Origin of the sequence: Delftia sp. WSY_10 (assembly GCF_043104705.1) — a bacterium.
Classification (GTDB): domain Bacteria; phylum Pseudomonadota; class Gammaproteobacteria; order Burkholderiales; family Burkholderiaceae_C; genus Comamonas; species Comamonas tsuruhatensis.
The window spans coordinates 225596-282414 of the sequence record NZ_JBICKY010000019.1 but is presented as its reverse complement, the minus strand read 5'-3'; the positions used below and the strand labels follow the sequence as shown (position 1 = coordinate 282414).

The following is a 56819-nucleotide window of genomic DNA, read 5'->3' as shown; positions in this document are numbered from 1 at the left end:
GCCGCCGTGATGCGCGAGGGCGGCTGGTACGCCAGCGGCGACCTGGGCGAGCTGCATGCCGACGGCGCGCTCTTCGTGGTGGGGCGGCTCAAGGAAATGATCATCCGCTCGGGCTTCAACGTGTATCCGGCCGAGGTGGAACTGGCGCTCAACGAGCTGCCCGGCGTGCAGCGCAGCGCCGTGGTCGGCCGCCCCGAAACCGATGGCAACGAGGAGGTCATCGCCTTCGTCGAGCTGCAGCCCGGCGCCACGCTGGACAACGCTGCCGCGCGTGCCCACCTGCGAGAACGGCTGGCGCCCTACAAGCTGCCCGCCCGCATCGTGCCCCTGTCCGAGCTGCCCACCAGCCCCAACGGCAAGGTGCTCAAGCGCCTGCTGCAGGAACAGGCGCTGCGCGTTTGAGCCAACACGCCCGCTGAATCGTTGCGCCGGTGCCACTGCCGGTGCAACCTTTCACCCTCCCTGCCCTGAATCCCGACGCGCGCCAAGGCCATCGCCGTCGGAAACCCTTATCTGCGGCATCGATGCAACACCCCTACGCCAAGCGTGGCGCAGGCCTTGCACCCCTTCTTTCATGATGTAAAACTATGGAACTTAATATCTCGATAGTTTAAAAAGATTCATTAACTGAACGCTTGCCAGGCCCGGGCTGCAGGCAGCCGCAGTGGTGCACATCCCATGTGCCTGCTCACGTCTGCAAAAAGACAAGCCCCATTTCCGCAACCATTTGAATCAAGCGAATGAAAAAAATCCTCAATCTGATTTTCGGAGGTATTTTCCTGATCGCTGCCAGCTTGGTTCATGCGGCCTGGCCAGACCGGCAGATCACGCTGGTTGTACCTTTCCCGGCAGGCGGTGGCACCGATATCGTGGGGCGCATCATCGCCAAGGAGCTTGCACAACGCCTGCGCGTCAACGTGGTGGTGGAAAACCGCCCTGGCGCCTCGGGCAACATCGGTGCGCGCCAGGTCTCCAAGGCCCGTCCCGATGGATATACGCTGCTGATCTGCTCCACGGCCCAGACCATCTCGGGCGCGCTGTACACGCAGGCCGGCTATGACGTGGTCAACGACCTCGAAGCCATCTCCACCATCAACGACGGTCCTCTGGTGCTCATCACACGCCCGGGCCTGAAGCTGGCGTCGGTGCAGGACCTGATCGAGCTGGCGCGGCGCAGCCCCGGCAAGCTGACCTATGCCACGCCGGGCTACGGCAGCGCGGGCCACATGGCGGCCGAGGCCCTGAGCCTGGCCGCCGACATACGCATGCTGCACATTCCCTACCAGGGCGCCGCGCCCATGATGAGCGACCTGGTGAGCGGCCAGGTCGATATCGCCTTCGACCTGCTGATCACGGCCAAGCAGTATGTGCACCAGGGCAAGGTCAATCGCGTGGGCGTGGCCACGCGCGAGCGCTCGCCCCTCATGCCCGACTGGCAGACGCTCAGCGAGCAAAGCCCGGCCCGGCTCGGCAATTTCAACGAGACCTCATGGAATGTGCTCATGGCACCCAAGGGCACGCCGGCCGCGATAGTGAACGCCATCAATGCACAGATGAAAAATATCCTGACCGACGAAAAGGTGCAGAAGAAATTCATGGAGCTTGGCAGCATTCCCCTTTGGAAATCCGTGGACAGCACCAAGGCATTCGTATCCGACGACGCCAGAAAATGGAGAAAGGTGGTCAGTGATGCCGGTATCGCGAAAATCTGAAATACCCCCTTCGCCGCAGAAACTGGCAGGGCCCGATGTCAATGCGCTGCACGAATTGCTCAATGCGCTGAAAAAGCACGGCATCGACATCCCCTTCGAGCGGCTGGGACCCATCCTGGCGGAGCACCAGTTGCTGATGGAGCACCGCGGCCTCGTCAACGAACTGGCGCATGAGGCGGGACCCTCGCAGATCCACACCACCATCTCCCGTCAGAGCAAGCATGAGCGGCAGTCCTGAACTTTCGATACGACAGATGGCCAGCGCGCTGCGCGCCGGCAAGACCACTTCGGAGATGCTGACCCGGGCGGCGCTGGGACGCATCCGCGCCATGGACATCGACATCCATGCCTTCACCAATCTCGATGCCAGCGGTGCCATGGAGGCTGCGCGCAACGCAGACATGGCGCGCGGAGAAAGCGCCGATCTGCCGCTGCTCCACGGCATTGCCGTGGCCATCAAGGACGTCTACGACGTGGCCGGCCTGCCGACCACCTGCCAGTCCTGGCTGAGCCTGGACTATGTGCCCGAAGACGATTCCACGCCGGTGCGGCGCCTGCGCGATGCGGGCGCCGTCATCCTGGGCAAGCTGGCCACGCACGAGTTCGCCATCGGCGCGCCCAGCCCCGACCTGCCGTTTCCCGCAGCCCGCAACCCCTGGGACCTGGCCCATATCCCGGGCGGATCGTCGTCGGGCTCGGGCGCCGCCATTGCGGCAGGCTTCACGCGGCTGGCCCTGGGCACCTGCACGGGCGGCTCCATCCTCATACCGGCCGCCTGGTGCGGCGCCGTGGGGCTGAAACCCACCTACGGCCGCGTCTCCAAGCACGGCGTGTTCCCCCTGGCCTGGACGCTGGACCACTGCGGCCCGCTGTCGCGCAGCGTGGAGGATGCGGCCATCGCGCTGCAGGTGCTGGCCGGGCACGACCCGCTGGACCCGGCCAGCTCCACCGAACCCGTGGACGACTACTGCACGGGGCTGGAGCAGGGCGTGAAGGGCCTGACCATCGGCGTGCCGCAGGACCACTTCCAGTCGTCGCCCCAGGCGTCGCCCACGTTCCTTTCGGCCTTCGACCGCACGGCCGCGCTGCTGGCCGAGGCCGGCGCCCGTCCCATCCACGTGAGCCTGCCCCACAGCCAGCAGTTCCTGGCGGCCGGCCGCGTCATCCTCAGTGCCGAGATGTTCACCATCCATGCGCAGGACCTGCGCTCGCGCCCGCTGGACTATGGCGAGCTCACGGCGGCGCGGCTGCTGCTGGGCGCCACCGTGTCCTCGGAGGACTACCTGAACGCCCTGCGTGTGCGCCGCATGCTGGCGGCCCGCGTGGACGCTGCGCTGGACCGCTGCGACGTGCTGCTGACCGCCATCACCCTGGATACGGCGCCGCGCTTCGACCCCATGCCGCATTTCCGCCACTGGCCGGTACAGACCCATGCCTTCAACGTGACCGGGCACCCGGCCGTCAGCGTGCCGGTGGGCCTGTCACCCCAGGGCCTGCCGCTGGCCGTGCAGGTGGTGGGACGCTACTTCGACGAGGCCCGCATCCTGCAGGTGGCCCGGGCCATCGAGCGGCTGACCGGCTGGGAAAACCAGCTGCTGCCCGACGGCACCTGACCGCCGTGCTTGGCTCGGACACAGCCGCCGCAGCAGCAGCCCCGGTCCTCGCTGGTCGGCCTGACCTCCTATCAGGCCTCCATGCGGATGATCTGGCGTATGGCCTCGCCACGCGCCAGGCGGTCGAAGCCCTCGTTGATCTGGTCCAGCGTCAGGTGGCCGGTGACCAGCCGGTCCACGGGCAGCCTGCCGGCCGCATGCAGGGCCAGGTAGCGGTCGATGTCGCGGCGCGGCACGCAGCTGCCCATGTAGCAGCCCTTGAGCGTGCGCTCCTCTGCCACCAGGTGCCAGACCGGCAGGCTGATGGCCTGGGCGCTGGAGGGCAGGCCCGCCGTCACCGTCTGGCCGCCGCGCCGCGTGATGCGGTAGGCCATCTCCAGGGCCTTGGCCGAGCCCACCATCTCGAAGGCATGGTCCACGCCGCCGCCCGTCAGCGCCCGCACCTGCTTGACGGCATCCTCGTCGCCGGCGTTGACGGTGTCGGTGGCGCCGAAATCGCGCGCCATGGCCAGCTTGTCGGCATTGAGGTCCACGGCCACCACGCGGGCCGCACCCGCCGCCGCCGCGCCCATCACCGAGGACAGGCCCACGCCGCCCAGCCCCACCACGGCCACGCTCTGGCCGGGGCTCACCCTGGCGGTATTGGCCACCGCGCCCACGCCGGTCATCACGGCGCAGCCGAACAGCGCGGCCAGCTCCAGCGGCACCGACTTGTCGATGCGGTGCACGCCGCGGCGCGAGAGCACGGCATGCTCGGCAAAGGCCGAGACGCCGACGAAGTGCGAGATGGGCTGGCCATTGCGCGACAGGCGCCTGGCGCCCGACAGCAGGGTGCCCGCCACGCCGGCCTGGCCTGCGGGCTCGCACAGCACGGGCCGGCCCTCGGCGCAGGGCTGGCAGTTGCCGCAGCCGGGCACGAAGAGCATGACCACGTGGTCGCCCACCTCCAGGTCGGTCACGCCCTCGCCGAGGGCCTGGATCACGCCTGCGGCCTCATGGCCGAGCACGATGGGCGTGTCGCGCGGACGGTCGCCGTTGATGATGGACAGGTCGGAGTGGCACACGCCTGCGGCGGCCACCTTGACCAGCACCTCGCCGGGGCCGGGCGGCGCCAGGTCCACCTCCCAGATCTCCAGCGGTCGGCTGTCGGCATAGGGCGCGGCTGCGCCCGTTCTCGTGAGTACGGCGGCGCGTGTCTTCATGATGTCTTCACCAGCTTGCAGCTGCTCCTGGACAGCGGGCGGAAGGCCTCGTCACCGGGGATGGTGGAGAGCACCTTGTAGTAGTCCCAGGGGTATCTGGATTCCTCGGGCTTCTTGATCTGCACCAGGTACATGTCGTGCACCATGCGGCCGTCCTCGCGCACCTTGCCGTTCTGGGCGAAGAAGTCCTCGATGGGCATCTGCTTGAGCTGGCGCGCCACCGCGTTGCCGTCGTCGCCCCTGGTGGCCTGCACGGCCTTGAGGTAGTTGGTGACGGCCGAGTAGGCGCCCGCATGGATCATGGAGGGCATCTTCTTCATCTTCTCGAAGAAGCGCCGCGACCAGGCGCGCGTGGCCTCGGTGCGGTCCCAGTAAAAGCCCGTGGTCAGCACCATGCCCTGGCCGTAGCGCAGGCCCAGCGCATGCACGTCGTTGATGAACAGCAGGTTGGGCACCAGGGTCTGCCTGGGCGCGATGCCGAACTCGTGCGCGGCCTTGATGGCGTTGACCGTGTCGCTGGTGGCATTGGCCAGGTTGATCACCGAGGCCTTGGAGGCCTGGGCCTGCAGCAGGAAGGACGAGAAATCGCTGGCATTGAGCGGATGGACGGTGGTGCCCACCAGCTTGCCGCCGCCGTCCTTCAGGAAGTCGGTCACGTTGGCCGTCATGGCCTTGCCGAAGGCGTAGTCCACGCCCAGGATGAACCATTCCTTCTTGCCCTGGGCCAGGATGCCGCGCACCGCGCCGTTGGCCAGCGCATAGCTGTCGTAGGTGTAGTGGATGGCCGTGGGCGCGCAGTGCTCGTTGGTGAGGATGTCGGAGGCGCCGCCGGTGTTGATCACCATCTTGCCGCGCTCGCGCGCCAGGTTGTTGACGGCGATGGCGACGGCCGTGTTGTTGATGTCCACGATCAGGTCCACGCCGTCGCGGTCGAACCAGGTGCGCGCATGGGTGGCGCCCACGTCGGCCTTGTTCTGGTGGTCGGCCCAGACCACCTCGATCTTCCTGCCCAGCACCTGGCCGCCGAAGTCGGCCACGGCCATCTTCGCGGCCTCGACGGAGCCGCGCCCCGCCGTGTCCGCGTACAGGCCCGACATGTCGCTGAGTACGCCGATGCGCACCACGTCGTCCGATATCTGCTGCGCCTGCGCCGCCGTCCACAGCAGGCCGGCGCCCAGCGCGCAGCCGGCAGCGCGCGCCTTGGTCAAGCCGCCTCGCATCAAGCCTTTCCGCATATCCGTCTCCTTGTCTCGGGGTTGTTTTTCTGGATACCGAAGGCAAGCCTAAGCAGGCCATAGCGGCCCGCCTATGCGCGATTGCGAAAGGCGGGGTTGCAGCGCTGCGAAGCCGGGTTTGTCCCGAGTCCGGCCCGCCGCCGTGCTCAGTCCGCCTGGATGCCGGCCACCTTGACCACCTGGGCCCATTTGCGCAGCTCGCTGCTCAGGCGCTCGCGCATCTGCTGCTGGGTGCCGGGGTCGGCCTCGGCGCCGGCCGTCAGCAGGCGCTCGCGCACGGCGGCATCGCGCAGCGCGGTGTTGAAGTCGGCATTGATGCGCGCCAGCACGGCGGGCGGCGTGCGGGCCGGCGCGAACAGCGCGGCCCAGGAATAGGCCTCGTACTCGGGCAGGCCCGACTCGGCGATGGTGGGCACCTCGGGCAGCATGGCCGAGCGCTGGCGGCTGGCCACGCCCAGCACCTTGATGCGGCCCGACTTGATGTGCTGCAGCGCACTGGGCGCATCGGCAAACATCAGCTGCACCTGGCCACCCAGCAGGTCGTTCATGGCCGGCGCGCTGCCCTTGTAGGGAATGTGCTGCAGCTTGATGCCCGCATGCATGTTGAACAGCTCGCCGGCCAGGTGCGTGCCGCCGCCATTGCCCGAGGAGCCGAAGCTCAGCCCGTTGCCGGACTTGGCCAGCGCGATCAGCTCTCGCACGTTGCGGGCGGGCACCGAGGGATGGGCCACCAGGAAGACCGGGAACATGGCGGCAAAGCTCACGGGCGCGAAGTCACGCTCTATGTCGTAGGTCATCTTCGGCTGCAGCGCCGGGTTGACCGCATGGTGGATGGAGCCCACGAACAGCGTGTAGCCGTCGGCAGGCTCCTTGGCTGCGAGGGCCGCGCCCACCATGCCGCCGGCGCCCGCGCGGTTGTCCACGATGCAGGGCTGCGGCCAGATCTCGCCCAGCTTCTGGGTGAAGGCGCGCGCCGTGGTGTCCACCGGGCCGCCGGGCGGAAAGGGCACGATGAAACGCACGGGCCGCGTGGGCCAGGCATCGGCCGCAAACGCCGGCCGGACTGCAGGCAAGAGGCTGCCGGCCGCCAGCGCGCCACCGGCGGACAGCAGGCGGCGGCGGCGCGAAGAGAAGGAGGAAGTGGCAGAAGGCAGGAAGGAAGACGGGGGCATGGCGAAACTCCGGGCAACGGGCGGCGGCTTGCCGCGCGGCCCATTCTGGGCAAGCCGCCCTGCGCCGTGTTTCGCGAATGTGGAAGGCGCGCTTCCAGGGCTCCCAAGCGGTGGAAACCCTGGGAAGCGGTCCACCCCGATGCAGCCTAGTGGCTGATCATCCAGGGCCGCCGCGAGGGCGCGGACTTCGCGCCGTTGGGCGCCGTCACCGTGGCGCTGCGCCGGCCCGATCCGCAGCAGCCGCAGCCTGCCGGGTGCCTGAGCCGCGCATAGTCATAGTCGCGCGAGCTGGCGGGCTCGTGGCGCGCGCGCTCGTTGGTGGCCATGGCGCGGCGCGTGCCGTCGGCCATCAGCGCCAGCCGGGGCGCGGCGGCCAGCACGCGCGCAGCCGCCGTGCCGCAGCCGGGGCAGGCCGCAGGCTCGTCGCGCAGGCGCAGCGGCCGCAGGGCCTCGAAGCCGCCGCATTGCACGCAGTCATAGTCGTAGGTGGGCATGGGCGGGCTCCTTGGCGTCAGCGCAGGTCGGGGGACAGGGGCATGTCCACGCTGCCGTCGAACTGGACGACCGGCCCCGCCGCGTTGGGGTTGATGTCGAAGTCGAAGATGCCCGTGGGCAGCCACAGCGTGGCGCAGGAGTTGGGCACGTCCACCACGCCGCTGATATGGCCCTGCACGGGCGCCGTGCCCAGGATGGAATACGCCTGGGCGCCGCTGTAGCCGAACTTCTTCAGGTATTCGATGGCGTTCAGGCAGGCCTGGCGGTAGGCCACGTTGACATCCAGGTAGTGCTGCCTGCCGCTCTCGTCCACCGAGATGCCCTCGAAGATCAGGTAGTCGTCATAGCGCGGCGTGATGGGGCTGGGCTTGAAGATGGGGTTCTTGATGCCGTACTTGGCCATGCCGCCCTTGATGAGTCCGACCTTCATGTGCACCCAGCCGGCCATCTCGATGGCGCCGCAGAAGGTGATCTCGCCATCGCCCTGGCTGAAGTGCAGGTCGCCCACGCTCAGGCCGGCGCCGTCCACATAGACGGGGAAGAACACCTTGGCGCCGCGCGAGAGGTCCTTGATGTCGCAGTTGCCGCCATGCTCGCGCGGCGGCACGGTGCGTGCGCCTTCGGCGGCGGCCTTGTCGCGCGCTTCGCCGCGCATCTGGCCCATGTGGGCCGTGCCGGCCGACGGCGGGTTGGCCAGGCCGGGCACGCGTTCGGGGTCGGTGGCGATCAGGGCGCGCTCGCGCTCGTTCCACATCTCCAGCATGGGCCGGTCAGGCAGGCAGCCGATGAGGCCGGGATGGATGAGGCCGGGGAAGTTCACGCCTGGTATGTGGCGCGAGCTGGTGAACATGCCCTTGAAGTCCCAGATCGATTTCTGGGCCGAGGGGAAATGGTCGGTCAGGAAGCCGCCGCCATTGTTCTTGGAGAAAAAGCCGTTGAAGCCCCAGAGGCTGTCGGGCTTGGCGCCGATGTCCAGCAGGTCCACCACCAGCAGGTCGCCGGGCTGGGCGCCCTTCACGCCCACGGGTCCGGACAGGTAGTGCACCGTGGTCAGGTCGATGTCGCGCACATCGTCGGCGCTGTCGTTGTTCTTGATGAAGCCGCCGGTCCAGTCGTAGGTCTCCAGGATGAAGTCGTCGCCGGGCTGGACCCAGCAGGCCATGGGAATGTCCGGGTGCCAGCGGTTGTGGACCCTTTCGTTGTCGGTGGGCGGGCGGTTCAGGTCCACCTTGATCAGCGTATCCGTCATGTGCAAAAACCTCCTGGGTGGGTGGGGATCGACAGCGGAGAACGGGCCGGGGTGCGGCACGCCATTGCCGGCCTTCCTGTGGCGCCACGCTGTGCCAAAGCAGCGGCGCGCCCTCGGTGCACCGGCAGGCGGCGCAGGGCGGGTATGAAGAAAAGGCCGGGAATGCATAAACACCATAGCAGCCGTGCCCGCCGGCCCGCCTAGGCAGCAACCCTGGGTTGACAGCCGGACGCCGGCGCTGGTGAAGCCACCCTTCCAGATTGGCGAATTGAAGCGGCCCCGCGATGCGGGCATGCTGGCGGACAGCCGCTGCCCTGCATGCCGCCGGGCGCAGCGCCAAGAACACAAAGAATGGAAACACCGCCCATGCACCTGAGCGCACAGACCCACTACCAGGCCGAACTCGATGCCGGCCGTTTCTGCATACAGCAGTGCACGCAATGCACTCGCCATGTCTTCACCCCGCGCGAGCTGTGCCCGCACTGCGGTGCCAGCCCGCTGCGCTGGGTGCGCGCCAGCGGCCAGGGCACGGTCTACTCCACCTCCACCGTCGCACGCAAGAGCGATGCCGGCGGCGACTACAACGTGGCCCTGATCGACCTGGACGAAGGCGTGCGCATGATGGGCCGCGTCGAAGGCATTGCGCCGGCCGACGTGCGCATAGGCCAGCGCGTGAGCGCCCATGTGGCGAGCAAGGACGGACGCGGCCTGGTGCTGTTCCAGCCCGCGCTCGGACAGGCGGCACAGGGATCGCAGGGAGGTGCAGCATGAACACCCGCATCCCCCAATCCACCCTGGACGCCGCCGCCGTGAACCGCCCGCTGCGCGGGCGCGTGGCCATTGCCGGCGCCGCCACCTATGGCTGCGGCGAGGCACCCGGCATGGACGACATGACCCTGCTGGTGCGCGCCGCCCATGCGGCCGTGGCCGATGCGGGCCTGACCATGCAGGACATCGACGGCCTGGCCACCTGCAGCGTTAACGCCAGCATGTGGACCATGCCCGTGATCGAGCACCTGGGCATCAACCCGACCTATGTGGACGGCACGATGATCGGCGGCAGCAGCTTCATCGCCCATCTGCTGCCCGCCATCCGCGCGCTGGAGGCCGGCCAGTGCAAGGCCGTGCTGGTGTGCTACGGCAGCGCCCAGCGCTCGGCCACCTTCGGCCGCAAGGAAGGCCAGGCGGCGCGGCGTTTCCTGGACCCGCAGCCCTATGAGTTCCCCTACGAGCCCGTGCTGCCCGTGACCGCCTATGCGCTGGCGGCCGCGCGCCACATGCACGAGTTCGGCACCACGCGCGAGCAACTGGCCGAGGTGGCCGTGGCCGCGCGTGCCTGGGCCCAGCTCAACCCCGAAGCCTTCATGCGCGACCCGCTGACCATCGAGGACGTGCTCTCGGCCCGCCCCATCGCCAGCCCCTTGAGCGTGCGCGACTGCTGCCTGGTGACGGACGGCGCAGGCGCCATCGTGCTGGTGCGCGGCGAGCGCGCCCGCGACCTGCCGCGCCCCCCCGTCTACGTGCTGGGCAATGCCACGGCCATCTGGAACCGCCAGATCTCCTGCATGCCCGACCTGACCACCACGGCTGCCGCGCAGTCGGGCGCCCAGGCCTTTGCCATGGCCGGGCTCACCGCTGCCGACATGGACATGGCCCAGGTCTACGACGCGTTCACCATCAACACCCTGCTGTTCCTGGAGGACCTGGGCTTTTGCGCCAAGGGCGAGGGCGGCGCCTTCGTGTCCGGGGGCGGCATCGCGCCCGGCGGGCGGCTGGCCGTCAACACCAACGGCGGCGGCCTGTCCTGCGTGCACCCGGGCATGTACGGCATCTTTGCGCTGATCGAGGCCGTGCGCCAGCTGCGCGGCGAGGCCGGCCAGCGCCAGCTGGGACGCCACCGCACGGCCGTGGTGCACGGCAACGGCGGCACGCTGTCAAGCCAATCCACGGCGGTGCTGGGAACCGCCGAAACCCTCTGAACCGCACAGGAAGCACACCGCAATGATCCGCGACCAAGAAACCCTCGAAGCCCTGCTGGACAGCGTGCGCCGCTTTGTGCGCGAGCGCCTGGTGCCCGCCGAGAACGAAGTGGCCGAGACCGACGAGATCCCCGAGTCCATCGTGCAGGAGATGCGCAACCTGGGCCTGTTCGGCATGACCATCCCCGAGCAGTTCGGCGGGCTGGAGCTGACCATGGAGGAAGAGGTGCGCGTGCTCTTCGAGCTGTGCCAGACCGCGCCGGCCTTCCGCTCGGTGATCGGCACGACCGTGGGCATAGGCTCGCAGGGCATCCTCATCGACGGCACGCCCGAGCAGCAGGCGGCCTGGCTGCCCAAGCTGGCCACGGGCGAGATCATGGCCTCGTTCGCGCTGACCGAGCCCGAGGCGGGCTCGGACGCGGCCTCGCTGCGCACCACCGCCATCAGGGACGGGGACCACTATGTGGTCAACGGCAACAAGCGCTTCATCACCAACGCGCCGCATGCGGGCATGTTCACGCTGATGGCGCGCACCGACCCGGCCAACAAGGGCGCGGGCGGCGTCTCGGCCTTCATCGTGGATGCGAAGTCGCCGGGCATCAGCTTCGGCAAGAACGACGTGAAGATGGGCCAGAAGGGCGCGCACACCTGCGACGTATTCTTCGACAACGTGCGCGTGCCGGCGGCCAACCTCATCGGCCTGAAGGAAGGCCAGGGCTTCAAGACCGCCATGAAGGTGCTGGACAAGGGCCGCATCCACATCGCGGCCGTGAGCGTGGGCGTGGCGCAGCGCATCCTGCGCGACGCGCTGAACTATGCGCTGGAGCGCAAGCAGTTCGGCCAGCCCATCTGCGAGTTCCAGCTGGTGCAGGCCATGCTGGCCGACAGCCAGGCCGAGCTGTATGCGGCCGAGTGCATGGTGATCGACGCCGCGCGCCGCCGTGACGAGGGCCGCAACGTCTCCACCGAGGCCTCGTGCTGCAAGATGTTCGCCACCGAGATGGTGGGCCGCGTGGCCGACCGCGCCGTGCAGATCCTGGGCGGCTCGGGCTACCTGGCCGAGTTCGGCATCGAGCGCTTCTACCGCGACGTGCGGCTGTTCCGCCTGTACGAAGGCACGACCCAGATCCAGCAGGTCATCATCGCGCGCAACATGGTGCGCGAGGCGCGCGCCGCATGAGCCGTATGAGTGCACCGCCCCCCGACCGCAATGCCTTCATGCGGCTGATCGGCGCCTCGCAGGTGCCCGCGCCGCCCGGCAAGGTCCATGTGCGCCTGCCCCACATGCGCGAGGAACTGCTCAACCAGCTGCCCGCCGCGCACGGCGGCGTCCTCATGACGCTGCTGGACTCCGTGATGTCGCGCGCCGCCGGCGAGCTGCCCGGTGCGCCATCGCAGACCGCCGTGACGGTGGAGATGAGCAGCCGCTTCCACCGCCCGGGCAAGGGCGCGCTGCTGGCCGAAGGCTGGGTGGTGCACGCCAGCCGCAGCCTGTGCAGCTGCGCGGCGCAGTTGCTCGATGAAGACGGAAAGCTGGTGGCCACGGCCACCGGCACTTTCAAATACTGGCTGGCACCGACCACGCTGGACCGGGGCACGGCCCAGGCCGACTGAACGGGCGGCGGTCGGCGGGCAGCCGTCGGTGGGCCGCTACTCCAGCGTGAGCCGGCCCTGTGCGTCGGCCACCAGCAGCTCCACCAGCTCCTGGGCGAAGGACGGCAGGGCCTCCAGGCTGCGCACGCAGATCTGCATCTCGCGCACCGACCAGGCATCGGACAGCGGCACGATGGCGATGTCCATGGAATGCGCGTGGCGGCTGGCGGCCGACTCGGGCAGCACGCCCACGCCCACGCCGGACTCGATCATGCGGCAGGCCGTCTCGAAGTTGCCCACCTGGATGCGCTGCTTGATGGGCCGGTGCAGCTGGTCGCTGGCCTGGCGCAGGAAGGCGTGGATGGCGCTGGATTCGTGCAGGCCCACATGGTCCAGGTCCAGCGTGTCGGCAAAGGCCATCTGCATCTCGCCATCGAGCGCATGGCCGCGCGGCACCACCAGTACCAGGCGGTCGCGGCGGTAGGGCAGGGTCTCCAGGTTCTCGGTGCGCACCAGGCCGGCGACGATGCCGATATCGGTCTGCCCCTCGGTCACGGCACGCACGATGTCGTGCGACAGGCGCTCGCGCAGGTCGATGTTCACGTCGGGATTGCGGCGCAGGTAGTGGCGCAGCACGGGCGGCAGGAACTCGCCCAGCGAGGTGGTGTTGGCAAACACCCGCACATGCCCCTTGATGCCGCGCACGTACTCCTGCATGTCGCCGCGCAGGTGCTCGATCTGGCCCAGCACCATGCGCGCATGGGTGACGAAGGCCTGGCCCGGCGGCGTCAGCGTCACGCCCTGGCTGGTGCGGTACAGCAGCTTGGTGCCGATGCTCTCCTCCAGGTTCTTGATGCGGGTGCTGGCCGCCGGCAGGGAGATGAAGGAAAGTTCCGCGCCACGCGTCATGCTGTTGGCGTCGGCGATGTGCACCATGAGGCGCAGATCCACAAGATCGAAATGCATGGCCATCCGGCATTGTAGAAAGCCGCAGCGGCCCCGGCTGAGCCCTGCGCGTCAGTACAAACCGCAGTGCCGGCCGGGCGCGAACGCGCGCTTTCACAAATGCGAAGCCACGGCGGGCCGCCGCGCCGTAGCATGGCCCATCTGCCCGGGATAGCCGCCTCAGCCCATGAACCACACAGCAACCCCCTCCCCCAGCCCCATCAACAACGCGGCCACCCAGACCGCAGGAGCGCTGGGCCATCTGCGCGTGCTCGACCTCTCGCGCGTGCTGGCCGGCCCCTGGTGCACCCAGAACCTGGCCGACATGGGGGCCGACGTGATCAAGATCGAAAAACCCGGCGAGGGCGACGACACGCGCCACTGGGGCCCGCCCTTCTTTCCCGATGCGCAAGGCAATCCCTCGGACAACGCCGTGTACTTCGCGGCCTGCAACCGCAACAAGCGATCGGTCACCGTGGACATGGCCACGGCCGAGGGCCAGCGGCTGATCCGCGAGCTGGCCATGCAAAGCGATGTGGTGGTGGAGAACTTCAAGACCGGGGGCCTCAAGCGCTACGGCCTGGACTACGCCTCGCTGAGCGCGCTGAACCCGCGCCTGATCTATTGCTCGGTCACGGGCTTCGGCCAGACCGGGCCCTATGCGCCGCGCGCCGGCTACGACCTGCTGGTGCAGGCCATGAGCGGCCTCATGAGCATCACGGGCCGCGCCGACAGCGAGCCCGGCGGCGGCCCGCTGCGCGTGGGCGTGGCCGTGATCGACCTGTTCACGGGCATGTATGCCACCACGGCCATCCTGGGCGCACTGGAGGCCCGCCACCGCACGGGACGCGGCCAGCACATCGACATGGCCCTGCTGGACGTGGCCATGGCCGTGCTGGCCAACCAGGGCGCGGGTTTCCTGAACACCGGCCATGTGCCGGGCCGCCAGGGCAACACCCATCCCAGCGTCGTGCCCTACCAGGACTTCCCCACGGCCGACGGCCGCATGCTGCTGGCCATCGGCAACGACGGCCAGTTCGCGCGCTTTTGCGAGGCGGCCAGCACGGACTGGGCGAGCGACGAGCGCTTTGCCACCAATGCCGGCCGCGTCACCCACCGCGACGCGCTGATCCCGCTGATGGCCGATCTCACGCGCGGCCGGCCCACGGCCGAATGGATCGCGCTGCTGGAGGACAAGGCCGTGCCCTGCGGCCCCATCAACCACATCGGCCAGGCCTTCGACGATGCGCAGGTGCGTGCACGCGGCCTGCGCGTGGAGCAGGAACGCTACCCGGGCGCCACGCCGCCTGCCGGCGAGACCATCAACCGCGTGGTGACCACGGCCAGCCCGCTGCGCCTGTCGGACACGCCCACCACGCTGCGCCATGCGCCGCCGGCCCTGGGCCAGCACACGGACGAGGTGCTGCGCCAGCGCCTGGGCCTGGATGCACAGCAGCTGCAGGCCTTGCGCGACCAGGGCGTGGTCTGAACGACCAGGCACCTGGCACACGCTGTCACGCGGCTGTCCTGACGTCCTGAAAGCTGGGGGCCGGCCCGTCGCACCGGCGCACATGACGGCACACATGACGGCACAAATGACGGAGCGAAAGCCGGTGCGAAGACGGTGCGGACGGCCGTGTCGCGCGCCCGCAAACCGCTTTTAGGACACGTCCTATCGAAAATCAGATAGGAAGCATTCTCATCATCTGGCGGTGCGGAAATAATCCCCACCACAGATGCACATAGCCAATTCTTTCCTGTCCGAAATCCCTAGGACACCCATCCGCAGCACCTGGGCGCAGAAGGCGGCAGCCGCCGCCAAGCACCGGGCCGCAGCTGGCGTCCGGGCGCCAAAAGGTGTAGGCGGACGGCTCGGCATCTTCCGCATCCACCGCCCCTGCCCTGCATCAGGCCAGCGCATGGCCAGCGCATGGCCAGCCGCAGTCCTGCCGCCCTGGAAGGGCCTGCGCCATGAGACCCCGCATCAAGGGCCGCATCTGCCGGACCTCGGGCTGGTTCCCCCCCTGAGCGCACGCGCCGGCCCTCGTCATTGCCTTCGTTGATCCCTTTCCACCTTGCTCTGCACCGCAGGCCAGGTGTGCCCTGCTGCACGCCTTTTTTTGCTCCCTTGCCGTTCAAGGGATACGACTTCAGAACTTCGCCATGCAAGCCTTTCGCAACCTCAAGATCTCCTCCAAGCTGCTGCTGGCCTTCCTGGCCGTGCTGGCGCTGACCACCTTCGTGGGCCTGTATGCCGTGATGCGGCTCAGCCAGATCAACCAGGCGTCCGTCGACATCGCCACACGCTGGATGCCCTCGTCGCGCATGCTGCTCACCATCCGCGCCACCACGGCGCGCTACCGCGCCAACGAGCTTCAGTACCTGATCTCCACCAGCGACCAGGATATCAAGGCCTTCGACGCCATCATGAGCGACCTGTGGAGCAAGATCCAGACGAACTACGACAACTACGCCAGCTTCATCCAAACCGAGCAGGAAAGGGCGTCCTACGACGAGCTGGGCCGGCTGCGCAGCGCATATGCCAGGGAGCACGCCATGATCATGACCCTGGCACGCAACGGCCGAAAGGACGAAGCCTTGGTGCTGGCGCAGGGTGAATCGCTGGAGCTGAGCCGGCGCCTGTACGACCAGATCGACCGCATGGTGCAGATCGACCACGATGCCGGCCAGGAGGCCAACAGGCACGCCAATGATCTGTACCGCAGCGCGCGCGCCTGGGTGGTGGGGCTGCTGGCCGCCAGCATCGCGCTGGGACTGGCGCTGGCGCTGGCGCTGGCGCGCATCGTGGCGCGGCCGCTGATCGAGGCCGTGGGCGTGGCTCAGGCCGTGGCCGAAGGCGACCTGACGCGCCGCATCCAGGCCACTACCACCGACGAAACAGGCCAGCTGCTGCACGCGCTGCACCGCATGGACCAGAGCCTCATCCACATCGTCAGGCAGGTGCGCAACGGCACGGACTCGATCGCCACGGCCTCCAGCCAGATCGCCTCGGGCAACAACGACCTGTCGCTGCGCACCGAGCACCAGGCCAGCTCTTTGCAGGAGACGGCTGCCTCCATGGAGCAGCTCACCGTTACCGTGCGCCAGAACACCGACAACGCGCGCCAGGCCAACCAGCTGGCAGCCTCGGCCTCGACCGTCGCCCAGCAAGGCGGCGAGGTGGTGTCCCAGGTGGTGGACACCATGGACGCCATCCATGCCTCCTCGCGCAAGATCGCCGACATCATCGGCGTGATCGACGCCATCGCCTTCCAGACCAACATCCTCGCGCTCAACGCCGCCGTCGAGGCGGCGCGCGCGGGCGAGCAGGGCCGGGGCTTTGCCGTGGTGGCGGCCGAGGTGCGCGCACTGGCGCGGCGCTGCGCCGATGCGGCCAAGGAGATCAAGCTCCTCATCGAGGACTCCAACGGCAAGGTCAGCACCGGCTCTGCCCTGGTCGCCCAGGCCGGGCAGACCATGCAGAACATCGTCAGCAGCGTGCGCAACGTGACCGACATCATGGGAGAGATCACCGCTGCCAGCGTGGAGCAGACGGCGGGCCTGGAGCAGATCAACCAGGCCATCTCCCAGATGGACCAGGTCACCCAGCAGAACGCGGCCCTGGTCGAGCAAGCCGCCGCAGCAGCACAGTCCCTGCAGGAACAGGCCTACGGCCTGCAGCAGGCCGTGAGCGTCTTCAAGCTGGAGCGCGGCATGGAACTCACCGCCCTGCCCGCCACCCCTCAGCCCATGCCGGCTCCAGACCTGGCCAGGATCACCAGCGCAGCCCAGTCAGGCCGCTGGGAAGCGCATTGATCAGAACGAATGGGCCATGCCCACGCCGAAGGCCGTGCGCGAGCTCTGGTTCTCGTAGCGCTGATGGCCCAGGCTGGTGTAGAGCATGGTGCGCTTGGACAGCGCGTACTCGGCGCCCAGCGACAGCATGTTGTTGGTGTCTCGGTCCAGGCGCTGGCGCGCATAGCTGGCCTTGAGCGTGGTCGCGCCCATGCCGTAGGTGGCGCCCAGCGACACCATGCGCGACTTGTCGGGCCCCGTGCCGGGCGTGCCCGACTTGCTGCGGTCATAGGCCAGCATCACCGCTGCCGTGCCGATGCGGTACTTGCCGCCCATGTACAGGTCGGTGTCGCCGCTGCCGTTGCGCTCGTGCGCCACCATGGCCGCCACCGCGCCCTGGTCGTAGTTGACCGATACCGAGCGCGCACGGCCCTGGCGGCCGGGCGCCTGGGTGCGTTCGGGCGAGGCGCTCAGGTGCAGGGAAAAGCCGCCGAACTTGGGCGAGTCGTAGAACACGCCGTTGGACATGCGGCCGTATTCGGGCGAGCCGTTGTTGCTGGCGCGGTCGGTGGGCGTCAGGTAGTGGGCCATGTGCCAGGCCGGCGAGGCGATGCGGTTGAAGTTGCCCCAGGGATCGAACTGCCACTCCTGGCTCCACATGGCGCTGAGCGCACGGCCCAGTCGCAGGTGGCCCCAGTTGCCCTGCAGGCCCACGGTGGACTCGTCATGCCAGAAGGGCTTCTTCGGATAGTCCTCGGTCAGGCCCGTGTCCAGGTCGAAGCGCGTGCTCAGGCGGAAGGTGGCCTTCAGGCCGCCGCCCAGGTCCTCGAAGCCGGCAATGGCCAGGTTGCTGCGCTGAATCGTTCCCAGCTTGCTGGTCTTGTCGAAATCCCGGAACACACCCGCGTCCAGATAGCCACTGATGGTGACGTTGGAGCCGGCGCCAGATGACTGGGCGGCCACCGGCAGGGCGGCAGCGATGGCGAGAGAGGCAAGGGTCAAGCGGGAGGTACAACGCATCCTGAACGGGTTCCTGAAATGAAAGATGGCACAACACCGGCGCGGCCCGGGGGCATGCGCGAACGGCGACGGGGGCTGCCACAACGGGGGTGGCTGGAAAGGTGCGCGGCGGGCTGGTGGCCAGCCGCGACTTGGAGGCAGCCAGGATGCAGATCGCAGCATGATCGCTGCACATTCGTCAAACATCCCGGCCAAAGACGTCAACCGCGCAGGTGGCGGGCAACAGGCGGCATTATGAAAGCAGGGGCCGGCGATGACCACGCCACCGTCAGGCCCGGTCAGTTTCGCAAGGCCGGTCTCAGCGGCTGCGCTCGGTGCGCGACACGTCCCAGAGCCGGTTCATCTCGCTGCAAAAGGGCTGGGCACAGGGCGCGCGGCCCTCGTACTGGCAGCCTTCGGTGGTACAGAAATGCGACTGGTGCTCGAAGGCCCGGCGCTCGCGCGGCAGGGCGCCCGAAGCCTGGGCCGCCGCCATGTGCAGCCAGGGATCATTGCGCTGCTGCAGCATCTGCTGCACCTCCTGCGCGAACGCGGGCGACAGCGACGCCACCGAGGCCAGCCCGGCCGGCGATGCCATGGCGCCACCGGGCTGGCGCAGCGGCTGCAACTCCAGCAGCAGCAGGGCGCTGGTGCGCAGCGCATCGGCGCCGCGCGGCTGCACCACCACGGCCACCGGCCCCGAGGCCAGCGATTGCAGCGATGCATCCAGCGGCAGGCGCAGGCCCGGCTCCGTGGCCTGCGCGCCCGCCAAGGGCAGCGCAGCGCCCGCAGGCAGGGCCGCCGCCGTGAAAGGGGCCGCACCCGGCGCGCAAGCCGATGCGGCCGCCAGCGCCATGGCCGCGCCCTGCGCCTGGGCCCAGGCCTGGGGCACCTGCAGGCTCAGCGTGAAGCCGCGCTCGCCCTGCGGCGTCAGCAGCGTGCCCTGCTGCACCCACCAGCTTTGCAGGGCGGGCAGGGTCTGTGTGGCCCCCCCGGCAGCGCCGCCTGCAATGCCCCCTGCTGGGCGCGCCCCGGCCTGCGGCGCCAGCCCGGATCCGGCCAGCAGCGCATCCATCACCTTGCCCTTGGCAGCCGCCACGGCCAGCGTCACTGCGGCAGCGGCGGGCGGCATGGAGGCCGCAGGCGTTGTCGATGCAGACGGGATGGGCGGTCCGGCCTGGGCCGATGGAGCGCTCCGGGGATCCTGCCCGCCAGGCGCCGTCGTGCCTGCCGCCAGCGCCTGGAGCAATGCCGCCGAGCCCGGCTGGGCCGCCAGCAATTGCAGGGCCTGGCCCTGCTGGGTGCCCACCTGGGCCAGCAGGGCCTGCAGCAGCCGGCCCAGCGCCTCGGACACGCCGCTGGCCGGCCACTGCGGCGCAGGCGCGCCGGGGCTGGCCTGCACCTGGCGCGCCAGCTGGGCCACCAATTGCTCGAAGGCCTGCAGGCGCAGGCTTTGCAGCATCTCGGGCGACCAGCGCACGGCCGTGGCCGCCGGCGGCGTGACGGGAACGGATGGCGAGGCGGATGACGCGGGTGAAGCCGGCGCCACCGGCGCACCAGCGGCCGGGCCGGGCACAGGCGCCGCCACGGGCTGCGGCAGCCCTGCGGCTGGAGACGGAACGGGCGGCAGCGGCGAACTCATGTCAGAGGCTCCGCCCGCGCGATCAGGCCGATTCCGGGTAGAACAGGCGGCGCGTGGGCGTGCTGCCCACGGCCTTGGCGATGGCGCCGATGTGGTCCGGCGTGGTGCCGCAGCAGCCGCCCACGATGTTGACCAGGCCTTCGGCCGCGAACTCATGCACCAGGCGGCTGGTGACTTCGGGCGTTTCGTCAAAGCCCGTGTCGCTCATGGGATTGGGCAGGCCGGCGTTGGGGTAGCAGCTGATGAAGGTCTCGGGCGCGGCCTTGTTCAGTTCCTGGACGTAGGGGCGCATCAGCGCCGCGCCCAGCGCGCAGTTCAGGCCGATGGACAGCGGGTTGGCATGGCGCACGCTGTGCCAGAAGGCCGTCACCGTCTGCCCGGACAGGATGCGGCCCGAGGCATCGGTCACCGTGCCGCTGATCATGATGGGCAGGCATTCGCCGCTTTGCTCGAAGGCCTCGTCCACCGCGAACAGCGCGGCCTTGGCGTTGAGCGTGTCGAAGATGGTCTCGACCAGGATGACGTCGGCGCCGCCCTCGATCAGCGCCAGCGTCTGCTCCAGGTAGGCCTGGCGCAGCTGCTCGAAATTCACGTTGCGCGCGCCCGGATCGTTCACGTCGGGGCTGATGCTGGCCGTCTTGGGCGTGGGGCCCAGGGCGCCGGCCACGTAGCGCGGATGGCCGGGCGTGCTGTACTTGTCGCAGGCCGCGCGGGCCAGCCGGGCGCTCTCGAGATTCATCTCGCGCGCCAGATCGGCCATGTGGTAGTCGTCCTGCGCGATGGTGGTCGCGCCGAAGGTATTGGTCTCGATCAGGTCGGCGCCGGCGGCCAGGTACTTCTCATGGATGTCGCGGATCACGTCGGGGCGGGTGAGCGACAGCAGCTCGTTGTTGCCCTTGACGTCATGCGGGAAGTCCTTGAAGCGGTCGCCCACGCTGCCCGGGCCCGTGTAGCCCTGGCCCCGGTACTGGGCCTCCCCCAGCTTGAAGCGCTGGATCATGGTGCCCATGGCGCCGTCAAGAATGACGAGGCGCTTGGCAAGGATGGCGGGAAGCTCTTTGGCGCGGGTGTACTGGGGCAGGCTCATGGGCAGCGATTGTAGGAATTCCGGGGCGGCCGTGCCGGGCACGAGGATTCCCCCAGAAAAACGGCCTGCGCCCCAAACAAGAGGCGCGACCTATGAAACTAGCGCACCCCCACGCCAGAGACACCGAGGAAGGGCCTATGCCGGCCGCGCCGCCCCGCACCGAGGGTGTCGTCCCCCTCCCGCGTAGCGAGAGAGGGCGCCGTGCACACGGGGGAAGCGGCGCAGCCGCTCAGGGGGTGCTAACCATTTCAGCTGCAGACAGAGACGACTTGAGCCGGCTGGCGGCTCAGGCTCACATACACATGGCCCACGCCGCTGTCGAAATACGCGGCCTCATGGCGGCCCAGCTCCACCGATTCGCCGTTCTCGAACAGGATGCGCACCCGGCCCGAGAGCACCATCACGAACTCCTGGCCCGCATGGCGGATGGTCTCCGAGAATTCCCCGGCCTCGCGCGCATTGATCACGGCCACCAGGGGCTGCATCTTCTTGCCCGGGAAGGCGCCGCACAGCACGCTGTAGAGGTACTGGTCGGTCTCGTAGCGCTGCACGTCCTCGAAACGGTCCTTGACCACGGTGGGCGTGTCGCCGGCCGCCTGCTGGGCGTCCCCGACCATGAACAGCCGTGTCATGTCGATGTCCAGCGCATTGCCCAGCATGAGCACCTTCTCGTAGCTCAGCGCGATCTGGCCGCGCTCGGCCTTGGAGATGGTGGACACGGCCAGGCCGCTGCTTTCGGCCACCTGCTGCAGCGTCAGGCCGCGCTCCTTGCGGGCCTTGCGCAGCTTGGCCCCCACTTCGTGCTTGCCTGCGGGCAGGGCGGCGGCCGTGCGGGCGCCCGGCAGCACGGCGGCAAGGACCTGGTCTGCCGTGGGAAGCGGACTGGAACGAGGGCTGGGGCCGGGACCAGGGGCGGGACTGGTGCGAGGACGGGGGCTGGGCATGAAGCGGGCGATCGGGGCTGGCGACCGCCCGATTCTAGGGTCAGGCCCGGCCCCTCAGGTGCCGCGCAGATCGGCCTGGGGCGCCGGCCTGCGGCCCATGCGCAGCCAGCCTGCCAGCGCGCAGGCCATGAGCGCGAAGCCGATGTAGCCATAGACCGGGTACACCATGCCCACCAGCGTGATGAAACCCGCGAAGCTGCCGCCCAGTGCCACCACGCCCGCCACGCCCGTGCCCCAGCGAAAACGCGGCGTGCCGGCCGGCAGGATGCGGGCCACGAAGGCATAGAGCATGCCCACGGCGGTGTTGAGGATCATGCCGAAGATGACCAGCGACATCAGGTGCCCCAGCCAGGGCGAGATCTGCGTGGCCAGCGCCAGCATGGGCATGGACAGGCCGCCCAGCGTGTCCATGCGCCAGACCATGGCGGCCGCGATCAGCAGCATCAGCAGGCCCAGCAGCAGCCCGCCGGCCACGCCGCCCCACAGCGCCACGCGGCGCGAGCTGGCCTGGCCGCCCATGATCACCAGGAAGGGCATGCCCGCCACCACGTTGTAGGAGACATAGAGCAGCGCGGCCACCAGCCAGTGCCCCGCACCCCGGGGCTGGGCGGCGGTGGCGGCCTCCAGCGCGGCCGGCTCGCCCTGGGGCGTCACCAGCACGTAGCCTGCGACCACCACGGTCATGAACACCAGCAGCGGCGTGACCGCGCCGATGAAGGCGATCACCCGGCCCACGTCCAGGCAGACGATGAGCACCGTGGCCACGGTGGCCAGCACGCTGCCCCAGACCTCGGGCAGGCCCAGCCACTGGTGCAGCAGCGAGCCTGCGCCCGCCAGCATGACCACCGTGATGGCGAAGAGGAAGAAGGTGATCAGCACATCGAACACCATGCCCACATGCCGGCCCAGCAGGGCCTGCACCACCTCCTTGTGCGAGCCGGCCTGCAGGCGCTGGCCCATGGTGGAGAACGCCATGGACAGGAAGACGAAGGCCAGGGCCGCCACCAGGCAGCCCGCCAGGCCGATGGCGCCAAAGCCCGCGAAGAACTGCAGTATCTCCTGCCCCGAGGCGAAGCCCGCCCCGACGATGACGCCGACGAAGGCGCCGGCAATCCTGCTCACTTCCTTGAATGCACCCATGCCTGTCTCCTTGGATTGTTGTGTGTTGCGGGGGCTGAAAAAGCGAAAAGGCAGGCGTCTCAGGCCGCGAAGCGCTCCGGGCTCAGCCGCCGGGCATCGACGCCCTGGGCCAGCAGCTCGGCGGGCAGCGGCTCGCGCATCAGCAGCGCGGCAGCGGCGGCCGAGGCGCCGGCGGCCGTCTGTATGCCGTAGCCGCCCTGCCCTGCCAGCCAGAAGAATCCTTCACGGTGCGCGTCCCAGCCGATCACGAAGTCGTCGTCGGGCGCAAAGCTGCGCAGCCCGGCCCAGACATGGCGCGGCCGGCGTATGCGCAGGCGGGTCAGTGTCTCGATGCGGTCTATGCCCATGGCCACGTCCAGTTCCTCGGCCACCACGTCATGCGGCGGCACGGGATCGGCATTGGCGGGCGAGCCCAGCAGCTGGCCGGCATCGGGCTTGAAGTAGAAACTCTCGTCCACGCCGATCACGGCAGGCCAGCCGTGGATGTCCTCGCCCTCGGGTGCGGCAAAGGTGAAGGCCGAGCGGCGCCGGGGCTCGATGCCCAGCGGCCGCGCGCCGCACAGCCGGGCCACGGCATCGGCCCAGGCGCCTGCGGCATTGACCACGGCGCGGGCACGGACCTGCGACCCGTCCTGCAGCACCAGGGTCCACAGGCCCTGGCCATCACCATCCACCTCGCGCTCGGCGCCGGACAGTTCGGCGCCGCAGCGCAGCCGCGCACCGGCACGCGCCATGCCGCGCAGAAAGCCCTGGTGCAGTTCGGCCACGTCGATGTCCATGGCGTCCAGGTCATGCACGGCACCCACCAGCTGGCTCTCGTCCAGGCAGGGCACGAGGGTGCAGGCCTGGCGCGCGTCGAGGCGCTCGGCGCGCAGGCCGTCGCGCCGGTACATGGCCAGGGCATCGCCGAGTAGGGGCTCCTGGCCGGCCGTGCCTATGTAGAGCACGCTGCGCGGCTGCAGCAGCGCGTGCTCGCAAAAACCTTCGGGCGGCGCGCTGTAGAAGGCGCGGCTGGCGCGTGTCAGCGCGCGTATCTGCGCGGTGCCGTAGCTTTCCATGAACATGGCGGCCGAGCGGCCCGTGGCGTGGTAGCCGGGCTGCGGCTCGCGCTCGAGCACCAGCACCGAGGCGCCCGCACCGGCCAGCCGCCAGGCCACGGAGGCGCCGGCCATGCCGGCACCGATCACGGCGAAATCCAGAACCTGGCTTTCCATCATCCATCGCTCCATTTTTTTCCAATGAGAAAATTATCCGATAAGAAAAAAATGAGGCAAGCCCCTGGTCCTCGTGGTTTTCACCGGGTGCGCCGGACAAGAAAAAAAGGGACGGCGCCTAGCCGTCCCTTTTTGCAACGCACGCCTTGTGCTCAGGCTGGCGGCAGCTTCCCGTCCCAGCCACCGGCCAGGGCCTGGTACAGCGCCACGGCAGCGCGCAGGCCGCGTGCGCGGCTGTCGGCGGCGGCGTCCTGGGCCGCGTAGAGGTCGCGCTGCGCATCCAGCACTTCGTACAGGCCCACGCTGCCCAGGTGGTAGCGGCGCAGCGCCAGCTGTTCTGCGCGCTGGCGCTGCTCGGCGGCCTGGGCCAGGTGGGCATCCTCGGTGCGCGTGCGCTGCAGGCGCACCAGGGCGTTCTCGGCGTCCTCCAGCGCCAGCAGCACGGTCTGCTGGTACTGGGCCAGCGCGGCCTGGGCGCCGGCCTCGCTGGCCGCGATGCGCGCCCGCACGCGGCCCACGTCGAGGAAGGACCAGTCCACGCCCAGGAACACGCTGCTGGTGGCGCTACCGCCCTCGAACAGCGCGCCGCCGTGCAGCGCCGTGCTGCCCAGCAGCCCGCCCAGCGACAGGCGCGGGAACAGGTCGGCCGTGGCCACGCCGATGCGCGCCGTGGCCGCATGCAGCCGTGCCTCGGCCACGGCCACGTCCGGACGGCGGCGCAGCAGGCCGGCCGGCGTGCCGGGGTCGATGGCCGGCGGCAGCTGCGGCAGGGCGGCAGGCACATCCAGCGCGGCGATCAGCGCCTCGGGCACCTGGCCCGTGAGCACGGCCAGCCGGTGCTGGGCCATGGCGATCTGCGCCTGCAGTGCCGGGATGCGCGAGCGCGTGGCCTCCAACTGGGCCTGGGCGCGCGCCAGGTCGAACTCGGTGCCGCTGCCGTGTGTGAGGCGCAGCTGCACCAGGCGCAGCGTGTCCTGCTGGTTGGCCGCGTTGGCCCGGGCCAGGGCCAGGCGCTGCTGCCAGCCGCGCAGGTCGGCATAGCTGCCCGCAACCTGGGCCGCGATGGCCACCTGCAGCGCCGCGAGATCGGCCGCGTCGGCGCGCAGGTCGGCACGCCGCGCCTCGATGTTGCGCCGCACGCGGCCGAACACGTCGATCTCCCAGCTGGCCGACAGCCCGGCCGTGTAGCTGCGCTGGCTGCGCGGCCCGTAGAAGGCCTCGCTCTCGCTGCGCTTTTGCTGCGTGGCCTGGCCCGACATCGTGACCGTGGGGAACTGGTCGAAGCGGCTTTCGCTCAGCAGCGCCTGGGCGCCGTCCAGCCGTGCCAGCGCCACCTGCAGGTCCTGGTTGCCGCCCAGCGCCTGCTCCACCAGCCGCGTCAGCTGCGGGTCCTGGAACTGGCGCCAGAAGGCGGCATCGGGCTCGGCCTGCGGGGTGGCCGGTGCAGGCTCGGCCCGCGCGAACTGTGCTCCGGCCTGCGGCGCCGCAGGCGCCTTGAAGTCGGGGCCGACCGCGCAGCCGGCCACAAGCCCGGCAGACGCCAGCGCCAGCGCGTGTCGGCTCAGGGATTTGCGGATTTCAGACATGGTGGGGCTCCAGGGGTGCGGCTTTGTCGGAGGGTGGGGAGGCAGGCGCGGCATGTGCAGGCGCATGCCCCGTCAGCGCCCGGCCCGAGAGCCGGCGCAGCGTGACGTAGAACACCGGCGTGAGGAACAGGCCGAACAGGGTCACGCCCAGCATTCCGGAGAACACCGTCACCCCCGTGGCCGCGCGCACCTCGCTGCCCGCGCCGCCGCCGATGAGCAGGGGCACGGCACCGGCGATGAAGGCGATGGAGGTCATGACGATGGGCCGCAGCCGCAGGCGGCAGGCCTGCAGCGCGGCATCGACGATGCCCACGCCGCGCAGCTCCAGCTCGCGCGCGAACTCCACGATCAGGATGGCGTTCTTGCAGGCCAGCCCCATCAGCACCACCAGCCCCACTTGCACGAAGACGTTGTTGTCGCCGCCGGCCAGCCAGACGCCGAACAGCGCCGCGCAGATGCATACGGGCACGATGAGGATGACGGCCAGCGGCAGCGTCCAGCTCTCGTAGAGCGCGGCCAGCACCAGGAAGACCAGCATCACGGCGATGGCGAAGACCACGGCCGCGGCGTTGCTCTGCTCCACCTGCTGGTAGCTGAGGTCGGTCCAGGCCAGCTCGATGCCGCGCGGCAGCGTGCGCTGCGCGATCTCCTGGAGCTTGGTCAGCACCTCGCCCGAGGACAGCACGCGCGGGTCGGAGTCGCCGATCAGGTCGGCCGCCGGGAAGCCGTTGTAGCGCAGCACCGGGTCGGGCCCGAAGCTGGGCACCACGGTGACCATGGAGCCTATGGGCACCATCTCGCCGCGCGCATTGCGCGTGCGCAGCCGCGCGATGTCCTCCACGGCCTGGCGGTGGTCGGCATCGGCCTGCAGCATCACGCGCCAGACGCGGCCGAAGGCGTTGAAGTCGTTGACGTAGACCGAGCCCAGGTAGGCCTGCAGCGTCTGGAACAGGTCGGTCAGCGCCACACCCTGCGCCTTGGCCTTGGTACGGTCCACCTTGACTTCGAGCTGCGGGATGTTGGACTGGTAGCTGCTGACCGGATAGGTCATGCCCGGCGTTTTGGCGATCTCGGCCTGGAAGGCCTGCAGCGCCTGCTGCAGCGCCGCGTAGCCCAGGCCCGCGCGATCCTGCAGGAACAGCGAGTAGCCCGAGCCGTTGCCCAGGCCCTGGATGGGCGGCGGCATCAGCGCGTAGGCGAAGCCGCCCTCGATCTGCGCGAACTTGGCGCCCAGCTCGGCATTGATCTCCTCGGCGCTGCGCGTGCGCTCGCCGAAGGGCTTGAGCATGATGTAGGAGCTGGTCAGGTTGGGCGTGGTCGTGGTCTGCAGCGCATTGAAGCCCGCGAAGGCAGCGACTTTGTCCACGCCCTCCACGCTGTGGGCCAGCTCCACGATCTGGCGCGTCACCTCGGAGGTGCGGCCCAGCGAGGCGCCCTCGGGCAGCTTGGCGCCGCCGAACAGGTACAGCTTGTCCTGCAGCGGGATGAAGCCGCCCGGCACGGCCTGGAACAGCACGGCCGTGCCCGCCAGCAGCGCCGCGTAGACCGCAAACACCAGGCCGCGGCGGCGCAGCGACTGCCCCACGGAGTTCTGGTAGCCGTGCGCGCTGCGGTCGAAGAAGCGGTTGAAGGGCCGGAAGAACCAGCCCAGGCTGCGGTCCAGCCCGCGCGACAGCAGATCGCGCGGCGCGCCGCGCGGCTGCAGCAGCTTGGCCGCCAGTGCAGGCGACAGCGTCAGCGAGTTGATGGCCGAGATCACCGTGGAGATGGCGATCGTCACGGCGAACTGCTTGTAGAACTGGCCCGTCACGCCGCTGAGGAAGGCCATGGGCACGAAGACCGCGCACAGCACCAGGGCGATGGCGATGATGGGGCCCGAGACCTCCTTCATCGCCAGGTGCGCCGCCTCCAGGGGCGTGTGGCCCTCCTCGATGTAGCGCTCCACGTTCTCCACCACGACGATGGCATCGTCCACCACGATGCCGATGGCCAGCACCAGGCCGAACAGGGTCAGCGTGTTGATGGAGTAGCCCAGCAGGTACAGCCCCGCGAAGGTTCCGACGATGGACACGGGCACGGCCAGCAGCGGAATGATGGAAGCGCGCCAGGTCTGCAGGAAGACGATGACCACCAGCACCACGAGGATCACCGCCTCGATCAGCGTGCTCTGCACCGCCTTGATGGAGTCGCGCACGAAGACCGTGGGGTCCCAGACGGTCTCGAAGTTCACGCCTTCGGGCAGATCCCTGGACAGGCGCTCCATGGTGGCGTAGACCTCCCGCGCCACGCCCAGCGCATTGGCGCCCGGCGACAGGAAGATGCCCACGGCCGCCATCTGCCGCGTGTCGCTGAGCGAGCGCATGCTGTAGTCGCTGGCGCCCAGTTCGATGCGCGCCACGTCGGACAGGCGCACGACCTGGCCGTCGGCACCACCCTTGAGCACGATGGAGCCGAACTCCTCGGCCGTCTTCAGGCGGCCGCGCACATTGATGGACAGCAGCTTGTCCGAGCCCTTGGGGCTGGGCTCGGCGCCCAGCTGGCCGGCCGATACCTGCACGTTCTGCTCGCGGATGGCGGCGATCACCTCGGCAGCGGTGAGCTGTCGTGCGGCCACCTTGCTGGGATCCAGCCAGACGCGCATCGCATAGTCGCCTGCGCCGTACAGCGCCACCTCGCCGATGCCGGGGATGCGCGCCAGCTCGTCCTTGATCTTGAGCGTGGCATGGTTGCGCAGGTACAGCGCATCATGGTTGCCGTCGCTGGAGGTCAGGCCCGCATACATCAGCGGCGTGGACGAGCGCTTTTGCGTGGTCACGCCGTACTGGCGCACTTCCTCGGGAAGGCGGCTCTGCGCCTGGCTCACGCGGTTTTGCACGCGCACGGCTGCCGTGTCGGGGTCCACGTCGGCGCGGAAGGTGGCCACCACCTGCAGGCTGCCGTCCGAGGCCGCGACCGACTTCAGGTAGATCAGGCCTTCGACGCCATTGATCGCCTCCTCCAGCGGCACGGCCACCGACTCGGCGATCTCCTTGGGATTGGCGCCCGGATAGGTGGCGCGCACCACCACGCTGGGCGGCACGACCTCGGGATACTCGCCCACGGGCAGCTGCGGAATCGCAACCAGGCCCACGGCGAACAGGATGATGGAGAGCACGACCGCGAAGATCGGGCGGTCTATGAAGAATTTGGAGAAATCCATGGTGCGTCCCGGTTCACTGCGCGGCCACGGCCGACGCCTGGGCCACCGCCGCCTGCCCATCGCCGGGCGCAGGCTTGGGGCTGACCGGCATGCCGGGGTAGTAGATGCGCTGCAGGCCGCCGACCACGAGGCGGTCGCCCGCCGCCAGGCCCTTTTGCACCACGCGCCGGCCATCGACCATGCGGCCCAGCTCCAAGTCGCGGCGCTCGGCCTTGTTGCCCTCGCCCACCACATACACGTACTTGCGGTCCTGGTCGGTGAGCACGGCCTTGTCGTCGATCAGCAGCGCCTGCTGCCCGCCGCCGCCCTGCTCGGACTGCCCTGACTGCAACTGCACGCGCGCGAACAGGCCCGGCGTCAGCAGGCGGTCGGGATTGGGCATGCGGGCGCGCATGCGCACCGTGCCCGTGCCGGCGTTGAGCTGGTTGTCGGTGAAATCCAGCGTGCCCTTGTGCGGGAAGCCCTCATCGCTGGCCAGGCCCATGCGCACGGGCCGGCCCTTGCCGCCATTGGCGGCGTTGGCGGCCTGCTGGTGGCGCAGGAAGCTGTGCTCGTCCGCATCGAAATACACATACACCGGGTCCTGCGAGACCACGGTGGTCAGCACGCTCTGGTCGGCCTGGGCCAGGTTGCCCACGGTGAGCAGGGCGCGGCCCGCGCGGCCGGAGACCGGCGCGCGCACCTCGGTGAAGTCCAGGTTGAGCCGCGCGGCCGCCAGCGCGGCCTCGGCGGCACGCACCTGGGCGGCGCTCTGGGCCATGGCGCCGGCACGCGTGTCGGCTTCCTCGCGCGAGACGGCATGCTCGGCCACCAGCTGGCGGGCACGCTGGTCCTGGGTGCGCGCCAGGGCGGCGCCGGCACGCGTGCGCTCCAGCTCGGCCTCGGCGCTGGCCAGGGCCGCGCGGTAGGGCCGCTGGTCGATCACGAACAGCAGCTGGCCCTTCCTGACCTCCTGCCCCTCGCTGAAGGCAATGCGCTCGATATAGCCCGACACGCGCGGGCGCAGCTGCACGGAGTCCACGGCATCGATGCGGCCGTTGAACTCGTCCCAGACACGCACGCTGGCCGGCACGACCTCGCTCACCAGCACCTCGGGCGCAGGCGGCGGGCCGTCGCTGGCATGGGCATCGCCCACGGCCTGCGGGCGGCAGCCGGCAAGCAGGGCCAGCGCCGCCAGGGCGCCTCCGAACAGGGCACGCCGCAACGGCGGCGGGGGAAGAACTGGCATGGATCGACTCTCCTTGAGGGGGATGGGCAAGGCCCTGCTGCCGGGGGCGGTGCAGGGCCGGAAAAAGGGGGCTGTACCGCAGGCTCTGAAGGCCTTGCCGGCGGCTGCTCACAATGGGTTGCATTCTTCAAGTTCAAGTGAACTTGAAGTCAAGATCCAGCCACAAAGACACCACGAAAATTGAGGACGGTTTGCCAGGGGAATCAATGGCCGGATCGGACAAGCGCAGCGGCCATCGGCACTGCGGCGGGCGGCGCCCGCAGGGCATCGAGGCACTACACTGCGATGCCATCTGACCCTGCGTTGGCCAGCGGGAAACGACGGCCGCGAACACTTTGCGGCCCCGGTTGTTCCCGCCAGCCAACCCCATATGGAAAAGCACTGGATGCCTGCCGCATGAACCTGCTTGCTCAAGCCGTACTGTCCCGCCCGCAGGGACGCAATGAACGCATCAGCACCGTGACGTTGGTGGCCCTGGACCCGCAGGGGCGCGACGCGGCGGCGCGCCATGTCGTGACCTTGCAGGTCACGCAATGGAAGGCCGGCGTCGTCGCGCAGGTCGACGACAGCACGCTGACCCCGTTGCCGCTGGCACTGGAGCCTGCACGCCAGCGCGCACTGGCCTATCTGCGCCAGCGCCTGGCGGCCGGCGATGTGCTGCAGTCCCAGCAAGGTTTTGCCGAGCTGGATGGCGTGCAAGCCTTGCCCTTGGCTGGCCACGCCCAGGAACCGGCGCCGCAGCCGCCACAGCTGCCGGAGTCACCCGTGCAGGCCGCCGCCATACCGGCCCTGTGCCGGCGCCTGGACGGCAATGCCTGGCGGCTGATGCCCGCAGGCCAGCAGGCGCGCCTGGTGTGGCGCCTGGCGGAATATGCGGATGCCGCGCGCGGCGGCGGCGCCCAGCGCCTGCTGCATGCGCAGGTGCCGCGCCTGGTGGCCCTGCTGGGCACGGGCGACGACCTGCTCGACTACTGCCTGGCCTATCTGGTGGGCCGCCTGGGCGATGGCGGCGCGGCGGTGGCCATGCAGGCGCTGTCGCAGCGCGGCGCCAGCGAGGCCACGCGCGACCTGGCGCACCAGGCCTGGCTGGCGCTGCTCGCGCCGCAGGAGCGCCAGGCGGCGCTGCAGGAGCACCGGGATCAGTGGGAGCAGTGGGTACAAGGGGAGCAAGGGGCACAGGGGGAACAAGAGACACGCACCGCCCCGCCGGAGGACGGCCCGCAGGCGCAGCAGGCCGTGTTCAACGCCCTCACGCCCCAGGCGCTGCTGGCGGCCGATACGCTGGGAGCGCACGATGGCGCCGTCCACCGGCAGCTGCTGGCCTGGATGGAGCGCATCCCTTTCACACGCCCCTGGTGGCCTGCCATACGGCGCATCCACAAGCGTGCCGAGTGGCGTCGCGACCACGCCCTGCTGGCCGTGCTGCATGCCCGCTTCGATGGCCCGCGCGACGAGGGTGCCGTCTTCAGCCGCGACACCTCCCTGTACCTGCGCCTGCGCGGCTGGCGCCAGCTGCGGCGCATGGTCTCGGCCGGGCACAGCGAAGGCGCCGCGCAGGCCACGGCCCTGCTCCAGGCCATGGACCGCCGCTGCGCGGGCCAGGCTGCCTCGCGCTCCGGCCGCCTGCCCGAATCGCGCTGGCTGCTTGCCGCCCGGCTGCTGCTGCCGCGCTGGCCGCAGCTGCATGCCTCGGCACGCGCCCATGGCTGGTACACCGACGAGCCGCTGGACCTGCAGCAGCTGCCCGCGCAGCGCGTGGAAGGGCTGTCGCCCCTGTGGGACGCCCACCCCGAGCGGCTGCTGCAGCTGGTGGGCCGCTCGCAGTCCACGCTGCTGCTGTGGTCGCTCACGCGCGCTCTGCAGGACCAGAAGGCCTTTCTGGACAGCCTGGATGCGGCGGCCGCCGCGCCGCTGCTGCACCAAACCTATGCGCCCGCCGCCGCCTTGGGCCTGGAGATTGCCCAGCAGCGCATGGTCGCTCTGACCGACGATGCGGCGCGCCGCCCCTGGCTGCTGGCGCTTGCGCAATGCGGCGAGGGGCCGGCCGCCCGCTACCTGGGCGCCTGGCTGTCGCGCGACCGCGCAGCCGCCGCGCGCGATGCCGAGCTGGTGGCGGCCCTGCTTCTGTCGCCCGCCGCCAGCTCGCGCACGCAGGCACTGGCCCTGCTGCTCTATGCCGATGGCGCCGCCGTGGCCCTGGCCCTGCTGGCGGCGCTGCCCACGCTGGATGCGGACGGCGCTGCGCTGGCCGACATCCGCGATGCGGTGCAGGCCCTCTTCGCGGACAAGGCACCGCTGGTCGCGCACGCGCCCGGCGTTCCGGCCCCGCCGCTGCACCACCTGCTGGCGCATTCGGTGACGGCACTGGTGGAGATGGCGACCGCCTGGCTGCTGGCGCACCCGCAAGGCCTGCGCACCCTGCCTGCGGCGGCGCTGCGCGGGCTGCTGGAATCCGAGGAACCTGCGCGCATGGCCTGCGGCATACGGCTCATGGGCAGCCTGGCCGACGATCTGCTGTGCGAGCAGGCCGACATGCTGGCCGGGTTCGCGGTATCGCCCCATGCCGCCTTGCGCGCAGCGGCCGCGCCCCTGGTCGAGCGCCTGGCCGGCACCCCTCTGTACAACGCGCGCTGCAACGCCCAGATCGCCGAACGCCTGCACGAGGTGCTGTTCCGTGCGGAAAAGGCCGAAGGCGTCCACGACGCGGCGCTGCGCCTGCTCACCGGCCCGCTGGCCGCCGTGGCCCCGGCCCGCGATGCCTCGGGCATCTGGCGCGCCCTGCAGGCCCAGGCCACGGGTGCGCAACGCTACGGCGCCTGGGGCCTGAAGGCGCTGGACATCCAGGCCTACACCCTGCGCCAGTGGTCCACGCTGGCGCGGCATGCCGATGCCGATGTGCGCGCACTGAGCCGCCAGAGCATCGACACGCGCCTCACGCCCATGGAACAGACCCGGCCCGAGCAGGCGGAACAGCTGCTGCCGCTGGCCGACGCCCTGTTTGCCGACACCCAGCAGTACGCACGCGAGATGTTCGGCCAGCGGCTGCCGGCCAATGCGCTCACGCCCGAGCTGCTGATCGGCTGGGTGGACCATCCCCAGTCCTGGGTACAGGCCCTGGGCCGCCAGCGGCTCGAGCAGCACATGAGCGCGCCCGAGGCCAGCCTCTACCTCGCGCGCCTGGCCCAGCACCCGGCCCCCGGCGTGCAGCTGTTCGTCACGCAATGGCTGCTGGCCCTGCCCGACGAGCCCGCGCCCCAGCGCGCCACGCGCCTGCAGGAGCTGCAGCCCTACTTCCTGGCCGTGCTCAGCCAGGTGCACCGCGCGCGCGCCAGCAAGACGCGCGTGCTGCATTTCCTGCGCGGCCAGGTCGATGCGCCCGAGACAGCGGCCGTGGTCGCGGCCATCTTCGCGCGGCAGGTGGTCAGCGCCAGCCAGGCCGACCAGCCCGACTATGTGGCCGGGCTGTGCGACATCGTGCAGCGCCATCCCCATCTGGCGCAAAGCTTCATGCAGCCCCTGGCGGCGGAGCGGCGCGGCCAGGCCCCGTCTTCCACCTGAGCGCCTGTTCACAGCACGGAGTCGAACGGACATGGAATTTCGCTATCAGTACTACGGCAGCACGCAGGTCAGCGACACGGCCACGCAACAGGCGTTTTCCTTCGCGCCCGACCTGCTGCGGCCTCCCACGCGCTTCGACGGCCTGCTCAGGCGCGACGGCCCGGCCTTCCTGCAGGTGCGCGAAGGCCTCAGCGCGCTGCACAGCGTGGTGGTCAGCGACATGCGCACGCGCGGCCGCGACAAGACGGCCTACCGCGAATGGCTGCAGGAGCATGAGTCCCAGCTGCTGGCCGGCTTCATGGCCGACACCGGCGGCGCCCAGGCGCGCGCCAAGGAAATCAGCGCCGAACTCAAGGACCTGCGCGAGACCCGCAACCAGGTGCTCGCGCCCTTCTACAAGGCGCAGCGCAAATACTTCGACTGGCTGTACCAGGCCAACCGCGATGCCTGGTACGTGCTCGACCCCGTGATCACCGTGCACCCGGACCGGCTGCTGTTCGAGGCCTTCAGCCAGGACGAGTCCAGCTACTGCGCGGTCAGCATCCGGCACGAGGCCTTCGAGCATGCGGGCGAGCGCATCTGCGGCACCACCAACATCGACTACTCGGCCAGCCTCTACGAAGAGTTCCAGAAGATCCGCAGCTACCGGGACACACGGCTGACGCTGGACCCGGCCGGCTTTGCCGTGCAGGTGGGCGGCGACCCCGCGCTGCGCGAGGAAAAGATCGACCTGCCCGACAGCTGGCTGCGCGGCTTCGTGCAGGTCTCCAGCGCCATGGCCCTGCCCGCCACCGTGCTGGAGCTGCACCCCATGGACCTGTTCAACATCTGCGCGCGGCTGCGTGCCCGGCGCGAGCGCCACGGCCCGCGCGCGCTGCGCTTCGAGCTGGCGCCGGGACAGCCGCCCACCGTGGTCTTCGAGCCCTGGGAGGAACGCCTGGCCACCCGGCGCTCGCACGTCGTCAGCGATGCCTTGGGCACGGGCGGCGGCACCATCCGCCTGTGGGGGCGCCGGCGCCTGCTCACGCTGGAACGGCTGATCCCGCAGGCCACGCGCGTGCGCGTGCACCTGCTGGGCAGCGGCATGCCCAGCTTCTGGGTGGTGGAGCTGGGCCAGGTCACGGTCACGCTGGGCCTGTCGGGCTGGAGCGCCAACGACTGGGCCGCCAGCGCGCGCTTTCACCTGATGGCGCCGCAGGCCGAGGTCACGCCCGCCCAGGTCGAGGCCGTGGGCCGGCAACTGCAGTCGTGCTGGCAGGCCGGCGCGCAGGAACTGGCCCAGGCCACGGGCCTGGCCCCGGCCCAGGTGCACACGGCCATGACGCGCTGGATGCAGGCCGGGCGCGCGGTCTACGACCTGGACGCCGGGCGCTACGCCTGGCGCGAGCTGCTGCGCGAGCCGCTGACGGCGCAGCAATTGCAGCCCGCCAACCCCGAGGAGGACAAGGCGCTGGCCCTGGTGCGCGGCAAGGCCATTGCCCCGCCGCGCATCGACCGCAAGGACGGCTTCAGCCGCATCACCGGCCAGATACCGCGCGCCGACGGCAAGCGCCTGTTCGACACCCAGCTCGAACTCAACGCGGACGAGCGCCTGACCGATGCGCGCTGCAGCTGCAACCACTACCAGCAGCACCGGCTGCGCCAGGGGCCCTGCGAGCACATGATTGCGCTGCGCCTGGTGGCGCAGGCCCAGCTCGATGCCGCACGCCAGCCGGCAGGCCCGCAGCAGGCGGCCGCAGCAGGACAAGGAGAAATCGCGTGAACCGCCTCAATTGCTCTACACTGCCACGCGGAGCGACGCGCAGGCTCTTGCAACCCGGGTGGTGTTTCGCCACCCTTGTGAACTGCCGTTTCATGCACCACGGGCGCCGTTTTCACTGTGCCACCCCAGCGACGGTATGCGTTTTCCTGAGTGGCTTGCCACAAGCGAAACACGCATACCGTCGCGGGGTGGCGTCGAGCGAACAGCTCCCGTCCCGTGAGCCCTGCGGGCTCTTCGACGAGAAGCGCGTCGCTCCACCTTCTTGCCCGCCTCGCACCGGCCGGGCCCGCCTTGCAGGGGTTGCCGCATGAGCCAGCCGCAACCCACGCGCGCCGAGATCTACGAGCGCATCAAGGCCTCCAGCAAACAGGAAGTCATCCTCGAGGAAATGCAGCGCCTGGGCTTCTGGCCCAAGGACGAGGGACAGCCGCAGCTGGCCGCCGCCCACATCCAGCGCGAAGGCGAGCTGCAGCGCGAGCTGGCCGAGCTGCGCCAGCAGATCGCCGTGCGCCAGAACCCCGAGCGCGCATTGCGCCAGATGCGCAAGGAGCGCATGCAAAAGGCGCTGGCCCAGCGCGAGGAAACCAAACGCCGCCAGGCCCAGGAACGCCATGACAAGGCGCTGGCCTGGCATGCCAGGCGGTCCACGCACGTGGGCTATCTGGGCCCCGGCGTCTCCGCGGCCCTGCAGGATGCCGCCCGGGATGGCACGGAGCGCCGGCAGGCCGATCCGCAGCGGCTCGCCCGGCACGGCCTGCCGCAGCTGGCCGATGCCGCCCAGCTGGCCCAGGCCATGGGCATCACGGTGGCCGAGCTGCGTTTCCTGGGCTTTCACCGCGAGGTGGCCCGCACCCACCACTACCACTCGTTCACCCTGCCCAAGAAGACCGGCGGCGAGCGGCTGATCTCCGCGCCCATGCCGCGCCTCAAGCGCGCGCAGTACTGGGTACTGGACAACATCCTCGCCAAGGTGCCCGCGCACGATGCCGCGCACGGCTTCCTGGCCGGCCGCTCCATCGTGAGCAATGCCGCGCCGCATGCGGGCCACGACGTGGTCATCAACCTGGACGTGAAGGACTTCTTTCCCAGCATTGCCTTCGGCCGCATCAAGGGCGTGTTCCGGCATCTGGGCTATGGCGAGGCCATGGCCACCCTCCTGGCCCTGCTGTGCAGCGAAAACCGCGCCCAGGCCTGGCAGGTGGATGGCGAGAAGCTCTTCGTTGGCGGCAAGGCGCGCGAGCGCGTGCTGCCCCAGGGCGCGCCCACCAGCCCCATGCTCACCAACCTGCTGTGCCGCCGCCTGGACCGCCGCCTGCTGGGCCTGGCCAGGCAGCTGGGCTTTGTGTACACGCGCTATGCGGACGACCTGACCTTCTCGGCCTCGGGCGAGGCCGCGCGCGACAACGTGGGGCGGCTGCTGGGCCGCGTGCGCTGGATACTGCGCGACGAAGGCTTCACGCCCCACCCCGACAAGGAGCGCGTGATGCGCAAGGGCCGCCGCCAGGAGGTCACGGGGCTGGTGGTGAACGCGGACAAGCCCGGCGTATCGCGCCAGACGCGCAGGCGCCTGCGCGCCGCCCTGCACCGCGCCACGCAGGCCGGGACAGGCCTGCCAGGCCAATCTGTCCAGCCTGCCCAGGCGCCCCACTGGCAAGGCCAGCCGGCCCATGCCTCGCAGTTGCTGGGAATGGCGCAGTTCGTCCACCAGATCGATCCCGTGCAGGGCGGGCCGCTGCTGGCACAGGCCCGGCAGCTCACGCGCAGCCCTGTGGACCGGGCGAACGACGCCCTGCTCGAGGCCAGCCGGCAGGACCGCGCCGCCGCGCGCGCCAAGCCCCCCGCAAACGCCACGTTCCGGCGCCTGGCAGCCGGCGGGCAGGCACCTGCGCTGGCCAGCGGCAAGCCATGGTGGCAGCCGGCCGCACCCGCAGCGCCCGTGCTGGAGAAGACCGACCAGCAGCGGCGCGAGCAGCGCCAGGAGGAACGGCAGGCCGCCCGGCAGGCGGCTGGCCCTGCCCCCGGCGCCGCAAGCACCCTGCCCGCGGCATCGACCTCTCCATCGCCATCGCCATCACCGGCCGCACCGGACCCGAATCCGCCCGCATCGAAAAGGCCGCCGATGGCCGGCCTGCTCACCTACTGGGCGCAGATCGTGATCTGCTTCCTGCTGGGCACCGTGTTCCAGGCCCGGCTGATCACGCTGATCGGCATCGTCCTGGTCGTCATCCTCAGGTACCGGCGCATCCAGCGCTGGGATGTCTTCGGGGCGGCGATGGTGGTGGCCGTGCTGGTCGGCCTGGGATTGCGGCTTTCGTAGCGATCAGCGCACCGCGCTGCGCAGTGCCAGAAAGCGGCGCGGCGAGGTGCCCACGGCCTTGCGGAACATGGTCACGAAGGCCGGTGCGCTTTCGTATCCCAGGGCATCGGCCACGGTCTGGATGCGCAGCCCCTGGGACAGCTGCTGCAGCGCGGTGAGCACATGCAGCTGGCGGCGCCACTGGTTGACGGTGAGGCCGGTCTCGGCCAGGAACAGCCGCGTCATGCTGCGCTCGCTCATGCCGATGCGCTGGGCCCAGTCGGCCAGCCGCGCCTGCAGCTGGGGCTGCTCGCACAGGGCGCCGGTCATGCGACGCAGGCGGCGGTCGCGCGGCAGGGGCAGGTGCAGGCCCTCGGGCTGCGCGTTCTGGATTTCATCGAGCAGGACCTGCATGAGCCGGCCATCGCCGCTGTCGGGCTCGTAGTCCTGCGGCAGGCCCTGCACGCGCTCCAGCAGGGCATGCAGAAAGGGCGAGACGGCCAGCGCATGGCAGGGGCCGGGCGCGGGGCGCGCCGCGCCGGATTCCACAAAGACGATATGGCCGCTGGCCGCACCGCTGCAGCTGACGCGGTGCAGCGTGCCGCCCGGAATCCAGGCGGCGCTGCGCGGCGGCACCACGCAGACGCCGGCCTCGGTCTCCAGCGTGATCAGGCCCGCATTGGTGACCATGAGCTGGCTCTTGCGGTGGGCATGGAAGTCCATTGCCCAGTCACCCGGGCCCGAGCGCATCGGCAGGACGATCACGGGACGGTCCACATGGTCGGGATCCCACCTCTCGGGCAGGACTTTGAGCAGGGCGGAATCCACGGCATTCATGGTGTTTCTCTCAGTTCATGTCAATCGGTCATCAATCGGACCCGAGCAGCTCCCGTGCACGCTGCTGCGCCTCCTCGGGGGAGGCCACCAGCAGCATGGGATAGCCCCAGGCCTTGCCGAACATCTGTGCGAAGGCCTCGGCCTCGGCGCGCTTGTGCGCATCGGGCTCGGCGTGGACAAGGGCGCGCACCAGGCTTTTGAGCTCGGGGCGGCGGGCCTTCATCCACAGCACGACCTGCTTGCGCTCCTCGGGCGAGCGCTCCTCCTGGGACATGTCGCCGTCGCTGAAGAAGACAAAGGCCTGGCCGCGGGCCAGCAGGGCCGAGAAGTCCTCCAGCAAGCGGTCCACGGGCACGGCCTTGTCGCGCTCGTAGCCCATGCGGACCAGGGGAAAGCTGCTGCTGTCGATGTACATGGAAACCTCCGGCCGATGCCATTCAATACAAATGAGACCCATTACTGTATGAATGAACGGCAGCTGCGTCATTGCAGCACTCGGCCAAAGAATTTCGCAGTCCGGCCAGGACGCCTGCAGGGGCGGTACAAGCCCCGGTTGCCCTGCTCCTGCGCTTTCGCTCAGAATGGCCGCATTCTTCGAGTTCAAGTGAACTTGAAGTCAAGCCACGAAGGAAAGCCACCATGAAAACCGAGGATGATCCGCTGCTCAGCATCGGCGACGTGGCGCAGCGCAGCGGGGTCAAGGCCTCGGCGCTGCGCTTTTACGAGTCGCTGAACCTGATCGAGTCCGTGCGCAGCGCCAGCGGCCACCGGCGCTACCACCGCTCGTCGCTGCGGCGCATCGCCTTCGTGGTGTTCGCCCAGCGCATCGGCTTCACGCTGGAGGAGATCGCCGAGCAGCTGGCCAAGCTGCCCAGCCGCCATGTCCCCACGGGCGGGGACTGGCAGAAGATGTCGCGGGTCTGGAAGCAGCGGCTGGACGACCGCATAGGCGAGCTGCAGCGGCTCAGCGAGAGCCTGGACCAGTGCATTGGCTGCGGTTGCCTCTCACTGCGCCACTGCGTGCTGCACAACCCCGGCGACCTGTGCGCACAGAACGGCCCCGGGCCGCGCCGCTGGCTGGGCGACCCGCCGCCCGTGGCCATGGGCGGGCCCTGCCCGGGCCACTGCCACGACGAAGGCTGATCAGGACACGCGCCGTGTCGTGACGAAGTCCAGTACCGCCTGCAGCATGCGCTGCAGCGTGGGCTGGATCTGTTCGGCGCGCTCGGGCAGGTAGTCGAAGGGCAGGGCTTCCTGCATGTAGCTGCACTGCGTCATCTCCAGCTGCACGGCGTGGATGCCGGCCTCGGGCTGGCCGTAGTGGCGCGTGATGTAGCCGCCCGTGAAGCGGCCGTTGAGTATGGCGGTGTGGCCCGGCGCGGTCTGCGCAATGGCCAGCAGATGCTCGGCCAGCTCCAGCGCGCAGCTCGTGCCCTTGCCGGTGCCCAGGTTCAGGTCGGGCAGCTTGCCTTCGAAGAAACGCGGCAGCACCGAGCGGATGGAGTGCGCGTCCCACAGCGCCACGGTGCCGTGCACGGCCTTGAGGCGGTCCAGTTCGGCGCGCAGCTGTGCGTGGTACGGGCCCCAGATGGCCTCGCGGCGCGCGGCGATCTCGGCGTCCGCGGGCACATCGGCCGGGTCGGCGTACAGCGGCGTGTCGTCGAAGGTGTCCACGGGGCACAGGCCGGTGACGCTCTGGCCCGGGTAGAGGCTGGCGCCATCGGGCGGACGGTTCAGGTCCACCACATAGCGCGAATGCGTGGCCACGAGGATGGAGGCGCCCATGGCCCTGGCGAACTCGTACAGGCGCGGCAGGTGCCAGTCGGTGTCGGGCACGTGGCGGGCTTCCTCGGTCAGGCGCGCGGCGATGTCGGGCGGCACATGGGTGCCCGCATGCGGCATGGAGATCAGCAGCGGCGCCGTGCCCTGGTGGAAGACGAAGGGAGAGGGAGCGGTATCGGTCATGGCGTGATTCTGGAACGTTTCTGGCGGTTTTGCGGGCCCATGGCATGCGGGGGCCTCAGGATTGCAGGGTGGCCGCGCGGGCTGCGACAAAGCCATGGGCTGCCGCCTCGTGCAGCGCATGCCGTCCGGCCTGCACGCGGCGCTCGCCGCACACCCACAGGCTGTGCAGGGCGCTGCTGCGGTGGCTGCCGAAGACATGGGCCGAGACCATGGCCTGCACCGGCAGGCCGGCCAGCGCCACATGGTCTGCATCCAGCGCCAGGAAGTCGGCCTGCTGGCCCACGGCCAGCCCGGCCACGGGGCGGCCTGCGGCCTGGGCACCGCCCTGCACGGCAGCGGTCCACAGCGCGGTGCCCACCTGCGGGTCGGGGCCGGCCAGCACATTGCGCTGGCGCAGCGACAGGCGCTGGCTGTATTCGAGCATCAGCAGTTCCTCGGCCGCGTTGACGCAGGCATGGCTGTCCGAGCCCACGCCCCAGGCGCCGCCGTGGCCCAGCCATTGCGGCATGTCGAAGATGCCATCGCCCAGGTTGGCCTCGGTGGTGGGGCAGATGCCGGCCACGGCGCCGCTGCGTGCGGCGCCCGCGTATTCACCGGGCGTCATGTGGGTGGCGTGGACCAGGCACCAGCGTGCGTCCACGGGGGCATGCTCCAGCAGCCATTGCACGGGGCGCTGGCCGCTCCAGACCAGGCAGTCGTCTACCTCCTGGGTCTGCTCGGCAATGTGGATGTGGACGGGCGCGCGCGCGTCCAGCGCCGTCAGGCCCTCCACGGCCACGCGCAGGCTGTCGGGCGGCACGGCGCGCAGCGAGTGGGGCGCCAGGCCCAGGGCCGCGCCTTGTGCGCGCGCCTCGGGCAGCAGGCGCTGCAGCAGGGCCAGCATGCTGTCGGTGCTGCGGATGAAGCGCGCCTGGTCGGCGCGCGGCGGCTTGCCGCCGAAGCCGCTGGTCTGGTAGAGCACGGGCAGCAGGGTGATGCCCATGCCGGCCTTGCGCGCGGCGCGCAGCAGGGCCAGGGACAGCGTGGCGTCGTCGGCATAGGGCCGGCCATCCCGGTCGTGGTGCACGTAGTGGAATTCGCAGACCGAGGTGTAGCCGGCCTCCAGCATCTCCACGTACAGCCAGGTGGCGATGGCCTCCAGCGACTCGGGCGTGATGCGCGCGGCAAAGCGGTACATGAGGTCGCGCCAGCTCCAGAAGCTGTCCTGGGCCTCGGCGCGGTATTCGGTCAGGCCCGCAAAGGCGCGCTGGAAGGCATGCGAGTGCAGGTTGGGCATGCCGGGCAGCACGGGGCCGGGCGCGCGCGGCGCGCTGCCGGGCGGGGCGTCGGCCTGTACGGCCTGCAGGCGCCCTGCGCCATCCCAGCGCAGCAGTACATTGCGCGCCCAGCCCGTGGGCAGCAGCGCATGCTCGGCGAACAGCGTGCGGCTGTCGGGTGTCGGGTCGATGCCGCTCATTGCACGGCCTCCAGGATCTCGGCCAGCGCGCGCACGAAGCGTTCGTTGTCGGCCTCGGTGCCCACGGAGACGCGGATGAAGTGCTCGAAGCCCGGCTCCTTCCAGGGCTTGACGATCAGGCCCCGGGCCAGCAGCGCCTCGTTCACGGGGCCGTTGGGGCGGCCGATGTCGATGAACAGGAAGTTGGCGGCCGAAGGCGCTATCCGAAGTGCGGGCAGGGCAGGCAGGGCGGCCAGCCGCTGCGCCAGCACATCGCGCAGGCGCACGGTCTCGGCCACGCCGCGCTGCATGAAGTCCTCGTCGCCCCAGGCCGCCAGCGCCGCCGCCTGGGCGGCCTGGTTGACGTTGAAGGGCGTGCGCACGCGGTCCAGCAGTTGCACCAGGGCCGCGTCGCTGGCCAGGCCGTAGCCCACGCGCAGGCCTGCCAGGCCCCAGGCCTTGGAGAAGGTGCGCAGCACGATCCAGGGCATGGCGCGGGCGCGCAGCAGGGCCAGCACGTCGGGGTAACCGTCGGCGTGCAGGGCGTACTCGTAGTAGGCCTCGTCCACCACCAGCAGGGTCTGCGGCGGTGTGGCGTCCAGCAGGCGCACGAAATCGCCGGCGCTGAACATGCAGCCCACGGGATTGGAGGGATTGGCCAGCATGGCGATCTTGGGACCGCGCGCCAGCGCCTGGCACCAGGCATCGACGTCGAAGTCCAGCGCGGGCGTCAGCTCCAGCAGCTCGACGCGGGCGCCCATCATGCGCGGGTAGATCTCGTGCAGGCCGAAGGCCGGGCGCTGGGTGAGCACGCGGTCGCCGGGCGAGAGAAACGCCTGGCACAGCATCTGCAGGATGTCCTCGGAGCCGTTGCCCACGGCAATGGCCTCGGCCGGCACGCCGGTACGCGCTGCGATGGCCGCGCGCAGCGCCGTGCATTGCGCATCGGGATAGGTGCCCACATGCAGGGCCAGGTCGGCCAGGGCGCGGGCCACGGCAGGACTGGCGCCAAAGGGGTTCTCGTTGCTCGCCAGCCGCGCGATCTCGGTGGCGCCGTAGCGCGCCCGCACGGCCTCGGAGGACAGGCCTGCGTTGTACGGCGGCAGCGGCGGCACTTCGGGGCGTGCCAGGGTGTGGATCGCGTGGAGGGCGGGAGCGTTCATAGGTCGAATACCTTGCCGGGGTTGAACAGATGCAGGGGGTCCAGCGCCTGCTTGATGGCGCGCATGACGGCCAGTTCGGCCGGGGTGCGGCTGGCGCCGAGATAGGGCTTCTTGTGCAGGCCGATGCCGTGCTCGGCCGAGACGCTGCCGCCGAACTCGCCGACCAGGTGGTACAGCGCGGCCTCGACGCCTTCGCAGTCGCCGTTGGCGGTGGCACCGTCCACCGAGACATGCAGGTTGCCGTCGCCCACATGGCCGAAGAACAGCGTGTGGTGGCCGGGCCAGCGCGCGTCGAACGCGGCGCGGCAGGCATCGGCAAAGCGGCCGATGTCGGCCTGGGGCAGGCTGACGTCGAAGTTCACGGGCGGATGCATGTTCGTGTTGAGCTCGGCCGGCGCCTCGCGCAGCTTCCACAGCTGGCGCGCCTGTGCCACGGATTGGGCGATGACGGCATCGGCCACCTCGCCGGCCTCCATGGCCTCGCCCAGGGCCTCTTCCACGTCGGCGCGCAGCGTGGCCTCGTCCTTGCCGTCCACATCGATCAGGGCCAGCAGCGCATGCGCTTGGCCAAACGGCGGCTGCAGCTTCTGCCAGCGGATGGAGGCCTGGATGAAGCTGTCCCACATCAGCTCGAAGGCCGCCACGCCGTTGCCAAAGCGCGATTGCATGCGCGCGAGCACGGACAGCGCCGCATCGAAGTCCGGCACGGCCACCAGGGCCGTGGCGCGGGCCTGGGGCGCGGGGCGCAGGCGCAGCAGCACGCGCGTGACGATGCCCAGCGTGCCCTCCGAGCCGATGAAGAACTGCTTGAGGTCGTAGCCCGTGTTGTTCTTGAGCATGGGGCGCAGCATGGGCAGCACCGTGCCGTCGGCCAGCACCACCTCCAGGCCCAGCACCTGCTCGCGCATCATGCCGTGCTGCAGCACGCCGTTGCCGCCCGCATTGGTGGCCACGTTGCCGCCGATCTGGCAGCTGCCGCGCGCGCCCAGGTCCACGCCGAAGACCATGCCTGCGGCCACGGCCGCCTCCTGCACGGCCTGCAGCGTGGCGCCGGCCTGCACGGTCATCAGCGCGGTGCGCGCGTTCACGTCCTCGATGGCGTTCATTCGCTCCATGGAGACGGCCACGGCACCCGGCACGGGCACGGCCGCACCGGCCAGGCCCGTGAGCCCGCCCTGGGGCACGACAGGCACGCGGTGGGCCGTGCACAGGCGCATGAGCGCGCTGACCTCGTCGGTGCTGCGCGGGCGCACCAGGGCCAGCGGGCGCTGGGGCGGCGTGCCGCTCCAGTCGGTGTGGTAGCGCTCGGGCACATCGTCGCCGCGCTGCGCCACTTCGGCGCCCAGGGTGGAAATCAATTCATCGAGAAACAGTGCATGGGGCATGGGACAGGCTTTCAGTGGCTCCCCTGCCCGCGGGTCCGCACGATGCGGCCCTGGCGCACGATGGTGCAGTCAGGCTTGCTGCCGAACCAGTAGGCCAGCTCGGCCGCATGGCGCACGGGCCAGAGCACGAAGTGGGCGGGACGGCCGGCCGCGATCAGGCCATGCTCGTCCTGCAGGCCCAGGGCGCGCGCGGCATGGCGGGTGATGCCCGCCAGGGCCTCGGGCACGGTGAGCCGGAACAGGGTGCAGGCCATGTTGGCCATGAGCAAAAGGCTCAGGCAGGGGGAGGTGCCCGGATTGTGATCGGTAGAGACGGCCATGGGAACGCCCGCGGCACGCAGGCCCGCGATGGGCGGCATGTGGGTGTCGCGCAGCGTGTAGTAGGCGCCGGGCAGCAGCACGGCCACAGAACCCGCGTCGCGCATAGCGGCAATGCCGGATTCGGACAGGTGCTCGATGTGGTCGCACGACAGCGCGCCATAGCGGGCCGCGAGGGCCGCCCCCTCCATGTTCGACAGCTGCTCGGCATGCAGCTTGACGGGCAGGCCCAGGCGGCGTGCGGCCTGGAAGACCTGCTCGGTCTCGGCCAGCGAGAAGGCGATGCGCTCGCAGAACACATCGACCGCATCGACCAGGCCCTCGGCCGCCAGCGCGGGCAGCATGGTGCCGGCGACGAGGTCGATGTAGTCCTGGCTGCGCCCTGCGTACTCGGGCGGCAGCGCATGCGCGCCCAGGAAGGTGGTGCGCACGGTCACGCCCAGGGCCTGGCCCAGGCGCCGGGCCACGCGCAGCTGCTTGCGCTCGTGCTCCAGCGCCAGGCCGTAGCCCGACTTGATCTCGATGGCGCAGACGCCCTCGTCCAGCAGCTGCTGCAGGCGCGGCAAGGCCTGGGCGAACAGCTCGTCCTCGCTGGCCTCGCGCGTGGCACGCACGCTGGAGACGATGCCGCCGCCGGCGCGTGCCACTTCCTCGTAGCTGGCGCCGTCCAGGCGCATGGCGAATTCGTTGGCGCGCTCGCCGCCATAGACCAGGTGGGTGTGGCAATCGACCAGGCCCGGCGTGGCCAGCATGCCCTGGCCGTCATGGCGCGGCAGGGACGCATATGCGGGCGGCAGGGCCTGCTGCGGCCCCACCCAGGCCACGCGGCCCTGCTGCACCACGATGCAGGCATCCTCCCCGTCACCCACGGCCTGGCCGGCCTCGAACATGTCAGGCGCCAGGCGCAGGTTCTGCCAGCAGCCGTCGGCCGAAGAGGATGGAGCGAGTGCGGAAGCAGGTGCAGAAGCGGGTGCGTGGGGCTCGGTCATGGGGTGAGTCCTTGGATGTCGTGGGTCGTCAGCAGGCTTGCAGCAGCACCTGCACCAGCCGCGCGTCGTCGGTCTGCGGCACCAGCTGCTGCGGGTCGGGCTGCGGCGCGCTCCACCACAGGCCCTGGCCGGGGATGAGCGCAGCGCCATCCGCCTGCCAGTCGCCCTGCAGCACCATGCACAGGCCGGCGTCGGCGCGGCCGGCGTCGGCAGCGCTGTCCAGCACCTGGACCTGCGCCCGCCACCGGCCGCGCCGCGCCATCACGTTGAAGTCGGTGGAAGTGCCGCACAGCAGCGAGCAGCCCAGCGCCACATCGCCGGAGAAGGCAAACGGCTGCCAGCGCGCGTCCAGCACATGGTCGATGCCCTCGCCGCGCAGGTGCACGCCGTCGCCATCGAGCAGCATGATCTGCCGGTCCACACCCGCAAAGGCCGAGAACGGGCCGGGCTGGTCAATGGTGGCCACGCTGATGCGCCAGCCAAAGGCCTCCATGCCGGCCCCGGGCGGCCAGCAGGCGATCTCGCGCGTGCTGCCGCCCCCGTTCTTCCAGGGGCTGGCGGCGATCTGGTTCAGGTCGAAACGCTGCATGGCCGTGGTGTCCTGCAAGCGGCTCACTTGACCATGGGCAGGTTCAGCTGATGGCGCTTGGCGGCCGCCACGGCAATGTCGTAGCCCGCATCCGCATGGCGCATCACGCCGGAGGCCGGATCGTTCCAGAGCACGCGGCCCAGGCGGGCGGCGGCCTCGTCCGTACCGTCGGCCACGATGACCACGCCCGCATGCTGGGAGTAGCCCATGCCCACGCCGCCGCCGTGGTGCAGGCTGACCCAGGTGGCGCCGCCTGCGGTGTTGAGCAGGGCGTTGAGCAGCGGCCAGTCGCTGACGGCGTCCGTGCCGTCCTTCATGGATTCGGTCTCGCGATTGGGGCTGGCCACGGAGCCGCAGTCCAGGTGGTCGCGGCCGATCACGATGGGGGCCTTGAGTTCGCCGTTCTTCACCATCTCGTTGAAGGCCAGGGCCGCCTTGTGGCGCTCGCCCAGGCCCAGCCAGCAGATGCGCGCGGGCAGGCCCTGGAAGCTGATGCGCTCGCGCGCCATGTCCAGCCAGCGGTGGGTGTGCTTGTTGTCGGGGAACAGTTCCTTGATCTTGGCGTCGGTCTTGTAGATGTCCTCGGGGTCGCCGGACAGGGCCACCCAGCGGAACGGGCCCTTGCCCTCGCAAAACAGCGGCCGGATGTAGGCGGGCACGAAGCCGGGGAAGTCGAAGGCGTTCTTCACGCCCTGGTCCAGGGCCACCTGGCGGATGTTGTTGCCGTAGTCCACCGTGGGAATGCCCATGGCCTGGAAGTCCAGCATGGCCTGCACGTGCTGGGCGCAGCCCTGGGCGGCGGCGGCCTTGAGCTGGGCATGGCGCGACGGGTCGGCCGCGGCGGCACGCCACTCGTCCACGGTCCAGCCCACGGGCAGGTAGCCGTTGATCAGGTCATGGGCGGAGGTTTGGTCGGTCACGATGTCGGGGCGGGCGCCGCCGGCCTTTGCGCGGCGCACCAGCTCGGGCAGGATTTCGGCGGCATTGCCCAGCAGGCCGATGGAGATGGCCTCGCCCGCAGCCGTGTGCTGGGCGATGAGCTCCAGCGCGTGGTCGATGTCGCGCGCCTGCTTGTCCAGGTAGCGCGTGCGCAGGCGGAAGTCGATGCTGCTTTGCTGGCATTCGATGGCCAGCACGCAGGCACCGGCCAGCACGCCGGCCAGGGGCTGGGCACCGCCCATGCCGCCCAGGCCCGCCGTGAGGATCCACTTGCCCGTGAGGTCGTTGTTGTAGTGCTGGCGGCCGGCCTCGACGAAGGTCTCGAACGTGCCCTGCACGATGCCCTGGGCGCCGATGTAGATCCAGCTGCCGGCCGTCATCTGGCCGTACATGAACAGGCCCTTCTGGTCCAGCTCGTTGAAGTGCTCCCAGTTGGCCCACTGGGGCACGAGGTTGGAGTTGGCCAGCAGCACGCGCGGTGCGTTCTCGTGCGTCTTGAACACGCCCACGGGCTTGCCCGACTGGATCAGCAGCGACTCGTCGGCCTCCAGCTTTTTCAGCGACTCCAGGATCTGGTCATAGCACTCCCAGTTGCGCGCCGCGCGGCCGATGCCGCCGTAGACCACCAGGGCCTTGGGGTTCTCGGCCACGTCGGGGTCCAGGTTGTTCTGCAGCATGCGGTAGGCGGCCTCGGCCAGCCAGTTCTTGCAGTGCAGTTCGCTGCCGCGCGGGGCGCGGATGACGCGGCTGGCGTCATAGCGGGGATTGGTGGCAGCGGTGGCAGCGTTGGCGTTGAGGATGGCGTCGTTGGCGTTCATGGCGATCTCCTGGGTGCGTAGGGTGAGCGATTGCGAGGTTCAGGCAGCCTGGTGGCTGGGCAGGTGGCGGACGATGGCCTGGGGCCAGTCCGTGGCAAGCGCCCACTGGCGCATGGTTTCGATGTCGGGTGCCAGGTAGCGGTCACGGTCGAGATGGGGAACCTGGCTGCGGATCAGCGCGTACTGCGCCTCGATCAGCTCGGAGCTGCTCAGGCTGCGGTCGAAGTCCATGCCCTGGGCGGCGGCCATGGCCTCCACGCCCACGATGACGGCGGTGTTGCGCGCCATCTCGCCCAGGCGCCGCGCGCCGTAGGTGGCCATGGAGACATGGTCTTCCTGGTTGGCCGAGGTGGGCAGGCTGGTGACGCTGCTGGGATGAGCCAGGCACTGGTTCTCGGCAGCCAGGGCGGCGGCCGTGACCTGGGCGATCATGAAGCCCGAGTTCACGCCGCTGTCGGCAATCAGGAAGGCCGGCAGGCCCGACAGGCCGGTGTCCAGCAGCAGGGCCATGCGGCGCTCGGAGATGGCGCCGATCTCGGCCAGGGCCAGGGCGATGATGTCGGCCGCGAAGGCCACGGGCTCGGCATGGAAGTTGCCGCCCGAGATCACGTCGCCGTTGTCGAAGACCAGCGGGTTGTCCGAGGCGGCGTTGGCCTCGATCACCAGCACGCGGGCCGCATGGCTGAGGTTGTCCAGGCAGGCGCCCATGACCTGGGGCACGCAGCGGATGGAGTACGGGTCCTGCACGCGGCCGCAGTGGGGGTGGGAGGTGTCGATGGCGCTGCCGTCCAGCAGTTCGCGCACGGCGGCGGCCACGGCGATCTGGCCAAGCTGGCCGCGCGCCTCGTGGATGCGGGCGTCGAACGGCTTGACCGAGCCCTTGATGGCCTCCAGCGTCAGGCAGCCCGCCACCAGGCCGGCGGCGAACACGCTCTCGCCCTGGAACAGGCCCACCAGGGCCAGGGCCGTGGATACCTGGGTGCCGTTGAGCAGGGCCAGCCCTTCCTTGGGGCCGAGCACGAAGGGCTCCAGGCCCACGTGGCGCATGGCCTCGGCGCCGGACACCACCTGTCCATCGATCTTGGCCTGGCCTTCGCCGATCAGCACGCAGGCCAGGTGCGACAGCGGCGCCAGGTCGCCGGAGGCGCCCACCGAGCCCTTGGCGGGGATCACGGGCAGCACGTCGGCGTTGGCCAGGGCCAGCAGCGCGTCCACCAGCTCGGGGCGCACGCCCGAGTGGCCGCGCGCCAGGCTCACGGCCTTGGTGGCCAGCACCAGGCGCACCACGGCGTCGGGCAGCGGCTCGCCCGTGCCCACGCTGTGCGACAGCACCAGGTTGCGCTGCAGTTCGGCCAGGCGGTCATGGGCGATCTTGGTGGAGGCCAGCTTGCCGAAGCCGGTGTTGATGCCATAGACGACCTGGTCCTCATCCACGATGTGCTGCACATGGGCCTGGGCGGCGCGCATGCGCTCGTAGGCGGGCGCCGCCATGGACAGGCGCACGCCGCCCTGCTGTATGGCCCGCAGCTGGGCCAGGCTGACCTGGCCGGGCTGCAGCGTCAGCGCGGTGCCGGGACGGGAGGTGAGGCCGGGAGTCGTGATGGTGTTCATGGTGATGCCCTGTCGGTGTCTGGAAGGATGTGCCAGGATGGATGTCTATGCCTGTCTATACAATATCAATCGAAGCGGAACAGCGCAAGAGCGGGAAACCCGCCTTTCCGGCCTCAGCCGTCGTGCGATCCGCCGTCGGTGCGAAAGCGGCTGCCCAGCCGGTAGCGCATGCCCGGATGCACGCAGTGCACCCAGGTCACGGGCGTGCCCAGGTACCAGGTGCGGCGCGTCAGCGTCAGGCAGGGCTGGTCGGTCTCCATCTGCAGCCAGCGTGCCTGCTCGGGCGTGGGCAGCATGGCGTCCACCACATGCTCGATCTGGTCGAAGGGCACGTTGCGCACCAGGTACACCGAAGGCTGGATCAGCGAGAAGTCCTGCTCCATGAAGTCCGGCGCCATGCGCGGGTTCACATGGCGGTCTTCCAGCTGCACGGGCACGTCGTTCTCGAAATGCACGCCCTGCAGGTGGAACACCGAGCTGCCGGCGGACAGCTGCAGCGAAGCCGCCGCCTCGGGCGAGGCCGACTCGCGGCGCACGCTGATCAGCTCGAAGCGGTGGTCATGGCCGCGCTGGCGGATCTCTTCAGCGATGTTGGCGATGCGCAGCAGCGTGGACTGCGGCTTTTCCTCGGCCACGAACGAGCCCACGCCCGCCACCCGCACGATCACTCCCTGCTCGGCCAGCTCGCGCAGCGCGCGGTTGGCCGTCATGCGGGCCACGCCGAACTCCTGCACCAGCTCCTGCTCGGACGGCACGCGCTCGCCGGCCGACAGCGAGCCATCGGCGATCTTGCGCATCACATGGTCCTTGACCTGCTGGTACAGGGCCATGGGCACCTCCGCCGTCGTTGCGGAAAGACGAGAAGCCGTGGAGCGGGAAGACATGGTGTGGGCAGTGGTCATGGAAAAGCGTCAGTGTGCAGCAGCAGCCAGCGACTCTGCGCGAATCTCTTCGGTCAGCCGGGCTTTCAGCTCCATGAACTCGGGCGAGGTCTTGACCGTGTAGTGGCGCGGATGCGGCAGGTTCACGGGGATATCGGCCTTGATGCGGCCCGGGCGCGCGCTGAACACGGCCACGCGGTTGGCCATGAAGATGGCCTCGTCGATGTCGTGGGTGACGAACATCACGGTCTTGCGCTCGGCCTCCCAGATGCCCAGCAGCAGCTCCTGCATGAGCACGCGGGTCTGGTTGTCGAGTGCGCCGAAGGGCTCGTCCATGAGCAGGATCTTGGGATCGTTGGCCAGCGCGCGCGCAATGGCCGTGCGCTGCTGCATGCCGCCCGACAGCTGCTTGGGAAAGTGGTTCTCGAAGCCGCGCAGCCCCACCTTGGCGATGAAGTAGTCGCTGCGCTCCTTTTGCAGCGCCTCGCTCACGCCCTTCTCGCGCAGGCCGAAGCGGATGTTCTGGGCCACCGTCAGCCAGGGGAACAGCGTGTAGCTCTGGAACACCATGCCCCGGTCGGCGCCCGGCCCGTCCACGGCGCGGCCGTCCAGCAGCACCTGGCCCGTGGTCGGGAAATCCAGCCCCGCCGCAATGCGCAGCATGGTGGACTTGCCGCAGCCCGAGGGGCCGAGGATGGTGACGAAGTCGTTCTCGCGGACCTCGAAATCCACAGGCAGCAAGGCCTGCGTGCTCGTGCCCTTGTGGCTGGTGAAGGTGCGCGAAACACCTTGAATGGACAGCAGATTCATCACAGGGTGCTCCACTCGAACATGCGACGGTTGACGGTCTTGAAGATGAAATCGGACACCAGGCCGATGAGGCCGATCACGATGATGCCGAAGATGATCTGGCCCGTGTTCAGCAGCGCCTGGCTGTCGGTGATCATGTGGCCGATGCCCGAGGACGAGCCGATCAGCTCGGCCACGATCACATAGGTCCAGGCCCAGCCCAGCACCAGGCGCAGCGTCTCGGCAATGCCGGGCGCGGCGCCCGGGATCAGCACGCGGCGCACCACGCCGGTGTTGGAGGCGCCCAGCGTGTAGGCGGCCTCCACCAGGTCCTTGCGTGCGCCGCCCACGGTCACGGCCACCATCAGCGTGATCTGGAACACCGAGCCGATGAAGATGACCAGCAGCTTCTGCGTCTCGCCCACGCCGGCCCACAGGATCAGCAGCGGGATGAAGGCCGAGGCCGGCAGGTAGCGGCAGAACGAGACAAAGGGCTCGAAGAAGGCCTCGACCGGCTTCCAGGCGCCCATGGCGATGCCCAGGGGCACGGCCACGACCGAGGCCAGGATGAAGCCGCCCATCACGCGCCAGACCGTCATGCCGATGTCGTGCAGGAAGCCGTACTCGGTGAACAGCAGCACGCCCTCGCGCGCCATGGTCATGGGGCTGGCCAGGAAGGTCGGGGAGACGAAGCCGCCCAGCGTCACAGCCGCCCAGACGAGAAAGAACAGCACGAAGAAGGCCACACCCAGCACCCACTTGGCCGTGGGGCTGACGGGCTCCAGCGGCGCCATGCGGCGGCGGCGGACGGGGGCTGGCGCCGCGGCGGGCGCGGGAGCGTGCGGTGTGGCGTGGGTCATGGGCTTGTTAGCCGGCTGGACTGCGGAAGTGGATGCGGCTTGCATGGTCATCCCCTGGCGGGCTTACTGGATGAAGCTGGCGTCGTACATCACGCCATAGTTCTCGGGGATGGAGCGGATGATGCCGGCCTCCTTGAGGATCACGGCCGATTCCTTCATGAACGGCACCAGCTCGTTGGCGAAGAATTTCTGGTTGGCTTCCTTGTCGGACCACTTGAGGTAGGAGGCCGACTTGCCGAACTGCTCGCCGCTTTGCTTGACGGCCGTGCCCATGATCTCGAAGGACTTAGTCTTGTCGGCCTCGATCATGGCCACCGCATCGAAATACGACTGGGCCAGGGCCTTGGCGGCGGCGGCGTTGGCCTTGAGCCACTTGGGATCGCAGCCCACGGTGTCCATGACCATGGGGTAGTCGATGGTGGTGGCCAGGATCTTGCCCGCCGCCGGGTTGGCGCGGATGGTGGACAGGTAGGGCTCGTAGCTCATGGCCGCATCGTTCTGGCCGGCCACGAAGGCCTGGGCCGCAGGCTGGGGCTCCAGGGAGACGGTCTTCACATCCTTCATGGTCATGCCGTTCTTGTGCAGCATCCAGGCCAGGCCGAAGTACGGCGCCGTGCCCGGCGCGCTCACGGCCACGGTCTTGCCCTTGAGGTCGGCAAAGCCCTTGACGTCATTGCGCACGGCAATGCCGTCGGCGCCATAGGACTTGTCCATCTGGAAGATCTGCACGATGGGCACGCCGTTGGTGTTCCAGGCCACATGCGTCTCGATGGTGGTGGCCGCGCACTGGATGGCGCCAGAGGCCAGGGCCAGGTGGCGGTCCTTCTGCGGAATCATCTTCAGGTCCACCGCCAGGCCGTTCTTCTTGAAGATGCCGGCCTTGTCGGCCAGGGTCAGCGGCGCGAAGCCTGTCCAGCCCGACATGCCCAGGGTGATCTTGGTCTCCTGCGCGGCAGCGGGCTGCAGTGCGGCGGCAAGGCAGAGGGCGGCGGCCAGCGGCCCCAGGGGCAGGCGGCGGAACGTGGGGATCGAACTCATGTGGCACTCCTCGGTCGGGAAAGCAAGTTGGCAATGGCAGTTTCGGGGTCCGCGGGCAGACCGGTGCGGAAGCCCGAAGTGTGTTTTTGCCGACCAAACATGTATATACAGGATTACCCGGCAAACCTGGCAAGGGCGGAAACCTGCATCCATCTGCGGTCAACACAGAGAGCGAGAGCAAGCACCGTGCCAACCCATCTTGTCCATACAAGCTGGGGAAAGTCCCTGGTCGCGATTCACCACCGTGGTGCAGGCCACCGCACGGCGCGCCGCTACGGTGCAATCACAGCCCGCGCCACCTTCAAAAAAGGTGCAATCAGCGGCGAGGCATTGCCCGCCGACACAGCCAGCACCACGGGCTGGGGGGCCACACGGCCCCGGATGCGGCGGCAGGCCAGGCGCTGGCCATCGTGGGCGCGGTCCACCACCGGTCGCGTGGTCAGCACGCTCAGGCCGTGGCCATTGGCCACCATGGAACGCAGCATCTCGATGGAGGCGAACTCATGGGCCACCAGCGGCGTCACGCCGGCCTCGCGGAACAGCGACAGGAAATACTCGCGGCTGTGCGGCAGGTTGATCAGCACCAGCGGGTGGGCCGCCACTTCGGCCAGGCTCACGCTGGTCCTGGCCGCCAGCGCATGGCGATGCGGCAGCAGCACATAGGGCGGCAACGCCGCCACGGGCAGCAGCTCCATGCGGGGACGCGCCAAGCCCGTGTTGTACTGCAGGGCCGCATCGAGCTCGCCGCGCTCCACCTGCTGCGTGAGCGAGGCGATATCGCCCTCCACCAGCTCCAGTGCAATGCCGGGATGGCGGCGCTGCATCTGCGCCAGCAGCGCCGGCACCCAGCGCGCGCCCAGCGTGCTCAGAAAGCCCAGGCGCAGCACGCCCGCCACCGCCGCCGTGCGCGGCCCCTGCAGGCTGCGTGCGCCGTCCAGCAGCGCCTGGGCATCGCGGCTGCGCACCGCGCCGGCCGCCGTGAGATCCAGCCCCCTGGCATGGCGGCGCACGAACAGCGCCTCGCCCCACTGCGCCTCCAGGTCGGCAATCGCCTTGGAGATGGACGGCTGGGACACGCCGATGGCCTCGGCCGCGCGCGCCGTGCTGCCATGGCGTGCGGCGGCCACGAAATACTCCAGCTGGCGCAGGCTGATTTGGATCATCTTTTTGAATGCAGTGAATCAGGAATGAATATTTTCCATTGATTCAATCACGCGCCAGCATGCAGCCATAGACCACCCGTCCAAGGCTGCACCCATGACCGAGTCCACCCCCCTCACCGCCCGCCCGCTGGACGGCGTGCGCATCCTCGACTTCACGCGCGTGCTGGCCGGGCCGCTGTCCACGGCCCTGCTGGCCGACCTGGGCGCCGAGGTCGTCAAGATCGAGCCGCCGCAGGGCGACGACTACCGCGCCATCGGCCCCATGAACAACGGAGAAAGCGCGCTGTTCACGGTGATGAACCGCAACAAGCAAAGCCTGGTGCTGGACCTCAAGCACCCCGAGGCCGTGGCCCTGGTCCGCGAGATGGCCGCCCAGGCCGACGTGGTGGTGGAGAACTTCCGCCCCGGCGTGGCCGAGCGCCTGGGCATCGGGGCAAGCCAGTTGCGGGCGCTCAATCCGCGCCTGGTCTATGTCAGCGTCTCGGGCTTCGGCCAGACCGGGCCGCTGGCCCACCGGCCGGCCTACGACATCATCGTGCAGGCCATGAGCGGCCTCATGGAGGCCACGGGCGAGCCCGATGGCGCGCCCACCGTCGTGGGCGAGGCCGTCAGCGACGTGGTGGCCGGCCTGTTCGCCTCCTGGGCCACGCTGGCCGCGCTGCTGCAGGCGCGTGCCACGGGACAGGGCCAGCAGGTGGACGTGGCCATGTTCGACACCACGCTGAGCTTTCTGGCCACCTCGGTGGCGCGCTACCTGTTCACGGGCCGGCCCGCGCGCCGCGTGGGCAACCGCCATCCGCTGTCGGCCCCCTTCGGCGTGTACCGCGCAGGCGATGGCCACTTCGCGCTGGCCGTGCTCAACAACAAGCTGTTCGCCGCCGCCCTGCAGGCCATGGAACTGGGCAGCCTGGCCGGCGACCCGCGCTTTGCCAGCGACGAATCACGCTCGGCCCACGAACCCGCGCTGCGCGAGGCCATCGAGGCCTGGGCCGGCCGGCATGAAGTGGCGCAGGTGGTGGCCGCGCTGGATGCAGCGGGCGTGCCCGCCGCGCCCATCTGGAACATTGCCCAGGCGCTGGAGTCGCCCCAGAGCCAGGCACGCGGCCTGCTCGGCGCGGTGCAGGACCCTCGCCTGCCCGGCCTGCGCCTGCCCACCCAGCCCGTGCATTTCAGCGGCGCCGCACCCAACCGCGCCGAGCGCGCACCGGCCCTGGGCGAACACACCGACGCCCTGCTCTCGCAGTGGCTGGGCCGGGGCGCCGAAGCCATTGCCGCGCTGCGCGCATCCGGTGCCCTGGGCACCGCAGGCGCAGCCCCCTCTTCCCCATCACATTGAGCAACCGACATGAACTTCCAACGACTGGGCACTACCGCCGACGACCACGCCATTGCCGATGCCGTGGCCCGATTTGCCGACGACGCACTCGCCCCGCTGGCGCAGCGCATGGACGAAGAGGCGCTGTCCGCCACCTGCCATGTGCCGGGCCTGTCGGCCCTGGGCGTGATGGGCATGAACCTGCCCGAGGCCCTGGGCGGCCCCGGCGTCACGCCCACGGCCATGCTGCTGTCCCTGGTGGCCATCTCGCGCGCCTGCGCGGCCACCTCGTCCATGATCGGCGCCCACTACCTGGGCACGGACGCCGTGCTCATCGGCGGCGACGACGCCCAGCGCCAGCAGTGGCTGCCGCGCTGCGCCAGCGGCCAATGGCTGGCGGCCTTTGCGCTGACCGAGCCGCGCGGCGGCTCCCACCCGGCCGACATGCGCACGCGCGCCGTGCGCGATGGGGACGACTATCTGATCACGGGCGTCAAGCACTTCATCTCCAACGCCGCCGAGGCGCGCTTCATGGTCGTCTTCGCCAAGACCGACATGGAGGCCGGTGCACGCGGCGTCAGCGCCTTCATCGTGCCGCGTGACCTGCCCGGCATCCAGGTCTCGGCGCCCGAAAAGCTCATGGGCATCCGCGGCGGCCATGCCTTCGAGGTCTCGCTGGACGGCGTGCGCGTGCCTGCCAGCCACCGGCTGGGCGCCGAGGGCACGGGCTTCAAGACGGCCATGAAGGTGCTGGACAACAGCCGCCTGGACGTGGCGGCCACCGCCCTGGGCGTGGCCGAGGCCGCCCTGGCCGCCGCCGCGCAATGGGCCAACCAGCGCCTGGTCGGCGGCGAGCCACTGGCCACGAAACAGGGCATCCAGTGGAAGCTGGCCGACATGAAGCTGCGGCTGGAGTCCTCATGGGCGCTGACCATGCAGGCCCTGGCCTTGCGCCAGGCAGGCCAGCCCTTCACCCAGCACTCGGCCATGGCCAAGCTGCATGCGTCCGAAATGGTGGGCTTCGTCACCGACGAGGCCCTGCAGATCCACGGCGGCTACGGCTACACGCGCGAAATGCC

The 56819-nt window shown here is 69.8% G+C and carries 47 protein-coding genes (2 of these 47 running past the window's edge); 17 read left to right on the top strand and 30 right to left on the bottom strand.

The genetic code is table 11. The features are described from left to right. The 4 genes from ACF8ML_RS10105 to ACF8ML_RS10090 all read left to right on the top strand — a co-directional run. A protein-coding gene (locus ACF8ML_RS10105) for a class I adenylate-forming enzyme family protein (protein ID WP_392407067.1) crosses the window boundary here: on the top strand, positions 1-402 show its end. The gene continues 1107 nt to the left of window position 1, outside the view; only the last 402 of its 1509 coding nucleotides appear in the window; its start codon lies off the left edge, out of view; it ends in the stop codon at positions 400-402. Positions 403-869: 467 nt separating this feature from the next. Further along, the gene (locus ACF8ML_RS10100) at positions 870-1712 is read left to right on the top strand and encodes a tripartite tricarboxylate transporter substrate binding protein (protein WP_252978257.1); all 843 of its coding nucleotides are present in this window, start codon (positions 870-872) and stop codon (positions 1710-1712) included. Further along, on the top strand, positions 1690-1950 hold the full coding sequence (locus ACF8ML_RS10095) for a hypothetical protein (protein ID WP_026062708.1): 261 nt from the start codon (positions 1690-1692) through the stop codon (positions 1948-1950). The genes ACF8ML_RS10100 and ACF8ML_RS10095 overlap by 23 nt, the downstream gene beginning before the upstream one ends. Next, positions 1934-3325, top strand: a complete 1392-nt coding sequence (locus ACF8ML_RS10090) for an amidase (RefSeq protein ID WP_046987214.1) — start codon at positions 1934-1936, stop codon at positions 3323-3325. The genes ACF8ML_RS10095 and ACF8ML_RS10090 overlap by 17 nt, the downstream gene beginning before the upstream one ends. A gap of 71 nt (positions 3326-3396) precedes the next feature. On the opposite strand, the gene ACF8ML_RS10085 is transcribed toward ACF8ML_RS10090, so the two are convergent. The 5 genes from ACF8ML_RS10085 to fmdA form a co-directional block, all read right to left on the bottom strand. Further along, positions 3397-4527, bottom strand: a complete 1131-nt coding sequence (locus ACF8ML_RS10085) for a zinc-dependent alcohol dehydrogenase family protein (RefSeq protein WP_016450258.1) — start codon at positions 4525-4527, stop codon at positions 3397-3399. Continuing rightward, the gene (locus tag ACF8ML_RS10080; RefSeq protein WP_209670518.1) at positions 4524-5762 is read right to left on the bottom strand and encodes an ABC transporter substrate-binding protein; all 1239 of its coding nucleotides are present in this window, start codon (positions 5760-5762) and stop codon (positions 4524-4526) included. Before ACF8ML_RS10080 ends, ACF8ML_RS10085 begins: the two co-directional genes overlap by 4 nt. A gap of 146 nt (positions 5763-5908) precedes the next feature. Continuing rightward, complete coding sequence (locus tag ACF8ML_RS10075) at positions 5909-6934, bottom strand: tripartite tricarboxylate transporter substrate binding protein (protein ID WP_016450260.1); 1026 nt, start codon at positions 6932-6934, stop codon at positions 5909-5911. A gap of 146 nt (positions 6935-7080) precedes the next feature. Continuing rightward, a complete protein-coding gene (locus ACF8ML_RS10070; RefSeq protein ID WP_392407066.1) occupies positions 7081-7428 on the bottom strand; it encodes a zinc ribbon domain-containing protein in 348 nt (115 codons plus the stop codon). A gap of 17 nt (positions 7429-7445) precedes the next feature. Further along, the gene (gene fmdA, locus ACF8ML_RS10065) at positions 7446-8678 is read right to left on the bottom strand and encodes a formamidase (RefSeq protein ID WP_046241120.1); all 1233 of its coding nucleotides are present in this window, start codon (positions 8676-8678) and stop codon (positions 7446-7448) included. Positions 8679-9044: 366 nt separating this feature from the next. Here fmdA and ACF8ML_RS10060 point away from each other — a divergent pair, with 366 nt between their 5' ends. Genes ACF8ML_RS10060 through ACF8ML_RS10045 form a run of 4 tightly spaced genes read left to right on the top strand, consistent with a single transcriptional unit; the run spans position 9045 to position 12271 of the window. After that, positions 9045-9449: a Zn-ribbon domain-containing OB-fold protein gene (locus ACF8ML_RS10060; RefSeq protein WP_012202117.1), complete on the top strand. Its 405-nt coding sequence runs from the start codon at positions 9045-9047 to the stop codon at positions 9447-9449. Continuing rightward, the gene (locus ACF8ML_RS10055; protein WP_017406617.1) at positions 9446-10657 is read left to right on the top strand and encodes a thiolase; all 1212 of its coding nucleotides are present in this window, start codon (positions 9446-9448) and stop codon (positions 10655-10657) included. Before ACF8ML_RS10060 ends, ACF8ML_RS10055 begins: the two co-directional genes overlap by 4 nt. A gap of 22 nt (positions 10658-10679) precedes the next feature. Beyond that, positions 10680-11837, top strand: coding sequence for an acyl-CoA dehydrogenase family protein (locus ACF8ML_RS10050; RefSeq protein ID WP_013800068.1), 1158 nt, complete (start codon positions 10680-10682; stop codon positions 11835-11837). 5 nt (positions 11838-11842) lie between these two features. Beyond that, the gene (locus ACF8ML_RS10045) at positions 11843-12271 is read left to right on the top strand and encodes a PaaI family thioesterase (protein ID WP_017406618.1); all 429 of its coding nucleotides are present in this window, start codon (positions 11843-11845) and stop codon (positions 12269-12271) included. Positions 12272-12307: 36 nt separating this feature from the next. On the opposite strand, the gene ACF8ML_RS10040 is transcribed toward ACF8ML_RS10045, so the two are convergent. Further along, the gene (locus ACF8ML_RS10040; protein ID WP_012202113.1) at positions 12308-13222 is read right to left on the bottom strand and encodes a LysR family transcriptional regulator; all 915 of its coding nucleotides are present in this window, start codon (positions 13220-13222) and stop codon (positions 12308-12310) included. Positions 13223-13382: 160 nt separating this feature from the next. Here ACF8ML_RS10040 and ACF8ML_RS10035 point away from each other — a divergent pair, with 160 nt between their 5' ends. Further along, on the top strand, positions 13383-14684 hold the full coding sequence (locus tag ACF8ML_RS10035) for a CaiB/BaiF CoA-transferase family protein (RefSeq protein ID WP_046987210.1): 1302 nt from the start codon (positions 13383-13385) through the stop codon (positions 14682-14684). 674 nt (positions 14685-15358) lie between these two features. Further along, a complete protein-coding gene (locus ACF8ML_RS10030) occupies positions 15359-17011 on the top strand; it encodes a methyl-accepting chemotaxis protein (RefSeq protein ID WP_034365601.1) in 1653 nt (550 codons plus the stop codon). Here ACF8ML_RS10030 and ACF8ML_RS10025 read toward each other — a convergent pair whose 3' ends face one another. The 9 genes from ACF8ML_RS10025 to ACF8ML_RS09985 all read right to left on the bottom strand — a co-directional run bounded on the left by ACF8ML_RS10025 (position 17012) and on the right by ACF8ML_RS09985 (position 30029). Then, positions 17012-18010 carry a porin gene (locus tag ACF8ML_RS10025; protein ID WP_026062702.1) on the bottom strand — a complete coding sequence of 333 codons (999 nt, stop codon included), beginning with the start codon at positions 18008-18010 and terminating at the stop codon, positions 17012-17014. It abuts the gene before it with no gap. A gap of 298 nt (positions 18011-18308) precedes the next feature. Next, positions 18309-19631, bottom strand: a complete 1323-nt coding sequence (locus ACF8ML_RS10020) for a hypothetical protein (RefSeq protein WP_016452208.1) — start codon at positions 19629-19631, stop codon at positions 18309-18311. Positions 19632-19653: 22 nt separating this feature from the next. After that, entirely contained in the window at positions 19654-20718 is a 1065-nt protein-coding gene (locus ACF8ML_RS10015; RefSeq protein ID WP_017406622.1) for a homocysteine S-methyltransferase family protein, read from the bottom strand. A 248-nt stretch (positions 20719-20966) separates the two neighbouring features. Then, a complete protein-coding gene (locus ACF8ML_RS10010; RefSeq protein WP_016447398.1) occupies positions 20967-21662 on the bottom strand; it encodes a helix-turn-helix domain-containing protein in 696 nt (231 codons plus the stop codon). A 54-nt stretch (positions 21663-21716) separates the two neighbouring features. Then, complete coding sequence (locus ACF8ML_RS10005) at positions 21717-22802, bottom strand: hypothetical protein (RefSeq protein ID WP_016452210.1); 1086 nt, start codon at positions 22800-22802, stop codon at positions 21717-21719. A 59-nt stretch (positions 22803-22861) separates the two neighbouring features. Beyond that, a complete protein-coding gene (locus tag ACF8ML_RS10000) occupies positions 22862-24016 on the bottom strand; it encodes an NAD(P)/FAD-dependent oxidoreductase (RefSeq protein ID WP_392407065.1) in 1155 nt (384 codons plus the stop codon). A gap of 152 nt (positions 24017-24168) precedes the next feature. Next, a complete protein-coding gene (locus tag ACF8ML_RS09995) occupies positions 24169-25602 on the bottom strand; it encodes an efflux transporter outer membrane subunit (RefSeq protein WP_154833056.1) in 1434 nt (477 codons plus the stop codon). Then, on the bottom strand, positions 25595-28801 hold the full coding sequence (locus ACF8ML_RS09990) for an efflux RND transporter permease subunit (RefSeq protein ID WP_047217597.1): 3207 nt from the start codon (positions 28799-28801) through the stop codon (positions 25595-25597). Before ACF8ML_RS09990 ends, ACF8ML_RS09995 begins: the two co-directional genes overlap by 8 nt. Positions 28802-28814: 13 nt before the next feature. Further along, complete coding sequence (locus ACF8ML_RS09985) at positions 28815-30029, bottom strand: efflux RND transporter periplasmic adaptor subunit (protein ID WP_016447393.1); 1215 nt, start codon at positions 30027-30029, stop codon at positions 28815-28817. On the opposite strand from ACF8ML_RS09985, the gene ACF8ML_RS09980 reads away from it, so the two are divergent. The 4 genes from ACF8ML_RS09980 (at position 30028) to ACF8ML_RS09965 (ending at position 37666) form a co-directional block, all read left to right on the top strand. Next, positions 30028-30213 carry a hypothetical protein gene (locus tag ACF8ML_RS09980; protein ID WP_156179775.1) on the top strand — a complete coding sequence of 62 codons (186 nt, stop codon included), beginning with the start codon at positions 30028-30030 and terminating at the stop codon, positions 30211-30213. The genes ACF8ML_RS09985 and ACF8ML_RS09980 overlap by 2 nt on opposite strands. A gap of 212 nt (positions 30214-30425) precedes the next feature. Further along, complete coding sequence (locus tag ACF8ML_RS09975) at positions 30426-33587, top strand: hypothetical protein (protein WP_392407064.1); 3162 nt, start codon at positions 30426-30428, stop codon at positions 33585-33587. A gap of 31 nt (positions 33588-33618) precedes the next feature. Then, positions 33619-35349: an SWIM zinc finger family protein gene (locus ACF8ML_RS09970; protein ID WP_392407063.1), complete on the top strand. Its 1731-nt coding sequence runs from the start codon at positions 33619-33621 to the stop codon at positions 35347-35349. Positions 35350-35656: 307 nt separating this feature from the next. Continuing rightward, the gene (locus tag ACF8ML_RS09965) at positions 35657-37666 is read left to right on the top strand and encodes a reverse transcriptase domain-containing protein (RefSeq protein WP_392407062.1); all 2010 of its coding nucleotides are present in this window, start codon (positions 35657-35659) and stop codon (positions 37664-37666) included. A gap of 3 nt (positions 37667-37669) precedes the next feature. On the opposite strand, the gene ACF8ML_RS09960 is transcribed toward ACF8ML_RS09965, so the two are convergent. Beyond that, entirely contained in the window at positions 37670-38482 is an 813-nt protein-coding gene (locus ACF8ML_RS09960) for a helix-turn-helix domain-containing protein (RefSeq protein ID WP_016447389.1), read from the bottom strand. A 31-nt stretch (positions 38483-38513) separates the two neighbouring features. Then, positions 38514-38897, bottom strand: coding sequence for a hypothetical protein (locus ACF8ML_RS09955; RefSeq protein WP_016447388.1), 384 nt, complete (start codon positions 38895-38897; stop codon positions 38514-38516). 224 nt (positions 38898-39121) lie between these two features. Here ACF8ML_RS09955 and soxR point away from each other — a divergent pair, with 224 nt between their 5' ends. After that, positions 39122-39625, top strand: a complete 504-nt coding sequence (soxR, locus tag ACF8ML_RS09950; RefSeq protein ID WP_012202096.1) for a redox-sensitive transcriptional activator SoxR — start codon at positions 39122-39124, stop codon at positions 39623-39625. On the opposite strand, the gene hutG is transcribed toward soxR, so the two are convergent. From hutG to ACF8ML_RS09885, 13 genes are all read right to left on the bottom strand, one after another. Further along, positions 39626-40447 (bottom strand): N-formylglutamate deformylase, encoded by an 822-nt coding sequence (hutG, locus tag ACF8ML_RS09945; RefSeq protein WP_392407061.1) that lies wholly within the window; start codon positions 40445-40447, stop codon positions 39626-39628. 55 nt (positions 40448-40502) lie between these two features. Further along, positions 40503-41903, bottom strand: coding sequence for a formimidoylglutamate deiminase (locus tag ACF8ML_RS09940; RefSeq protein ID WP_392407060.1), 1401 nt, complete (start codon positions 41901-41903; stop codon positions 40503-40505). Next, entirely contained in the window at positions 41900-43045 is a 1146-nt protein-coding gene (locus tag ACF8ML_RS09935) for a histidinol-phosphate transaminase (protein ID WP_392407059.1), read from the bottom strand. Before ACF8ML_RS09935 ends, ACF8ML_RS09940 begins: the two co-directional genes overlap by 4 nt. Further along, entirely contained in the window at positions 43042-44430 is a 1389-nt protein-coding gene (locus ACF8ML_RS09930) for an FAD-binding oxidoreductase (protein WP_203400232.1), read from the bottom strand. The genes ACF8ML_RS09935 and ACF8ML_RS09930 overlap by 4 nt, the downstream gene beginning before the upstream one ends. 11 nt (positions 44431-44441) lie before the next feature. Beyond that, a complete protein-coding gene (gene hutI, locus ACF8ML_RS09925) occupies positions 44442-45737 on the bottom strand; it encodes an imidazolonepropionase (RefSeq protein ID WP_212645556.1) in 1296 nt (431 codons plus the stop codon). Between the two features lie 28 nt (positions 45738-45765). Further along, positions 45766-46326: a HutD family protein gene (locus tag ACF8ML_RS09920; RefSeq protein WP_392407058.1), complete on the bottom strand. Its 561-nt coding sequence runs from the start codon at positions 46324-46326 to the stop codon at positions 45766-45768. Positions 46327-46349: 23 nt separating this feature from the next. Next, positions 46350-48083, bottom strand: coding sequence for a urocanate hydratase (gene hutU / locus ACF8ML_RS09915; protein ID WP_392407057.1), 1734 nt, complete (start codon positions 48081-48083; stop codon positions 46350-46352). 39 nt (positions 48084-48122) lie between these two features. Next, positions 48123-49694: a histidine ammonia-lyase gene (gene hutH, locus ACF8ML_RS09910; protein WP_203400229.1), complete on the bottom strand. Its 1572-nt coding sequence runs from the start codon at positions 49692-49694 to the stop codon at positions 48123-48125. Between the two features lie 113 nt (positions 49695-49807). After that, positions 49808-50578, bottom strand: a complete 771-nt coding sequence (hutC, locus tag ACF8ML_RS09905; RefSeq protein WP_026062963.1) for a histidine utilization repressor — start codon at positions 50576-50578, stop codon at positions 49808-49810. A 27-nt stretch (positions 50579-50605) separates the two neighbouring features. Then, a complete protein-coding gene (locus tag ACF8ML_RS09900; RefSeq protein ID WP_012202086.1) occupies positions 50606-51385 on the bottom strand; it encodes an ABC transporter ATP-binding protein in 780 nt (259 codons plus the stop codon). Then, on the bottom strand, positions 51385-52224 hold the full coding sequence (locus ACF8ML_RS09895) for an ABC transporter permease (RefSeq protein WP_046240485.1): 840 nt from the start codon (positions 52222-52224) through the stop codon (positions 51385-51387). Before ACF8ML_RS09895 ends, ACF8ML_RS09900 begins: the two co-directional genes overlap by 1 nt. A 63-nt stretch (positions 52225-52287) precedes the next feature. Continuing rightward, positions 52288-53262, bottom strand: a complete 975-nt coding sequence (locus ACF8ML_RS09890) for an ABC transporter substrate-binding protein (RefSeq protein ID WP_013800043.1) — start codon at positions 53260-53262, stop codon at positions 52288-52290. 272 nt (positions 53263-53534) lie between these two features. Beyond that, entirely contained in the window at positions 53535-54425 is an 891-nt protein-coding gene (locus ACF8ML_RS09885) for a LysR substrate-binding domain-containing protein (protein ID WP_313283954.1), read from the bottom strand. A gap of 94 nt (positions 54426-54519) precedes the next feature. On the opposite strand from ACF8ML_RS09885, the gene ACF8ML_RS09880 reads away from it, so the two are divergent. Beyond that, positions 54520-55761, top strand: a complete 1242-nt coding sequence (locus ACF8ML_RS09880) for a CaiB/BaiF CoA transferase family protein (RefSeq protein WP_392407056.1) — start codon at positions 54520-54522, stop codon at positions 55759-55761. A 9-nt stretch (positions 55762-55770) separates the two neighbouring features. Continuing rightward, positions 55771-56819, top strand: partial view of an acyl-CoA dehydrogenase family protein gene (locus tag ACF8ML_RS09875; protein ID WP_392407055.1) — the 5' portion only. Its footprint extends 103 nt past the window's final position; the window shows 1049 of its 1152 coding nt (coding positions 1-1049); it begins with the start codon at positions 55771-55773; the stop codon falls past the right edge of the window.

Excerpts from the sequence above, each read along its gene's own strand:
- ACF8ML_RS10095 (WP_026062708.1), top strand. The coding sequence starts at position 1,690 with ATGCCGGTATCGCGAAAATCTGAAATACCCCCTTCGCCGCAGAAACTG.
- ACF8ML_RS10090 (WP_046987214.1), top strand. The coding sequence starts at position 1,934 with ATGAGCGGCAGTCCTGAACTTTCGATACGACAGATGGCCAGCGCGCTG.
- ACF8ML_RS10085 (WP_016450258.1), bottom strand. The coding sequence starts at position 4,527 with ATGAAGACACGCGCCGCCGTACTCACGAGAACGGGCGCAGCCGCGCCC.
- ACF8ML_RS10080 (WP_209670518.1), bottom strand. The coding sequence starts at position 5,762 with ATGCGGAAAGGCTTGATGCGAGGCGGCTTGACCAAGGCGCGCGCTGCC.
- ACF8ML_RS10075 (WP_016450260.1), bottom strand. The coding sequence starts at position 6,934 with ATGCCCCCGTCTTCCTTCCTGCCTTCTGCCACTTCCTCCTTCTCTTCG.
- ACF8ML_RS10070 (WP_392407066.1), bottom strand. The coding sequence starts at position 7,428 with ATGCCCACCTACGACTATGACTGCGTGCAATGCGGCGGCTTCGAGGCC.
- fmdA (WP_046241120.1), bottom strand. The coding sequence starts at position 8,678 with ATGACGGATACGCTGATCAAGGTGGACCTGAACCGCCCGCCCACCGAC.
- ACF8ML_RS10060 (WP_012202117.1), top strand. The coding sequence starts at position 9,045 with ATGCACCTGAGCGCACAGACCCACTACCAGGCCGAACTCGATGCCGGC.
- ACF8ML_RS10055 (WP_017406617.1), top strand. The coding sequence starts at position 9,446 with ATGAACACCCGCATCCCCCAATCCACCCTGGACGCCGCCGCCGTGAAC.
- ACF8ML_RS10050 (WP_013800068.1), top strand. The coding sequence starts at position 10,680 with ATGATCCGCGACCAAGAAACCCTCGAAGCCCTGCTGGACAGCGTGCGC.
- ACF8ML_RS10045 (WP_017406618.1), top strand. The coding sequence starts at position 11,843 with ATGAGTGCACCGCCCCCCGACCGCAATGCCTTCATGCGGCTGATCGGC.
- ACF8ML_RS10040 (WP_012202113.1), bottom strand. The coding sequence starts at position 13,222 with ATGGCCATGCATTTCGATCTTGTGGATCTGCGCCTCATGGTGCACATC.
- ACF8ML_RS10035 (WP_046987210.1), top strand. The coding sequence starts at position 13,383 with ATGAACCACACAGCAACCCCCTCCCCCAGCCCCATCAACAACGCGGCC.
- ACF8ML_RS10030 (WP_034365601.1), top strand. The coding sequence starts at position 15,359 with ATGCAAGCCTTTCGCAACCTCAAGATCTCCTCCAAGCTGCTGCTGGCC.
- ACF8ML_RS10025 (WP_026062702.1), bottom strand. The coding sequence starts at position 18,010 with ATGCGTTGTACCTCCCGCTTGACCCTTGCCTCTCTCGCCATCGCTGCC.
- ACF8ML_RS10020 (WP_016452208.1), bottom strand. The coding sequence starts at position 19,631 with ATGAGTTCGCCGCTGCCGCCCGTTCCGTCTCCAGCCGCAGGGCTGCCG.
- ACF8ML_RS10015 (WP_017406622.1), bottom strand. The coding sequence starts at position 20,718 with ATGAGCCTGCCCCAGTACACCCGCGCCAAAGAGCTTCCCGCCATCCTT.
- ACF8ML_RS10010 (WP_016447398.1), bottom strand. The coding sequence starts at position 21,662 with ATGCCCAGCCCCCGTCCTCGCACCAGTCCCGCCCCTGGTCCCGGCCCC.
- ACF8ML_RS10005 (WP_016452210.1), bottom strand. The coding sequence starts at position 22,802 with ATGGGTGCATTCAAGGAAGTGAGCAGGATTGCCGGCGCCTTCGTCGGC.
- ACF8ML_RS10000 (WP_392407065.1), bottom strand. The coding sequence starts at position 24,016 with ATGGAAAGCCAGGTTCTGGATTTCGCCGTGATCGGTGCCGGCATGGCC.
- ACF8ML_RS09995 (WP_154833056.1), bottom strand. The coding sequence starts at position 25,602 with ATGTCTGAAATCCGCAAATCCCTGAGCCGACACGCGCTGGCGCTGGCG.
- ACF8ML_RS09990 (WP_047217597.1), bottom strand. The coding sequence starts at position 28,801 with ATGGATTTCTCCAAATTCTTCATAGACCGCCCGATCTTCGCGGTCGTG.
- ACF8ML_RS09980 (WP_156179775.1), top strand. The coding sequence starts at position 30,028 with ATGGATCGACTCTCCTTGAGGGGGATGGGCAAGGCCCTGCTGCCGGGG.
- ACF8ML_RS09985 (WP_016447393.1), bottom strand. The coding sequence starts at position 30,029 with ATGCCAGTTCTTCCCCCGCCGCCGTTGCGGCGTGCCCTGTTCGGAGGC.
- ACF8ML_RS09975 (WP_392407064.1), top strand. The coding sequence starts at position 30,426 with ATGAACCTGCTTGCTCAAGCCGTACTGTCCCGCCCGCAGGGACGCAAT.
- ACF8ML_RS09970 (WP_392407063.1), top strand. The coding sequence starts at position 33,619 with ATGGAATTTCGCTATCAGTACTACGGCAGCACGCAGGTCAGCGACACG.
- ACF8ML_RS09965 (WP_392407062.1), top strand. The coding sequence starts at position 35,657 with ATGAGCCAGCCGCAACCCACGCGCGCCGAGATCTACGAGCGCATCAAG.
- ACF8ML_RS09960 (WP_016447389.1), bottom strand. The coding sequence starts at position 38,482 with ATGAATGCCGTGGATTCCGCCCTGCTCAAAGTCCTGCCCGAGAGGTGG.
- ACF8ML_RS09955 (WP_016447388.1), bottom strand. The coding sequence starts at position 38,897 with ATGTACATCGACAGCAGCAGCTTTCCCCTGGTCCGCATGGGCTACGAG.
- soxR (WP_012202096.1), top strand. The coding sequence starts at position 39,122 with ATGAAAACCGAGGATGATCCGCTGCTCAGCATCGGCGACGTGGCGCAG.
- hutG (WP_392407061.1), bottom strand. The coding sequence starts at position 40,447 with ATGACCGATACCGCTCCCTCTCCCTTCGTCTTCCACCAGGGCACGGCG.
- ACF8ML_RS09940 (WP_392407060.1), bottom strand. The coding sequence starts at position 41,903 with ATGAGCGGCATCGACCCGACACCCGACAGCCGCACGCTGTTCGCCGAG.
- ACF8ML_RS09935 (WP_392407059.1), bottom strand. The coding sequence starts at position 43,045 with ATGAACGCTCCCGCCCTCCACGCGATCCACACCCTGGCACGCCCCGAA.
- ACF8ML_RS09930 (WP_203400232.1), bottom strand. The coding sequence starts at position 44,430 with ATGCCCCATGCACTGTTTCTCGATGAATTGATTTCCACCCTGGGCGCC.
- hutI (WP_212645556.1), bottom strand. The coding sequence starts at position 45,737 with ATGACCGAGCCCCACGCACCCGCTTCTGCACCTGCTTCCGCACTCGCT.
- ACF8ML_RS09920 (WP_392407058.1), bottom strand. The coding sequence starts at position 46,326 with ATGCAGCGTTTCGACCTGAACCAGATCGCCGCCAGCCCCTGGAAGAAC.
- hutU (WP_392407057.1), bottom strand. The coding sequence starts at position 48,083 with ATGAACGCCAACGACGCCATCCTCAACGCCAACGCTGCCACCGCTGCC.
- hutH (WP_203400229.1), bottom strand. The coding sequence starts at position 49,694 with ATGAACACCATCACGACTCCCGGCCTCACCTCCCGTCCCGGCACCGCG.
- hutC (WP_026062963.1), bottom strand. The coding sequence starts at position 50,578 with ATGTCTTCCCGCTCCACGGCTTCTCGTCTTTCCGCAACGACGGCGGAG.
- ACF8ML_RS09900 (WP_012202086.1), bottom strand. The coding sequence starts at position 51,385 with ATGAATCTGCTGTCCATTCAAGGTGTTTCGCGCACCTTCACCAGCCAC.
- ACF8ML_RS09895 (WP_046240485.1), bottom strand. The coding sequence starts at position 52,224 with ATGACCCACGCCACACCGCACGCTCCCGCGCCCGCCGCGGCGCCAGCC.
- ACF8ML_RS09890 (WP_013800043.1), bottom strand. The coding sequence starts at position 53,262 with ATGAGTTCGATCCCCACGTTCCGCCGCCTGCCCCTGGGGCCGCTGGCC.
- ACF8ML_RS09885 (WP_313283954.1), bottom strand. The coding sequence starts at position 54,425 with ATGATCCAAATCAGCCTGCGCCAGCTGGAGTATTTCGTGGCCGCCGCA.
- ACF8ML_RS09880 (WP_392407056.1), top strand. The coding sequence starts at position 54,520 with ATGACCGAGTCCACCCCCCTCACCGCCCGCCCGCTGGACGGCGTGCGC.